Annotated in this window: 57 protein-coding genes and 3 tRNA genes (1 of these 60 running past the window's edge); 38 read left to right on the top strand and 22 right to left on the bottom strand. The window is 66.8% G+C overall.

Translation table 11 applies throughout. From position 1 onward, the window contains the following. Both FM104_RS09630 and FM104_RS09625 read right to left on the bottom strand, forming a co-directional pair. Positions 1-787: the beginning of a hypothetical protein gene (locus FM104_RS09630; RefSeq protein ID WP_087131851.1), read on the bottom strand. It extends 959 nt beyond the left edge of the window; 787 of the gene's 1746 nt are visible here — the first part of the coding sequence; it begins with the start codon at positions 785-787; the stop codon falls past the left edge of the window. 94 nt (positions 788-881) lie between these two features. Next, positions 882-2564, bottom strand: a complete 1683-nt coding sequence (locus FM104_RS09625; RefSeq protein ID WP_179206752.1) for a PAS domain-containing protein — start codon at positions 2562-2564, stop codon at positions 882-884. A 124-nt stretch (positions 2565-2688) separates the two neighbouring features. Here FM104_RS09625 and FM104_RS09620 point away from each other — a divergent pair, with 124 nt between their 5' ends. The 11 genes from FM104_RS09620 to FM104_RS09570 all read left to right on the top strand — a co-directional run bounded on the left by FM104_RS09620 (position 2689) and on the right by FM104_RS09570 (position 15967). Then, the gene (locus FM104_RS09620; protein ID WP_087131845.1) at positions 2689-4188 is read left to right on the top strand and encodes a leucyl aminopeptidase family protein; all 1500 of its coding nucleotides are present in this window, start codon (positions 2689-2691) and stop codon (positions 4186-4188) included. Next, entirely contained in the window at positions 4185-5855 is a 1671-nt protein-coding gene (locus FM104_RS09615) for an ABC transporter substrate-binding protein (RefSeq protein WP_087131842.1), read from the top strand. Before FM104_RS09620 ends, FM104_RS09615 begins: the two co-directional genes overlap by 4 nt. A gap of 38 nt (positions 5856-5893) precedes the next feature. Further along, positions 5894-6850 carry an ABC transporter permease gene (locus FM104_RS09610; protein WP_087131839.1) on the top strand — a complete coding sequence of 319 codons (957 nt, stop codon included), beginning with the start codon at positions 5894-5896 and terminating at the stop codon, positions 6848-6850. Next, entirely contained in the window at positions 6847-7836 is a 990-nt protein-coding gene (locus tag FM104_RS09605) for an ABC transporter permease (RefSeq protein WP_087131836.1), read from the top strand. The genes FM104_RS09610 and FM104_RS09605 overlap by 4 nt, the downstream gene beginning before the upstream one ends. Then, the gene (locus FM104_RS09600) at positions 7836-8825 is read left to right on the top strand and encodes an ABC transporter ATP-binding protein (RefSeq protein WP_087131833.1); all 990 of its coding nucleotides are present in this window, start codon (positions 7836-7838) and stop codon (positions 8823-8825) included. The genes FM104_RS09605 and FM104_RS09600 overlap by 1 nt, the downstream gene beginning before the upstream one ends. Continuing rightward, positions 8818-9831 (top strand): ABC transporter ATP-binding protein, encoded by a 1014-nt coding sequence (locus FM104_RS09595; protein WP_087131830.1) that lies wholly within the window; start codon positions 8818-8820, stop codon positions 9829-9831. Before FM104_RS09600 ends, FM104_RS09595 begins: the two co-directional genes overlap by 8 nt. Positions 9832-9855: 24 nt before the next feature. Beyond that, on the top strand, positions 9856-11202 hold the full coding sequence (locus FM104_RS09590) for an ATP-binding protein (protein ID WP_087131828.1): 1347 nt from the start codon (positions 9856-9858) through the stop codon (positions 11200-11202). A gap of 193 nt (positions 11203-11395) precedes the next feature. After that, on the top strand, positions 11396-12349 hold the full coding sequence (locus FM104_RS09585; RefSeq protein WP_179206751.1) for an ornithine cyclodeaminase family protein: 954 nt from the start codon (positions 11396-11398) through the stop codon (positions 12347-12349). After that, positions 12346-13371 carry an ornithine cyclodeaminase gene (locus tag FM104_RS09580; protein WP_087131822.1) on the top strand — a complete coding sequence of 342 codons (1026 nt, stop codon included), beginning with the start codon at positions 12346-12348 and terminating at the stop codon, positions 13369-13371. Before FM104_RS09585 ends, FM104_RS09580 begins: the two co-directional genes overlap by 4 nt. A 32-nt stretch (positions 13372-13403) precedes the next feature. Beyond that, positions 13404-14480: a C45 family autoproteolytic acyltransferase/hydolase gene (locus FM104_RS09575; protein ID WP_087131820.1), complete on the top strand. Its 1077-nt coding sequence runs from the start codon at positions 13404-13406 to the stop codon at positions 14478-14480. Between the two features lie 158 nt (positions 14481-14638). Further along, entirely contained in the window at positions 14639-15967 is a 1329-nt protein-coding gene (locus tag FM104_RS09570) for a hypothetical protein (RefSeq protein ID WP_087131817.1), read from the top strand. 220 nt (positions 15968-16187) lie between these two features. Here FM104_RS09570 and FM104_RS09565 read toward each other — a convergent pair whose 3' ends face one another. Continuing rightward, entirely contained in the window at positions 16188-16706 is a 519-nt protein-coding gene (locus tag FM104_RS09565; RefSeq protein ID WP_143738325.1) for a hypothetical protein, read from the bottom strand. Positions 16707-17121: 415 nt separating this feature from the next. After that, entirely contained in the window at positions 17122-17907 is a 786-nt protein-coding gene (locus tag FM104_RS09560) for a class I SAM-dependent methyltransferase (RefSeq protein ID WP_087131811.1), read from the bottom strand. A 336-nt stretch (positions 17908-18243) separates the two neighbouring features. Between FM104_RS09560 and mobF the strand changes: the two genes are divergently transcribed. Both mobF and FM104_RS09550 read left to right on the top strand, forming a co-directional pair. Further along, positions 18244-21702: a MobF family relaxase gene (gene mobF / locus FM104_RS09555; RefSeq protein ID WP_087131808.1), complete on the top strand. Its 3459-nt coding sequence runs from the start codon at positions 18244-18246 to the stop codon at positions 21700-21702. Between the two features lie 121 nt (positions 21703-21823). Next, positions 21824-22819, top strand: coding sequence for an endonuclease/exonuclease/phosphatase family protein (locus tag FM104_RS09550; RefSeq protein WP_179206750.1), 996 nt, complete (start codon positions 21824-21826; stop codon positions 22817-22819). Between the two features lie 10 nt (positions 22820-22829). On the opposite strand, the gene FM104_RS09545 is transcribed toward FM104_RS09550, so the two are convergent. From FM104_RS09545 to FM104_RS09535, 3 genes are all read right to left on the bottom strand, one after another. Continuing rightward, entirely contained in the window at positions 22830-23609 is a 780-nt protein-coding gene (locus FM104_RS09545; protein WP_087131803.1) for a Fic/DOC family protein, read from the bottom strand. Between the two features lie 21 nt (positions 23610-23630). After that, positions 23631-23831, bottom strand: coding sequence for a hypothetical protein (locus FM104_RS09540; protein ID WP_087131801.1), 201 nt, complete (start codon positions 23829-23831; stop codon positions 23631-23633). 109 nt (positions 23832-23940) lie between these two features. Then, positions 23941-24165 carry a helix-turn-helix domain-containing protein gene (locus FM104_RS09535; RefSeq protein WP_087131799.1) on the bottom strand — a complete coding sequence of 75 codons (225 nt, stop codon included), beginning with the start codon at positions 24163-24165 and terminating at the stop codon, positions 23941-23943. Between the two features lie 92 nt (positions 24166-24257). On the opposite strand from FM104_RS09535, the gene FM104_RS09530 reads away from it, so the two are divergent. Both FM104_RS09530 and FM104_RS09525 read left to right on the top strand, forming a co-directional pair. After that, positions 24258-24818: a helix-turn-helix domain-containing protein gene (locus FM104_RS09530; protein ID WP_087131796.1), complete on the top strand. Its 561-nt coding sequence runs from the start codon at positions 24258-24260 to the stop codon at positions 24816-24818. Positions 24819-24893: 75 nt separating this feature from the next. Continuing rightward, on the top strand, positions 24894-26171 hold the full coding sequence (locus FM104_RS09525; RefSeq protein WP_087131793.1) for a tyrosine-type recombinase/integrase: 1278 nt from the start codon (positions 24894-24896) through the stop codon (positions 26169-26171). Between the two features lie 79 nt (positions 26172-26250). Here FM104_RS09525 and FM104_RS09520 read toward each other — a convergent pair. Further along, positions 26251-26334 (bottom strand) — tRNA-Leu (locus FM104_RS09520). Positions 26335-26655: 321 nt separating this feature from the next. On the opposite strand from FM104_RS09520, the gene FM104_RS09515 reads away from it, so the two are divergent. From FM104_RS09515 to pknB, 7 genes are all read left to right on the top strand, one after another. After that, entirely contained in the window at positions 26656-27339 is a 684-nt protein-coding gene (locus FM104_RS09515; protein ID WP_087131791.1) for an FhaA domain-containing protein, read from the top strand. Further along, the gene (locus FM104_RS09510; protein ID WP_087131788.1) at positions 27336-27830 is read left to right on the top strand and encodes an FHA domain-containing protein FhaB/FipA; all 495 of its coding nucleotides are present in this window, start codon (positions 27336-27338) and stop codon (positions 27828-27830) included. The genes FM104_RS09515 and FM104_RS09510 overlap by 4 nt, the downstream gene beginning before the upstream one ends. 7 nt (positions 27831-27837) lie before the next feature. Continuing rightward, complete coding sequence (locus FM104_RS09505) at positions 27838-29154, top strand: PP2C family protein-serine/threonine phosphatase (RefSeq protein ID WP_087131786.1); 1317 nt, start codon at positions 27838-27840, stop codon at positions 29152-29154. A 26-nt stretch (positions 29155-29180) separates the two neighbouring features. Further along, the gene (locus FM104_RS09500; protein ID WP_087132127.1) at positions 29181-30533 is read left to right on the top strand and encodes an FtsW/RodA/SpoVE family cell cycle protein; all 1353 of its coding nucleotides are present in this window, start codon (positions 29181-29183) and stop codon (positions 30531-30533) included. Further along, a complete protein-coding gene (locus FM104_RS09495) occupies positions 30530-31987 on the top strand; it encodes a peptidoglycan D,D-transpeptidase FtsI family protein (protein WP_087131783.1) in 1458 nt (485 codons plus the stop codon). Before FM104_RS09500 ends, FM104_RS09495 begins: the two co-directional genes overlap by 4 nt. Next, the gene (locus tag FM104_RS09490) at positions 31984-33735 is read left to right on the top strand and encodes a serine/threonine-protein kinase (protein WP_087131781.1); all 1752 of its coding nucleotides are present in this window, start codon (positions 31984-31986) and stop codon (positions 33733-33735) included. Before FM104_RS09495 ends, FM104_RS09490 begins: the two co-directional genes overlap by 4 nt. Positions 33736-33861: 126 nt before the next feature. Next, on the top strand, positions 33862-35598 hold the full coding sequence (pknB, locus tag FM104_RS09485; RefSeq protein ID WP_373407846.1) for a Stk1 family PASTA domain-containing Ser/Thr kinase: 1737 nt from the start codon (positions 33862-33864) through the stop codon (positions 35596-35598). Positions 35599-35652: 54 nt separating this feature from the next. Here the strand turns inward: pknB and FM104_RS09480 are convergent, their stop codons facing one another. The 3 genes from FM104_RS09480 to FM104_RS09475 are packed head-to-tail and all read right to left on the bottom strand — an operon-like array spanning position 35653 to position 37216. After that, positions 35653-36261 carry an anthranilate synthase component II gene (locus FM104_RS09480; RefSeq protein WP_087131776.1) on the bottom strand — a complete coding sequence of 203 codons (609 nt, stop codon included), beginning with the start codon at positions 36259-36261 and terminating at the stop codon, positions 35653-35655. Further along, positions 36258-36413, bottom strand: coding sequence for a hypothetical protein (locus tag FM104_RS16515; protein WP_179206749.1), 156 nt, complete (start codon positions 36411-36413; stop codon positions 36258-36260). The genes FM104_RS09480 and FM104_RS16515 overlap by 4 nt, the downstream gene beginning before the upstream one ends. Continuing rightward, a complete protein-coding gene (locus tag FM104_RS09475; protein WP_087131773.1) occupies positions 36413-37216 on the bottom strand; it encodes a class E sortase in 804 nt (267 codons plus the stop codon). Before FM104_RS09475 ends, FM104_RS16515 begins: the two co-directional genes overlap by 1 nt. A gap of 37 nt (positions 37217-37253) precedes the next feature. On the opposite strand from FM104_RS09475, the gene FM104_RS09470 reads away from it, so the two are divergent. Beyond that, positions 37254-37490 carry a cell division protein CrgA gene (locus tag FM104_RS09470; RefSeq protein WP_087132124.1) on the top strand — a complete coding sequence of 79 codons (237 nt, stop codon included), beginning with the start codon at positions 37254-37256 and terminating at the stop codon, positions 37488-37490. 158 nt (positions 37491-37648) lie between these two features. Here FM104_RS09470 and FM104_RS09465 read toward each other — a convergent pair whose 3' ends face one another. Together FM104_RS09465 and FM104_RS09460 are read right to left on the bottom strand one after the other, a co-directional pair. Beyond that, the gene (locus FM104_RS09465) at positions 37649-38542 is read right to left on the bottom strand and encodes a rhomboid family intramembrane serine protease (protein WP_087131771.1); all 894 of its coding nucleotides are present in this window, start codon (positions 38540-38542) and stop codon (positions 37649-37651) included. A 22-nt stretch (positions 38543-38564) separates the two neighbouring features. Next, entirely contained in the window at positions 38565-39122 is a 558-nt protein-coding gene (locus FM104_RS09460) for a peptidylprolyl isomerase (RefSeq protein ID WP_087131768.1), read from the bottom strand. Positions 39123-39262: 140 nt separating this feature from the next. On the opposite strand from FM104_RS09460, the gene FM104_RS09455 reads away from it, so the two are divergent. Beyond that, positions 39263-39763 (top strand): DNA helicase, encoded by a 501-nt coding sequence (locus FM104_RS09455; RefSeq protein ID WP_087131765.1) that lies wholly within the window; start codon positions 39263-39265, stop codon positions 39761-39763. A 137-nt stretch (positions 39764-39900) separates the two neighbouring features. Then, complete coding sequence (locus FM104_RS09450) at positions 39901-40338, top strand: aminoacyl-tRNA deacylase (protein ID WP_087132121.1); 438 nt, start codon at positions 39901-39903, stop codon at positions 40336-40338. Positions 40339-40365: 27 nt separating this feature from the next. Here the strand turns inward: FM104_RS09450 and FM104_RS09445 are convergent, their stop codons facing one another. From FM104_RS09445 to FM104_RS09430, 4 genes are all read right to left on the bottom strand, one after another. Beyond that, positions 40366-40794 (bottom strand): NUDIX hydrolase, encoded by a 429-nt coding sequence (locus FM104_RS09445; RefSeq protein WP_087131762.1) that lies wholly within the window; start codon positions 40792-40794, stop codon positions 40366-40368. Between the two features lie 31 nt (positions 40795-40825). Further along, a complete protein-coding gene (locus FM104_RS09440; protein ID WP_087131760.1) occupies positions 40826-41605 on the bottom strand; it encodes a hypothetical protein in 780 nt (259 codons plus the stop codon). 119 nt (positions 41606-41724) lie between these two features. Then, positions 41725-42570 (bottom strand): universal stress protein, encoded by an 846-nt coding sequence (locus FM104_RS09435; RefSeq protein ID WP_087131757.1) that lies wholly within the window; start codon positions 42568-42570, stop codon positions 41725-41727. A 115-nt stretch (positions 42571-42685) separates the two neighbouring features. Next, positions 42686-43813, bottom strand: coding sequence for an aminotransferase class V-fold PLP-dependent enzyme (locus FM104_RS09430; RefSeq protein ID WP_087131755.1), 1128 nt, complete (start codon positions 43811-43813; stop codon positions 42686-42688). Positions 43814-44101: 288 nt separating this feature from the next. Here FM104_RS09430 and ectA point away from each other — a divergent pair, with 288 nt between their 5' ends. From ectA to FM104_RS09400, 5 genes are all read left to right on the top strand, one after another. Further along, positions 44102-44599, top strand: a complete 498-nt coding sequence (gene ectA / locus FM104_RS09420) for a diaminobutyrate acetyltransferase (protein WP_256971597.1) — start codon at positions 44102-44104, stop codon at positions 44597-44599. A 74-nt stretch (positions 44600-44673) separates the two neighbouring features. Next, a complete protein-coding gene (gene ectB, locus FM104_RS09415) occupies positions 44674-45984 on the top strand; it encodes a diaminobutyrate--2-oxoglutarate transaminase (protein ID WP_087131749.1) in 1311 nt (436 codons plus the stop codon). Then, positions 45981-46373: an ectoine synthase gene (locus tag FM104_RS09410; RefSeq protein WP_087131748.1), complete on the top strand. Its 393-nt coding sequence runs from the start codon at positions 45981-45983 to the stop codon at positions 46371-46373. The genes ectB and FM104_RS09410 overlap by 4 nt, the downstream gene beginning before the upstream one ends. Positions 46374-46431: 58 nt before the next feature. After that, positions 46432-47328, top strand: a complete 897-nt coding sequence (gene thpD / locus FM104_RS09405; protein ID WP_087131745.1) for an ectoine hydroxylase — start codon at positions 46432-46434, stop codon at positions 47326-47328. 143 nt (positions 47329-47471) lie between these two features. Continuing rightward, a complete protein-coding gene (locus tag FM104_RS09400; protein ID WP_087131742.1) occupies positions 47472-48446 on the top strand; it encodes an NAD(P)H-quinone oxidoreductase in 975 nt (324 codons plus the stop codon). Between the two features lie 76 nt (positions 48447-48522). Here the strand turns inward: FM104_RS09400 and FM104_RS09395 are convergent. Beyond that, positions 48523-48595, bottom strand: a tRNA-Ala gene (locus FM104_RS09395). A 201-nt stretch (positions 48596-48796) separates the two neighbouring features. Between FM104_RS09395 and FM104_RS09390 the strand changes: the two genes are divergently transcribed. Further along, positions 48797-49957, top strand: a complete 1161-nt coding sequence (locus FM104_RS09390; protein WP_373407844.1) for a replication initiator — start codon at positions 48797-48799, stop codon at positions 49955-49957. A gap of 297 nt (positions 49958-50254) precedes the next feature. Here the strand turns inward: FM104_RS09390 and FM104_RS09385 are convergent, their stop codons facing one another. Continuing rightward, entirely contained in the window at positions 50255-50512 is a 258-nt protein-coding gene (locus tag FM104_RS09385; RefSeq protein ID WP_087131736.1) for a DNA cytosine methyltransferase, read from the bottom strand. A 220-nt stretch (positions 50513-50732) separates the two neighbouring features. Beyond that, positions 50733-51446, bottom strand: a complete 714-nt coding sequence (locus FM104_RS09380; RefSeq protein ID WP_087131733.1) for a hypothetical protein — start codon at positions 51444-51446, stop codon at positions 50733-50735. A gap of 131 nt (positions 51447-51577) precedes the next feature. Here FM104_RS09380 and FM104_RS09375 point away from each other — a divergent pair, with 131 nt between their 5' ends. After that, entirely contained in the window at positions 51578-51862 is a 285-nt protein-coding gene (locus tag FM104_RS09375; RefSeq protein ID WP_087131730.1) for a helix-turn-helix domain-containing protein, read from the top strand. On the opposite strand, the gene FM104_RS09370 is transcribed toward FM104_RS09375, so the two are convergent. Next, positions 51859-52257, bottom strand: a complete 399-nt coding sequence (locus FM104_RS09370) for a helix-turn-helix domain-containing protein (protein ID WP_087131727.1) — start codon at positions 52255-52257, stop codon at positions 51859-51861. The genes FM104_RS09375 and FM104_RS09370 overlap by 4 nt on opposite strands. Before the next feature lie 181 nt (positions 52258-52438). On the opposite strand from FM104_RS09370, the gene FM104_RS16510 reads away from it, so the two are divergent. The 6 genes from FM104_RS16510 (at position 52439) to FM104_RS09345 (ending at position 55740) form a co-directional block, all read left to right on the top strand. Next, positions 52439-52579, top strand: coding sequence for a hypothetical protein (locus FM104_RS16510; RefSeq protein ID WP_179206748.1), 141 nt, complete (start codon positions 52439-52441; stop codon positions 52577-52579). A 69-nt stretch (positions 52580-52648) separates the two neighbouring features. Then, positions 52649-52975 carry a hypothetical protein gene (locus FM104_RS09360; protein ID WP_087131723.1) on the top strand — a complete coding sequence of 109 codons (327 nt, stop codon included), beginning with the start codon at positions 52649-52651 and terminating at the stop codon, positions 52973-52975. Positions 52976-52978: 3 nt separating this feature from the next. After that, positions 52979-54340 carry an FtsK/SpoIIIE domain-containing protein gene (locus FM104_RS09355; protein ID WP_143738323.1) on the top strand — a complete coding sequence of 454 codons (1362 nt, stop codon included), beginning with the start codon at positions 52979-52981 and terminating at the stop codon, positions 54338-54340. After that, positions 54337-54504, top strand: coding sequence for a hypothetical protein (locus FM104_RS16505; protein WP_179206747.1), 168 nt, complete (start codon positions 54337-54339; stop codon positions 54502-54504). The genes FM104_RS09355 and FM104_RS16505 overlap by 4 nt, the downstream gene beginning before the upstream one ends. Beyond that, a complete protein-coding gene (locus tag FM104_RS09350; RefSeq protein WP_087131717.1) occupies positions 54501-54716 on the top strand; it encodes a hypothetical protein in 216 nt (71 codons plus the stop codon). The genes FM104_RS16505 and FM104_RS09350 overlap by 4 nt, the downstream gene beginning before the upstream one ends. 1 nt (position 54717) lies before the next feature. Then, complete coding sequence (locus FM104_RS09345; protein WP_087131714.1) at positions 54718-55740, top strand: tyrosine-type recombinase/integrase; 1023 nt, start codon at positions 54718-54720, stop codon at positions 55738-55740. 74 nt (positions 55741-55814) lie between these two features. On the opposite strand, the gene FM104_RS09340 is transcribed toward FM104_RS09345, so the two are convergent. Further along, positions 55815-55891: transfer RNA gene (locus FM104_RS09340), tRNA-Ile, on the bottom strand. Positions 55892-56165 lie beyond the last annotated feature (274 nt).

Genomic DNA, 56165 nt, shown 5'->3' with positions numbered 1-56165 from the left:
GCTCCCACAGCTTCGCGGCGAGGAGGTCGCCGAACAGCTCGTCCAGCTCGTGCCCCTCGCCCGGGATCCAGTCGTGGCTGGTCTCGAAGCCCTCCGCCGCGTAGTACGCCTCGCCCTCCCGGGCGTACTCGAGGGCGTCGTAGCCCTCGTCGGAGTTCTCGGCCGTGTCCAGCTCCCCGGTGGCCCAGTGCAGGAAGAACGTGTCCTTGAGCCCCTCGTCCCAGGGCTGCTGCTGCGAGGTCTCCGGTGCGCCTCCGCCGCCGAAGACGATGGCGCTTCCGCCGTCGATCATTCCGGAGTGCTCCGGCAGGAAGTACTGCGTGGTGAACTGGGCGCCGCCCGAGAACCCGGCCATCACGATGTCGGAGGAGTCGATGTCGTACTCGTCCGTCAAATGCTCGATGAGATCCGCCATGTAGTCGGCGTTGTCCTCGCCGTCCTCCCACCAGGTCACCGTGCCGTCCGTGTCCGGAGAGAGCGCGGAGACCACGATGTACCCCTGGGCGTTCGCCAGCGCCTTGACGCCGTGCGGTCCGCCCATGACGTAGGGGGCACGGGGATGGGTGAACTCGTAGGCGCCGTCGCCATGGGTCCAGACGAGCAGCCCCGCCGGTCGCGGGACGCCGGCGGCGTACACGTGGTATTCGGAGCTCAGCCCGTTGCTCGCCGTAAATGGGACGTACTCCCGATCCTCCGCCGACGCGGCGGCCGCGGCAGGCGGGGTGAGCGCGGCGAGCCCGAGAGCCGCGGAGACGATGCCGGCCGTGAGTCGGATGCTGTTCCTCATCACACCGATGCTAGAAACGGCGCTCCGCCGGCCACACCGGCAACGTGTCGCATATTCGCTCCCCGGCCGACACGGCCTGTGAAATCCGAGCCGTCTACAGGGTGTAGGCCGCGTTCCGCTGCCGCAGCACGTCGAGGCTCTGCAGCGCCACCTGAGCGCGCAGTCGGGTGGACGGATCGTCCAGATCGGCCTCGAGCAGGGCCTCGATCCGCTCCAGCCGGTAGTACAGCGACCGGCGCTCGAGGTGCAGCATGCGCGCCGCCGTCGCCTTCTGTCCTCCGCTGTCCAGGTAGGCGCGCAGAGTGGGCAGCAGCGGGACCTTGCCGGTCGCATCGTGCTCGAGCAGCGGACCGAGCTCGTCCTCCACGAAGCGCCCGAGCTCGGGGCCGTCGCCGAGCCGGGCCAGCAGGTGCCGCAGCCCGAGATCCGCGCTGTGGTAGACGCCGCCGGCGCGAAGCGTGCGCGCGCCGTGCGCGGCCGCGTCCACCGCCTCGGTGAGCGCCCGCCGGAGCGCCTCCGCGGACCCCGGCCTGCTGACGCCCACCGAGATCGACCGCTGCAGCTCCTCCTGCACGGACGAGCGCAGCCGGGCCGCGAGGCGCCCGGCATCGGATCGCGCTCGCGCGTCCGACGAGAGCCCGACGATCGCCAGGCACACGGAGCCGACGACGGCCGCCATGCACGTCGTCCCCGCCTCGGCCGCGAGCCTGCGCAGCTGGTCCTGCACCGCTGTCAGCGCCCGCTCGGAGCCGGGGTCGCGGGCCCCCTGCGCCGCGGCCCGGTCCGCGACGAGCTCCACGGCGATGCCGAGCAGCACGGGACTCGCCAGGTCGCCGCCGAGCGTACGAGAACGGGCGACGGCGTCCTGGGCGCTCCATCGCCGGCCCTGCCGCAGGTCGGCGATGAACTCGCCCCGCGCCCGGTCCGCGAGAGCGGTGCGGTCGCGGTTGGACAGCAGCCACACCCCGATCGCGGCCGCCGCGCGATCGAGTGCGAGCAGGTCGATCTCGTCGGCGTCCTCCTCGGCGAGGAGGTGCAGCCTGCCCCACTCCTCGTCACGCAGTCGCACGGGCGCCCATGCGCACCCCGCGGCGGCCGACTCCGCGTGCACACGACGCGAATGGGTCTCCCAGGTGGTCAGCAGCGCGTTGCTGTCCAGTCCGGCCGTGGCGAACCCGACCAGCTGACGGGCGGCGTCGTCGAAGGCGACCGGGGCGCCGGCGATCGTCGCGAGCGCGTCGAGGATCGCCTGCAGGTCTCCGCCGGCGAGGAGCAGCTCGGTGAACCGCTGGCCAATCGCGGCGATCCGCTCCATGCTCTGCGCCTGCCGGGCGAGCAGCTCCTCGTTGCGCTTGCGTGCGGTGATGTCGAACATGATCCCCTGCACGAGGGCGGGATCGCCGTGCTCGTCGCGGATGACGCGGATGGTGTCGTGCAGCCAGACGATCTCGCCGTCCGGGCGGACGAAGCGGTACTCGTCGGCGTCCGTCGCCCCGTGCCTGAGCGCCCGCACGTAGTTTTCCTGGACGGCGTCCCTGTCCTCGGGGTGCACGTGCCGGGACCAGGTGTTGTCGTACCAGCCCTCCGGCGGCAGCCCGAGGATGTCCGTCGTCTGCGGGCTGACGAAGAGCGTCGGCGAGTGCTCCTCCGGCCCGTTGATGTAGAGGATCGCCGGGATCTCCTCGACCAGCGCGCGGTACATCTCCGCGAGCGGCGCGGCACCCCCGCCGATGCTCGCGAGGTCGGGAAGGGATCGAGGACCGGCGTGCTCCGTCATAGCGGCGTGTCTATCACGAGCGCGCACAGTGTGCAATCTCTGCCAGACATCTCTCACGTTCCGCCTGTGCCGGCGGCGCGCTCCTCTTCCTAGGGTGGGGGAAACCGAACGATGAGGAGCGCCGATGACGATCACCGCCGTGGAGTCGCGCGAAGCGATCGCCGTGGACTGCGACGCCGCCCAGCCCTGGGAGACGCGCGCGGACGTGCTCATCGTCGCCGTCCAGACGGGCGGCGTCCCCGCCTGGCTCGGTGCGTACGCAGAGGCGCTGGGCGAGCTCGATGCGGGCGACCGCCTGACGGTGCACCGCACGGCGGGCGCGGGCTTCCTCGCATCCGTCGTGGAGATCGTCGTGCTCCGCGGCACGGCGCCGTCCGCCGCCCGCCGGGCCGCGCGCGCCATCGGCGCCGCGCACCGCTCCCGCACCGCCTTCGCGGTCGCCGGGATCGCCGCGCAGGCCGACGAGGCGCTCCCGTTCGTCGCCGGGTTTGCGGAGGGCCGCTACCGCTTCACGCGCTACCTCGGAGACGGCGGCATCGCGCCCGCCACGCTCGCGTTCGTGGGGGTTCCCGCCGCCGCGGTCGACGGGCTCCGCGCCGACCTCGCCTCCGCCGAGATCGTCGAAGAGGCCGTGCGCTGGTGCCGGGACCTGACGAACGCCCCGGCGCGCGACCTCACGCCGGTGAGCTTCGCCGAGGAGGCGGTGCGCGAGGCCGCGCGCTGGGGGGCCGCCGTGCAGGTGCGCGACGAGACCTGGCTCGCCGAGGAGCGGTTCAGCGGGATCGTCTCGGTGGGGGCCGGCTCACCGCACCCGCCGCGGCTCGTCGAGGTCTCGTATCGAGGGCCGGAGGCGGGCACGACCCCGCCGATCGTGCTGGTCGGCAAGGGCGTGACCTTCGACTCGGGCGGGCTGTCGCTGAAGAAGGCCTCGGCGATGATGGAGATGAAGTCCGACATGGCGGGGGCGGCGACCGTGCTCGCCGCGGTCTGCGCGATCGCCCGGATGGCGCCGCCCGGCGTGCACGTCACGGCGTTGCTGACCCTCGCCGAGAACATGCCGGGGCCCGGGGCGCTGCGTCCCGGTGACATCATCCGGCACCGCAACGGGCTGACCACCGAGGTTGTCAACACCGACTGCGAGGGGCGGCTGGCGATGTCGGACGCCCTGACCTGGGCATCCGAGCGTCGTCCTGCCGCGATCGTCGACGTCGCGACGCTGACCTACTCCACCATCGCCGCCCTCGGGATGGAGGTGACGAGCATCATCGGCAACGACGCGACGCTGGTGGCCGACATCCGCGCGGCCGGCGATGCCACCGGCGACCCGTACTGGGAACTGCCGCTGTGGGAGCCCTACCGCCGGCTCATCGACTCGCCGTTCGCTGATCTCCGCAACGAGGAGATCGGAGACGGCGCGGGCGCAATCACGGCCGCGCTGTTCCTGCGCGAGTTCGTCGACGGGGTGCCGTGGGCGCACCTCGACACCGGAGGAACCGCGTATCTCGACGAGGAGACCGAGGATCTCGCCGCCGGGGCGACCGGCACAGGGGTCCGCAGTCTCATCAGGTTCGTTCTGGACAGATCGCACGCCGCCCGGCGCGCGCAAGAAGGAGAAACACGATGACGTGGAAGAAGCTGTTCATCGCGCCGGCGGTCTGTGCCGCGCTGGTGCTGTCCGCCTGTTCCGGCCCCGGCGGCGAGGCCGAGGGCGACGGGGTGCTCCGCATTGGGGTCACCAGCGACATCGACTCGATGAACCCGTTCGTGGGCATCAACGAGATCGCCTACGCGGTGTGGATGCACATCTATCCGTCCCTGCTGCAGTACGACACGTCCGACCCCACGTCGCCGTACAAGGGCAGTCTCGCGAAGGACTGGGAGCTCTCCGAGGACGGGCTCACCCTGACGTTCGACCTCGTCCGGGACGCGAAGTGGTCCGACGGCGAGCCGCTGGACGCCGAGGACGTCGTCTGGTCGCTGGAGCTGTTCCACCGGTACAACGAGACCGTCGCCTCCGGCTGGTCCGTCGGCAGCAACATCACCTCGATCGAGGCGCCGGACGACCACACGGTCGTGCTCACCATGGCGGAGCCGAGCGCGCTCTCGCTGACCAACGTCGCGACCACTCCACTGCTGCCGGAACAGGTGTGGGCGGAGCACGACACCGACGACGGCGACGGGCTGAAGACCTTCGACAACGTCCCGCAGGACGGCGAGCCGATGATCGGCGGCGGCCCGTTCCTGATGACGCAGTACCGCAAGGGCGAGCTCGCCGTGTTCACGACCAACCCGGAGTGGTACGGCGAGAAGCCGAGCGTGTCCGGCTTCGGGCTGCAGACCTACAAGGTCGCCGACGCCATGATCACCGCCCTGTCCGGCGGGAGCATCGATGCCGCCGGCGGCGTCCCGCCCACGGGTCTGGACACCCTCGACCGGCCGGGCATCACGATCGACAGCTACCCCGCGCTCGCGCTGCGCGACTTCGCGATCAACTCCAACCCGGACAAGGCGGACAACCGGGAGCTGCTCGATCCCGATGTCCGCAAGGCCATGGAGCACGCCGTGAACCGCGAGGAGATCGTGGAGACCGCGTGGGTCGGCAAGGCGGCGCCGGGCGACAGCATCCTGCCGCCGACGACGGCGACCAACGGCCAGCAGTGGTACAACGACGATCTGCAGACCATCGGATACGACATCGACGAGGCCAACCGCCTGCTCGACGCCGCCGGGTACACGCGCGGCTCCGACGACATCCGGCGCGCCGACGACGGCACTCCGATGTCGTACGAGGTGATCTTCGCCGACGACGAGAACGGCCCCGGCGACCGGGCGTTCCAGATCATCAAGTCGGACTTCGCGAAGATCGGGATCGAGATCTCCCAGCGCAAGCTGGACACGTCCGCCACCTGGGACGCGATCTACTGCGGCGACGACTGCCCGTACCGCGACTTCGACCTGTTCATGTGGAACTGGCATCCCGGCCAGGATCCGAACTTCATGATGTCGGCGATGACCTGCGAGCAGTGGGGCAGCTGGAACGACGTCGGCTACTGCAACCCCGAGTTCGACGCGCTGAACGAGAAGCAGGCGAAGGCGGTCGACCCGCTCGAGCGGAAGGCAATCCTCGACGAGATGCAGCAGATCGTCTACGACGACCGTCCCTACATCATCCTCACCTACGACGTGCGCAACGACGCCTGGTCGAGCGATTGGGACGGCTTCGTGCGATCCACGCAGGGCTTCTTCAACAGCCGCTCGACGCAGACGCTCGAGCAGGTCCACAAGAAGTGACGACCGTAGAGTGACCCGGGAGAGGAGGAGAGGCTGACATGTGGCGGTACATCGGTGGCCGGGTGCTGTTCGCCCTGGTGACGATCTACGTCGCCGTCACCTTCAACTTCGTCCTCTTCCGGGTCCTCCCCGGGGACGCCGTGCACAGCCTGGCCCGAGTCCCCAACGCCTCGCCGACGCTCGTCGCGCAGCTGACGAAGGAGTTCGGGCTCGACCGGTCCCCCTGGGAGCAGTACGTCTCGTACCTGCGCGAGCTGCTGCACGGGAACATGGGCGTCTCGTTCGTCGACAAGCAGCCGGTGTGGGACAACCTCATGGAGATGCTCGGCAACTCGGTCATGCTGGCGCTCGCGGGAACTATCGTCGGCATCGCCCTCGGGATCGTCACCGGGGTCGCCTCGGCATGGTGGCGAGGCCGGTTCCTCGGGTCCTCGACGACCGCGACCGCCATCTTCTTCTACTCCGTCCCCGCTCAGTGGCTGGCGCTCATGCTGCTGATGTGGTTCGCGGGCGTGCTGCCGACGCACGGCATGATCGACCCCTACCTGACCGACACCTCGTTCCTCGGCCGGGCGGTGGACGTCGCCAAGCACATGTTTCTCCCCGCCGTGACGATGGCGATCATCCTCTACGGCGGGTACACGCTGGTGGTGCGCTCGGCGATGCTCGAGAGCCTCGGAGAGGACTACGTCCTCACCGCCCGCGCCAAGGGGCTCCCGCCGCGGCGCATCCTGCGCAGCTACGCGCTGCGCAACGCGATGCTCCCGACCGTGACGCTGATCGGGCTGTCGCTGAGCAGCATCGTCGGCGGCTCGACGCTGCTGGAGACCGTGTTCAGCTGGCCGGGCATCGGCTACGCCACCTATCAGGCCGTGCTGCAGCGGGACTATCCGACCCTGCAGGGCGCGTTCCTCATCCTCACCGTCGTCGTCGTGTTCGTGAACCTGCTCACCGACCTGCTCTACTTCCGCCTCGACCCGAGGATCCGCACATGACCGCGCCCACCACCGCGACGCTCGTCACCGAACCCGCCGCGCCGCGACGGCGCAGGGGCCAGCTCTGGGCGATCCTGCGCAGCAGCCGCGAGGCGATCGTCGGTCTGGTCGTCCTCGGGATGTTCGTGCTGCTCGCCCTGGTCGGACCGGCCCTCGTCCCCTACGACATCCACGAACGGGTCGGCGGCGTGTACGAGCCCCCTTCCCTCGCACATCCGCTCGGCCTGGACGACGGCGGCGTCGACATGGTCGCGCTGCTCGTGCAGGGCGGCCAGAACTCGCTGCTGGTCGGCTTCACCGCCGCCGTGATCTCGATGGTCGTCGGCGGCGGGATCGGCATCCTCGCGGGGTACTTCGGCGGATGGACGGATTCCGCGCTGATGCGGGTCACCGACTACTTCATGGTCGTGCCGCTGCTGCCCCTGGCCATCATCGTCTCGGCGGTGTGGGGCGCGGGGCTGACGAACATGATCCTCGTCATCGGCCTGCTGATCTGGACGACGACCGCCCGCCTCATCCGAGCGGAGGTGCGCAGCGTGAAGGAGCGCGCCTACGTGCAGCGCTCGCGATCGATCGGCGCGTCCCGCTCCCGGATCGTGTTCCGGCACATCGTCCCGCAGATCACCCCGCTGCTGGTCGCGAACACGACCCTCGCGATCGCCTCGGCCATCTTCCTCGAGGCGGCGCTGGCGTTCCTCGGCCTCGGCGACCCGAACGCGATCACCTGGGGCAAGATCATCGAGCTCGGCTTCGTCCGCGCCGCGGTGTCGGCCGGCGCCTGGTGGGCCATCCTTCCCGCCGGCCTGTGCATCGCCCTGGTCGTCACGGCCTGCTCGCTGATCGGGCAGGCGGTCGAGGATGCGCTGAACCCGCGACTGAAGGTCTCGCACCTCACCCCTCGATCGTTCCAGCTGCACGCGATCCACCGTCAGGAGGCCGCGATGGGCACCGGGACCGTGCGGGACGCCACGAAGGAGGCGCGCTGATGGCACTGCTCGAAGTCCGCGACCTCAACGTCTGGTTCCGGCTCCCGAAGGGCGGCCGGGTGCACGCCGTGCAGGATCTCAGCCTCAGCCTCGACCCCGGTCAGAGCATGGGCCTGGTCGGCGAGTCCGGGTGCGGGAAGACCACCGCGCTCACCGCGATCATGGCCCTCGTGCCGCCGAACGCCGAGGTGTCGGGGCGGGTGATCTTCGACGGCGACGATCTGCTCGTCCCCGGGGAGCGCACCGCGCGCAAGCACCGCTGGACCGGGCTGTCGCTCGTCTTCCAGGGCGCGATGAACGCGTTCAACCCCGTGGTGCGGGTGGAGGACCAGATCGCCGAGCCGATGGTGGCGCACCGGCTGCGAGATCAGCGGCAGGCGATCGCCCGCGCCCGCGAGCTGCTCGAGATGGTCGGCATCAACCCGAAGGCGGGACGACGGTATCCGCACGAGTTCTCCGGCGGGATGCGGCAGCGCGCGATGATGGCGATGGCGCTGGCCTGCGACCCGAAGCTGCTCATCGCCGACGAGCCGACGACGGCGCTGGACAACATGGTGCAGGCGCAGATCCTCCTGCTCCTGAAGCGTCTCTCGGAAGAGCTGGGGCTCGGGCTGCTCATGGTCACCCATGACCTGCCGGTCGTGTCGCAGCTGTGCGACTCCGCCGCCGTGATGTATGCCGGACGCATCATCGAGCGCGGACCGATCGCCGATCTGTTCCACGCTCCCGCGCACCCCTATACGCGCATGCTCTTCGACGCCACACCCGATCTCTACGACGATCGACCGGTGATCTCGATCCCGGGCACTCCGCCGCGGCTCGACAGGGAGCCGACGGCCTGCCCCTTCGCACCGCGCTGCGACTCTGCCGTCGATCGATGCTTCGCGCAACTCCCCCTTCCCGAAGAGATCGGCCCCGCCCGCGTCGCCGCGTGCCTGCGCGCCGAGGACATGCTCGCACTCGCCCGAGGAGGCTCGCGCCATGGCTGAGCGGCTGCTGGAGGTCACCGACCTGGTCACGACGTACTCCGGTCGCGGACTGTTCCAGCGCGGGCCGGACGTGCGGGCGGTCGACGGGATCTCGCTGACCGTGGACGCCGGCGAGGTGCTCGCGATCGTGGGCGAGTCCGGCTGCGGCAAGACGAGCACCGTGCAGACCGTGCTGCGGATGGTGGACTCGGCATCGGGCTCGATCGTGTTCGAGGGCGAGGAGATCGCGCACGTCCCCGAGCGGGCGTTGCGGACGATGCGCCGCGGCATGCAGATGATCTATCAGGATCCGTACGAGTCGCTGGATCCCCGGTTCACCGTGCACGACACCATGGTCGAGCCGCTGCTCGTGCACGAGCGGCGGATGCCCTGCGGCGAGAGGGAGCGCCGGATCGCGGACGCGCTCGAGACGGTCGGCCTCTCCCCCGCCGAGGCTTTCCTGGACAGGTATCCGCACGAGCTCTCCGGCGGGCAGCGACAGCGGGTGGCGATCGCCGCCGCGCTCGTGATGGGGCCGCGGCTGCTGATCGCCGACGAGCCGGTGTCGATGCTAGACGTGTCGGTGCGCGCCGGGATCCTCGACCTGCTGGCCTCGCTGTGCGGACAGGGCCTCGGGATCGTGATGATCACCCACGACCTCTCCACGGCGGCGAGGTTCGCCGACCGGATCGCGGTGATGTACCTGGGTCGGATCGTCGAGGAGGGCGCGGCGCACGACGTCATCCACGATCCGCAGCATCCGTACACGCGCGCGCTGCTCTCGGTGGTGCCGCAACGCGACCCGCTGGCACGCACGCAGCCGGTCGTCCTCACCGGCGAGGCGCCCAACGCCGCGGAGCTCCCCTCCGGATGCCGCTTCCATCCCCGTTGCCCGATCGCGATCGAGGACTGCCGCCGCATCGACCCCGCCCTCGACCCGGTGCGCAGCGACGGCCATCTCGCCGCCTGTATCCTGGCCGGGCAGGAGCCGGCTCCGTCGTCCGACCGGTCCGTCCGGGTCCCCTGAGCGGCATCGGCACCGGGAGGAGAGATGCGAACCGCTTCCGTCGCGCACGTCCACGTCCGCGACTTCCACGACGACGACCTGGACGGGATCGTGCGGCTCTGGGCACAGGCGAGCCAGGGCGAGACGACCGTGTATTCGCTGGCGGAGGTCATCGCGTCCTGCCAGGCGGACCACGCCGTCGTCGCGGTATCGCAGGACCGCGTCGTCGGAGCCGCGGTCGGACGCGCGGCGCATGCCCAGGGCTGGCTCGTCCTCTTCCGCGTCTGCACATCGCAGCACGCCGACGAACAGCAGCGGATCGGCGCCGAGCTGCTCGACGCGCTGGAGCGGCAGATGGCTCGGCGCGGGCTCGGGAAGCTCTCCGTGCTGGTCTCTCAGAGCGGGGACGCCCTCGTCCCCCTGACCGGCAACGGCTTCGAGGTACGCAGTCAGCTGCGCTATCTGGAGCGTCCGATGCCCGTGCAGCGGCGAGAGCTCGACCTGCTCAAAGAGGTCGGCGGGCGGGTCCTGCCCAGGAACCTCTGGCGCGAGGTGGCCGGCATGGCGGACGAGAAGGCGCTGCTGGAGGAGCGTCTCGTGACGCCGCTCTCCCATCCAGGCCTCGCGCGCCGCTACGGCGTCGTGCCGCCACGGGCCGTCATGCTGTTCGGGCCGCCGGGGACCGGGAAGACGACGTTCGCCAGGGCCGTCGCGTCACGGCTCGGCTGGCCGTTCGTCGAGCTGTTCCCCTCACGTCTCGCGGCTGGTGCAGGAGGGCTGGCCGCCGCACTCCGCGCGGTCTTCGAACGCATCGCCCTGCTCGAGAACGTCGTGGTGTTCATCGACGAGGCGGAGGAGATCGCCGGGCGCCGCGGCGGGGATCCGGGCTCCGCCGCGCAGGGCGCCACCAACGAGCTGCTCAAGCTCGTCGCGGACTTCCGTGAGCGGGAGGGCCGGCTGCTCGTGTGCGCCACCAACTTCGTGCGCACCCTCGATCCCGCTTTCCTGCGTCATGGCCGCTTCGATCACGTGCTGCCCATCGGGCTGCCAGACGAGGACGCACGGCATGCGATCTGGCGGCGGTACATCCCCGCGGACGTCGTCGCGCGGATCGACCTGCCGGCGCTCGTCACGGCGAGCGCCGGGCTCACGCCCGCCGACATCGAGTACGCGGCGCGGCGCACGGCGCAGGATGCGCTGGCCCGCGATCTGCGCGCAGCGCCGGTGTCCCTCGCCACCGGGGCGATCGAGCTGCCGGAGGACGACACCGCGCAGAACGTCCCGTTGGACACGGCGGACTATCTGCGGGCGCTGCGCTCCACCCGCGCGACCGTCTCCGAGACGGCCGTGGCGGAGTTCCAGGCCGACATCGACGCACTGGCACGGCTATGACGCGGCACGTGTCCGATGAGGGGTCCGGTGCAGGAGGGCGAGAGATGACCGGCACGGCGACCCCGGGACAGCGCGAGACGGAGCGTCCTCGCGCGACCGAGCCGCGGGGCGAGACCGACGCCATCACGATCGTCCGCGGATACGACTGATCGCGCGGGCGAGACGGAAGATGACGGAGACGAAGGAGGCGGAGATGCGGATCATGGACACCACGGCCGTCCGGAGCGCGATCGATCTGCCCACCGCGATCGACCTCGTCGCCGAGGCGCTGCGCGCCGCGGCGGAGGGACGCTTCTCGGTGCCGCAGCGCGCGGTGCTCGCCGACGGCAGGGCGCTCGCCATGGTGGCCGGGCGCTCCGACGATCCGGGAATCGTATGGAAGGTGCTGAGCTCGGTCTCCGCGAACGCGGAGCACGGTCTGCCCACGATCCAGGGCACCGTGCTGTGGGCGGACGACGAGACCGGCGCCGTCACCGCGATGCTGGACGGCGAGGCCGTGACGGTGCTGCGCACCGCCGCGGTGACGGGACTGGCCCTGCGACGGCTCGCTCCCCCGCAGGCCGCCGTGCTCGGCCTGCTCGGAGCCGGTGCGCAGGCGCCCGGTCTGGTGCGCGCAGCGCTGACGGTCAGGGACCTGCGCGAGGTGCGCGTGTGGAGCAGAACCGCGGAGCGCGCGGAGGCGCTCGCGCACGCTCTCGAGCCGGAGTTCCCCGCCGTGCGGTTCCGGCCGGTGAGCGAGTCGTCGGACGTCGTGCGCGGAGCGGACGCCGTGATCGCCGCCACCCGTGCCGTCGAGCCGCTCGTGCACGCTCGCGACCTCTCGGAGAGGGCGACGGTCCTCGCGATCGGCGCCTACCGGCCGGACATGATCGAGGTCGATCCGTCGGTCTTCGCGTGCGCGGACGTCGTCGTCGCGGACGACGTGACGGCGGCGCTGGCGGAGAGCGGCGACATGATCCGCGCTGTCGCGAAGCGGGCTCTGCGCACAGAGGACGTCTCGGCGCTCGGCGCGTGGGACGCCGGCGCCCGCGGCGGTGCGGGCATCCGCGTCTTCAAGTCCGTCGGCACGGCCGCCCTCGACTGGGCGATCGCCGCGGCGGCATACCGGAGGGCTGGAAGGCCCGAGCCAACAGGAGGAACGACATGACGGGCTTCGTCGGGGTCGCGGACATGGTCCGCTGGGTGGCGCGCCACGGCGCGGAGACGCTGATGGCGGGGATGGCGGACTACATCGAGTCGGACTTCCGGCGCTGGACGTCCTTCGACAAGACCGAGCGGGTGGCGAGCCACACCCCGTTCGGGGTGATCGAGCTCATGCCGATCAGCGATCCGGACGTGTACGCCTTCAAGTACGTCAACGGGCATCCCTCCAATCCCGCCCGCGGTTTCCAGACCGTCACCGCCTTCGGCATGCTCGCCGACGTGCACAACGGGTACCCCGTGTTCCTGTCCGAGATGACACTGCTCACGGCGCTGCGCACCGCGGCCACCTCCGCGATGGTCGCCCGGCGCCTCGCGCGGCCGGATTCGCACGTGATGGCGATGATCGGCGCCGGGAGCCAGGCCGAGTTCCAGGCGCTCGCCTTCCGCGGCGTGCTGGGGATCGACCGGCTGCGCGTGTACGACGTGGATCCCTCGGCGCCGGACAAGCTCGTCCGCAACCTGCGGCCGCACGGGTTCGAGATCGAGGTGTGCGGCTCGGCGTCCGAGGCAGCGCTCGGCGCCGACATCGTGACCACGTGCACCGCGGACAAGACGGCGGCCCGGGTCCTCGCGGACACCGATGTCGCGGCGGGGATGCACGTCAACACGATCGGCGGGGACTGCCCGGGCAAGACCGAGCTCGACCCGAGGATCCTCGAGCGCGGTCCCGTGTTCGTCGAGTACGCCCCGCAGACGCGCATCGAGGGAGAGATCCAGAACGTCGCGCCGGACTTCCCCGTGACGGAGTTCTGGGAGGTGCTCACCGGCGCGGCCGCGGGGCGCACCTCCCCCGAGCAGGTGACGATCTTCGACTCCGTGGGCTTCGCGATCGAGGACTACTCGGCGCTGCGCTTCCTGCGCGACAGCGTCGCGGGAACCGATCTGTCCGGACGCATCGACCTGGTCGCCGCCCCCGAGGACCCGAAGGACCTCTTCGGCATGGTCGGCGCGCCCGTGCCGGCCTGAAGAGAGACACGAGCCTGGGAGAATCGGACCACATGATCCTGCAGCACGAGTCGTTCGAGACGGACCCCTTTGCGAGGGGCCGCGGCTTCGGGGCGGCCCTGCGCGGCGCGGTGGAGAACACCGTGTCGGCGTATCGGCGGCTGTTCCACGAGATGCACGGGCTGGGCGAGGACGACCTCGGGCTCCTCGGCGACGTGGTCGGAGGGATGCTGGAGGCCCGCAGGCCCGACGTGCTCGCGGAGATCCGCGGGATCGCCGACGGCGCATCCGTCGATCCCCGGACTCTGCTGGCGATCAACGCGCGTACCGAGATCTTCGCGGGCGGAGGTGCGCCGGAGTGCTCCGTGCTCGGCGTCGTGGCGGAGCGGATGCGGGACGAGCGAGGTCCCGTCCTCGCTCAGAACTGGGACTGGCATCCCTCCGCCGAGGGCTCGCTCGTGCTCTGGACCGTCCACGACGGGCGGGGCGGATGGCTCGCCACCCTCACCGAGGCGGGGATCCTCGGCAAGATCGGCGTGAACAGCCGCGGCCTGGCGGTCTGCCTCAACATCCTCGCGATGACGGAGGACGGCGGTCCCTTCGCGGGCCTGCCCGTGCACGTCGTGCTGCGGCTCGTGCTCGCCGAGTGCGCGACGCCGGATGACGCGCAGCGCCTGGCCGAGGGCGAACGGTACTCGGCGTCGACGGCGATCACCGTCGCGAGCGAGGACGGCGAGCTGCGCACCCTCGAGGTATCGCCCCGCGGCGTCGGCGTGCTGCGGGGCCGGGCGGGTGCGCTCTGCCATACGAACCACTTCCTCGCGGGGATCGGCGACGCCGTCGACACCATCGCCCGCGACTGGCCGGGTTCGGCGAAGCGGCTCGACGAGGTCGGCGAGACGGTCGCCGCGCCGGACGGCGTCACGGTGGACGCCGTCAAGGACGTGCTGCGCTCGCACCGCGGCGGCGCCTCCTCGGTGTGCAACCACGACCCGGACAACCCGGTCTACGCGGACCGGCAGCAGACCATGGCGTCGGTCGTCATCCGGCCCCGCGAGCGGAGCATCGAGATCACCGATGGCCCGCCCTGCGGCGCGCCGTACGTCCTGTACCGTCCGGGCGGGGCGTAGTCGCCGGTCCTCGCGGTTCGCACAGTCTGCGCATTCTGGGCGAGGACTCTTCGCAGAACGCGCGTAGTGCGGCATCCGGGCCTGTGGGACGTTGGGGAGCAGAACGAGACACCAGAGCTCTTCTGCATCCTCTCCACGAAGAAGTGAAGGACCACGCGATGAAAAGTCCAGTCAGGAAGATTGGCGCCGTCGGCGCCCTGTGCATTGCGATCGCCGCGTTCGCATCCGCGGCACCGGCATCCGCAGCGCCGTACTCGGATCAGGAGTACGTCTCGTTCACCGCGGGCAACGGCCAGCAGTCGCAGTACCACGTGTACGCCGCCGGCGTCCCGCAGCCTTCGGGGCTGTTCATCTGGACCCACGGAGACGGCGCCTGGGAGTTCAGCCACCCGAACGATCCGTATGTGATGGGTGGCGCCGACGGCGTGCGCGCGAAGGCGAAGGCAGAGGGCTACATCGTCGTCTCGGCGCTCGCCCCCGACACGACCGGCACCGTCACCTGGTGGGAGAACGGCAAGAAGAACGCGGACTACATGGCCGATCTGATCGACCATCTCAAGACCGAGTACGACATCGACTCGAACGACATCGTTCTCGCCGGCTTCTCCGGCGGCGCCCAGTTCACCACCCAGTACTTCCTGCCCGAGTACTCCGGGATGCTCGAGGGCGGCGGCTCGATCGTCTTCGGCGGCGGCGGAGCCCCAGAGACGCCCGATCAGCAGCCCTGGAACCAGGACCTGAAGTCGAACTTCTTCATGCACTGGGCCACCGGCGAGTTCGACGACCTGGAGCACTCCGACGAGGGCTACGACGCGCGCGGCTATGCGCAGGAGGGCGTCGACTACTACACGAACAACGGCTTCAACACGAGCTACTACTGGATCCCCGGCAAGGACCACGTGATCGACGAGCTCTTCGGCGGCATCGTCGGCGAGCAGCTCGCTCTGCACGGCGGCACGTCGCAGAGCTGGTCGGTCTCGTCCAGCGTGCAGAGCCAGTCCGCCAGCGTCACCGTGACGATCCCTCCGGGCACCACGGGCACGACGCGGGTCATGGCGAACGGCCCCGGAGGAACGTACTGGTACGAGGACAAGACCGGCAGCGGCCCGAAGACGTTCCAGCTGGGCGACTCGGGAGACCTGCTCACCCCGGGTACGACCTACACGTTCACCGTGACGAACGGAGGCACGCAGTACGCGTCGGGCTCGTTCACCACGACCGGCACGACATGGGTCACGACGGTCGACCCCGATCGCAGGTACGCGTACATCACCGTGACCATCCCCGCCGGCAGCACCGGCACCACTCGCGTGCGGGCGAACGGTCCCGGCGGCTCCTACTGGTACGTCGACAAGACCGGGACCGGCCAGAAGACGTTCCAGATGGGAGACCCCGGCGACCGGCTCAGCCCCGGGACCGCCTACACGTACACCGTCACCAACGGCGGGATCGTGCGGGCGTCGGGAAGCTTCACCACGGACAACTGACGCTCGACACTCGATCGGAGGGGCACGGGCGCCCGCAGCGATCACGCTGCGGGCGCCCGTCCTCGGCAGAGTTCTGACGCCTCGTTCATACCCTGCGATTCTATGGACCGGCCTGGGCGGAGCCGGTGATTCGGAGCTTCAGATCCCCTCGGTGACGATTGCACGTGGCTACGCGTACTCAGTCCCGGAGAGCAAAAATGAATCAGGCACCGCCGTGATTTCAGTCATCGTCACGCAGCTCTTCGAAGTATGTGACTGTGATCGTGACAACAAACACGGGGTCGTCAGGGTCGCTGCTCGTAGTGATTTTGTCAACAAGCTTGCCGTCGTCCTCGTGAATCGTGTTGTTGCGGTGCCATAGCGGGCGTATGTCAATGTCGGCCGCGTCCACGGTACTCACCTGCATCCCGATGCGTGTGTCCAGACCATCGACCTGAAACCGAGCAAGGGCGCTCGGAACGTTGTCGCTGACAGAAAACCACGCTGATTCCTGATCGTCGACCGTCGATTCAAGCGATTCCTCGATCGTGGCGATAGCAGCGTAAGCGATCTCGTCAAGCTCAACACTGTTGGTAGCGTCGGCAGGCTCGTAGACGATCCTTCGCACAGTGGCGCAAGAGTAGCCCTCTAGGTGTGCGTCGTCCCAGTCGCGATCGCTCGTCAGCGATCCGCATGCGTCAATTCTCCGTTCAGCCAGTACAGACCACCCGTGCAGAGGCGGCACCTCGATGCTCGCCAAAGCGCGACCGCCGTCGGGCCGTGCACGCTCCGCACCATCGAGCTCATCCGCACTCGGCGGCGCGCTGCACGCGCTAAGCGTTATCGCCGCAAGTAAAGCGGACGCAAGCACGGCTACGCCGCGCCCAAGACCCCTCACAATCACACCGCCCCGTTTCGCATCCCCCGACGATATCGTTCGTACCTGAGCCGCCGTTCGGCGGAGGAGTTGAACTCTTGCCCTCGCGCGAACACGCACCCGCCCCGGGAGCCAGAATGCCGCATGAAATCAAGGGTTTCTGGGGTGCTTACGGCAATCGCATCCATCCAGATACGCGCCCGAACACACTTGGTGCCCCATCGTTTGCCCCATAGCCTCTGCTGGGAGCCTCCCCCGCGCACTGAGAGCCCCACAAAGGCGTGGCTCCGAGTCGTGCCTATGGTGTCGCGCGGACGATGACCAGTGAGCCATCGAACGTCGGCTGCTGCCGCAGTGCGCCGTACTTCGTGTCCCACTCGCCCGAATCGATCGCCGCACCCAGGGCGGCCGTGTATTCCTCGGCCTGCGCAGGCTCGACGAAGCTCCAGGCCGAGCATGCGGCTCGCGCCCCGGCAACGAGCAACTCCTCGGGACGTCCGTAGTACGCCTCGTTGAACCCGTCCGTACAATCGAGCGGAATCGGCACCAGGTCTACGGTGACCGTGCCACCAAGCGCTTGCGCGAGTTCGGACATCTCGGGGTAGCGGCGACGTTCCGTCGAGATGACGTCCGGCGCGTACTCAGCAAGCCAAAAGCGGTCGAGCAGGTCAGGATCACAGGTCAGGATCACGACAGGACCACGAGTGACGCGACGAATCTCCGCGAGCCCCGCGGTGAGATCTCCCCACTGATGGACTGAGAACGTCGTCATCGCCGCGTCGAAAGTGTCGTCTGGAAAGGGCAACGATTCGGCTACCGCGTCAATCGCTGTGCTAAGGAAGTCCGCTCGCTGAGCGCGCATGCTCGCTGACGGTTCGACCGCTGTCACGTCTCGGTCAATGGGCTCGTAGTTCCCGGCTCCTGCGCCGACATTGAGCACCGTACGCGCGTCGCCGAGCGCATCCCACACGGCCTGCGCAATCCGCGAGTCGGGACGGCGATAGTCGCTGTACGTCTTGCCGATGACGCCGTAATCAGCATCCCCGGCGCTGCCGTCCTGCTTTCTCGATTGCTCCACGGTCATGCACCCATCCTTGCATGGGGCCGCGCGCGAACCGCCTGAAAGGTCGGCCCACCAGGCTGAAAGATCGACCCACCAGGTTTCACAGAACGGCCGTGGCGACTGTCTCGAATCCTTCAGGGCAGCCGTCGGCCGAACTATCCCCTTCACGACGGACGCCTACCTCAGCCCGAACTCAATCCCGACTCTCCCGGTATGCCGATAGGCCTCACACCCCACACGAACACCTCCTTTTCGATCTTCTCTTTCGACTCAAACGCTCCTTCTCCTCTGAATGAACGTATGCTACCGTGGTAGATAGTTCAGTTGCCGTAGTAGAAATCATAGGCGGTGAGTCCCATGCATGGCGGTGTGATCCTGTTCCGGGGAACCGGGGCCGATGCGCGCCGTTATGTCGAGGCCGATCGCTCTCGCGCGGATGACTACTATCTCGGCGCAGATGCAGCGGTGGCGGGGTTAACCGCGCTTGATGGCGACGGGAGTGTGGCCGCCGCGCTCGGGCTTGACCCGGAGACGTACTCTGCCTGGGTGGACTGGACGAACCCGCTCACGGGTGAGTCGATGGGCAAGCCGCGCCTACCGGGTGAGGGGCGGCTAGGGTCGCCACGGTTCGCGGAGATGGTCGTGAACGCCCCGAAGTCGCTCTCAATCGCCGCCGCGCTCCACCCGGAAGTCTCAGGCGCTCTCGACCGGGCGCAGCAGGATGCCGTGGGCGAAGTTCAGCACTGGCTCGCCCAGCATTCCGTGACCCGTGTCGGGCCGCGCGGCAAGCAGGAGATCGTGTCTGTCTCGCAGCTGCAGACGGTGGCGGTGTCGCACCGCACGAGCCGGGCGGGTGACCCGCACCGGCATGTCCACTTCCAGATCGGCACCCGCGTATGGGCGGCCGGGAAGTGGCGGGCGTTAGACACCGCGGCGCTGTTCAAGCAGCAGGGTGTGATCCGCGCCCTGGGCACCGCCGTCATCGCCGCACACCCGGAACTTGCGGGAGTGCTGGATCGGCACGGCTTGACCCTTGATCCGGTGTCGGGTGAGGTGGTCGAGCTCGAGCGGTTCAACGACGTGATGAGCAAGCGCGGCGACCAAGTACGCAAGCACCTGGAACGCTTCGAGGCCGAGTGGGAGGCGGCGCATCCTGGCGAGGCGATGGGGCCGGTCGTCTCGGCCAGGCTCGCGGCGAAAGCGTGGGCGCATGAGCGGCCCGCGAAGAAGCCCATCACCCTGCACGAGGAACAGGCATGGGTGAGCGAACTACGCGACGCCGGCTACGACCCGGACACGTTGCGTCGGCCCGTGCGCCGTATGCCGACGTCGCTGGATGACCTCTCCGTGCAGACCGTTGCGAACCGTGCGCTGAATCGGTGCGCCGCGGGCGGTTCGGCGTGGACGCGCCACTCGGTGCAGGAGCACGTCACCCGGATCATGACCGCGTACGGCGTGCAAGCCGCACCGGCCGAGATACGCGAGTTCGTGAACATCGCCACCGCGTTGGCGATGGAGGATTGCTTCTCGATCCTCCCGACCGGCGCACCTGCCCCGGAGCATGTGGCGCACCTGACCAGCTTGCGTGTGGTGCAGGCGGAGACGGAGCTGCGCGACCTCATCGCCGCGCAAATCCCGCAACAAGACCCTGGACACCCGGACGTGCGCAAGGTGGCGCGCAGACACGGCCTGGATGCCGGGCAGGGGCGCGCCGCCGCTGCGGTTGCATCGACCGATCCGCTCGTGGTTGTAGAAGGTGCAGCAGGTAGCGGGAAGACGACGATGCTCGGTGCTGCAATCGAGGTCGCCGCACGACACGGGCGGGTGTCGCGGGTGGTTGCGCCGACGTTGCGCGCCGCGCAGGTCGCGCACGATGAACTCGGTGTGCCCGCGACCAGTGTTGCGGCGCTCGTGCACGCGCACGGCTGGCGATGGAACAGCGACGGCGTATGGACGCGCCTCGCACCCGGCGACACCGACCCGGACACGGGCCGCACCTATCGCGGTCCGGCAGAGGGCGCACGGCTGGAGCGGGGTGAGCGGGTGATCGTGGACGAGGCCGGGATGCTCGACCAGGACACCGCAATCGCCCTCCTGACCGTCACCGCCGAGGCGGGCGCGACGGTCGCGCTCGTCGGGGATCGGGCGCAGCTCGCGGCTGTCGGTCGCGGCGGTGTGCTCGATATGGCCGCGCAGATCCGGGGGCGCACGTTCGACATGGCGCAGGTGCACCGTTTCACTGACCGCGCCTACGCCGACCTGACAGTGCGGATGCGCGACGGTGACAACCCCGGCGCGGTGTTCGACCAGCTCACCGCGCTCGGCCTCGTTCGCCTGCATGCCAGCAACGAGGACGTGCGCGAGCACATCGCCAGGCCAAGCCGGGAGGGAGAAGCCGTCACGGTCACGTCCAACGACGAGGCCCGCACTGTCAACGCCCGCATCCGGGAGGAACGAGTGGCGCGTGGTGAGGTCGACGGCACCCGCACCGCGACCGGCAGCGACGGCCTCCCCATCGGGGTCGGGGACGTGATCCAGACACGCAAGAACAACACCAGCATCGGTGTCGCAAACCGGCAGAACTGGATCGTGCAACACGTCGAGCAGGACGGCACGCTCAGAGTGCGCGAGGCGGGGAACGGGAGGAAGCGGCAGCGCACCGTGCGCCTGCCCGCCGAGTATGTGGCCGAGCACGCGCACCTGTCGTACGCGGCGACCGCCTACGGAGTGCAAGGCGCGACCGTCACGGCATCGCACACGATCCTGACCGACGCGACCAGCGCCGCAGGCGTGTACGTCGGCATGACCCGCGGCCGCGAGCAGAACCTGTTGCACGTCGTCGCCGAAAGCCAGGAGCAGGCGCTGGAGCAGTTCGTCGCGGCGATGGAGCGGGACCGCGCCGACCGAGGACTCACCGACGCGACCAAACGCGCAGCAGTCGCCGTGCGCGGGCTCGTGGAGGATGGGCCGGTTCGTCTCGTGCAGACCGAGCGGGCACGCCTCACGCAGCTCATCGAACGCGCAGAGCAGGACGCGGCGCTGTTCGAGGACGCCGCCACGCGATTCTCGACCCAGAAGCAGGCGCAGCATGTCGAAGCCGAGGAGCACACCGAGCTTGTGACCCACGCGAAGGAGACTGCGGAACGCACTCGTCAGACGGTCACCGCTGAGGTGGAGACACGGGCGCGCGTGGACGGGCAAGAACTCGTGAAGGCTCGGGCGCATCTTCACACCGCCCGCGACGAGGCGAGGGCGGCGAGGTTCGGGCGCAAGCGCACCGCCGCCCGGAACATCGACACCGCGGCGGAATCGGTCGAGAAGATCGGGCAACGCATCACCCAGACCTGGGGCACCGCGCCATCTCTCTTGCGTCCCGTCACCGAATGGGCGCAGACGATCGCGACGGAACAGGCCGACGCCCACCCCGAGGTGCGGGCGGCTGAACAGGCACTCAGCGAGGCGGAGACAGCGAAGCAGCAGGCGGCCCAGCGGCAGGCCGTCGAGCGGGATCACCTCACCGTCGAGGTGTACGGGGCGGAGCGGGCGCGGCAGATGCGGGGCACGGTCCGCATCCCCAACCCCAGAACTGAGGCCGAACACGCCAGGAAGCGCGCCACCGAAGCACGACGCATCATCGCGGAGCTGGACGCCCGCCCTATCGCGGAGGCCGCCGAATGGCTCGCCCAGCGACGCGAGCAGCAACGGGCCGAGCGCGAGGCGCTGCAGGCCCGGCAGGAAGCCCTCACGCGCCGCAACATCGGGCTGACGAGGACTGGCCCGGATCAGCGGCGGGAAGGATCGGAGCGCAGCCTGTGACTAGCATGACTCGGACTATCTGGTCCGCGATCTCGGATGGAAACTCAGCGCCCCTTCGACGTTCAGCGAGAGCACCGAAGCTGATAGTCGGTGCTGAGACCAAACTGGCAGGATGAAGACGATGAGCAGCCAACGCGTGGGCGTGTCACGGCGGAGAACGCGGCGACAGGTGATCGTCTGGACATCTGTCGCGGTGGTGATCTCGGTCTGCGCTGCGGTTCTGCCCTATCTTGAGATTCGCGGTGTTGCCGCGATTCCCGTGGCTCAGGCGCTCGTGCCCCTTGGGGCACTCGTTCTCCTCCTGCTCGCGATCACCTCGTTGATCTTTCGGGTGTGGGCCGCAGCGTTGGTGTTGATCGTCGGCGCGGTGATCAGCGGGGTCCCGGCCCTCACCCCGGTTCACGTTGGAGAGGCCTGCGAGAGCGACGCACGAGTAACGGTGCTGTCGTTCAACGCCAAGCTTGCCGGTGCTGATCCTGCTGCAATAGCAGCACTCATCCGCACGACTGAGCCCGATGCCGTCATGTTGCTCGAGGCAGACGAGACGCTCATTGACGCCGTGCTCACCGAAGACGGACTCGCCGACGTCCTGCCCTACCGCACTCACGAGGTCACCCCCGGACCGGCTAATGGAAGCGTGATCCTTTCCGCACACCCCCTGTCGCTGGAAGAGAATATCCCCGGGAGCGAGTTCGACCAGGTCAGCGCCGTTGCCACCCTGCCAGGGGCAGGCACGGTACGGCTCGCCGCCGTCCACCCGCCCCCGCCAGTGTGGCAGCCGAACGGCTGGCGTTCCGGTATCGACGACATCACCACGTGGGTACGGCAGACCAGGGACGACCGACTCATCATCGCGGGCGACTTCAACGCCTCATTCGCGCACCCGGTGCTTCGAGGGTTGGCGTCAGGTTTGCGCAGCGCCGCCGAAGCGGCAGGTCCCATCCCCTGGCCCACCTGGCCCGAAGAGAAGCCCATCCCAGCATTCACGGCGATCGATCACATCTTCGCGAGAGGCGCCACCCCGACCCACTGGGACAGCTTCCACGTCGAAGGCAGCGATCACCGTGCCGTCATCGCCACATGGAATCTCTGCGCCACGGCTAAGCCTGTGACGTGACCTGTTTGAATTACAGAGACGGTCCGCCTTGGGGCGCTGGCGGTTCCGGACGGCGCGTCTCCGTTCCGAACGACTCCGGGGCCGAGTGAGAACGGCGGCGGGCCGCGTCGAGTTCGCGATCCAGCACGTCCGGCGTCCGCGAGATACCCCGCGCTTGGAAGCTGCGCACCTGCTCCACCGTCAACGCCTCCCCAGATCGCCCGCCTGCGTCGAGCCGGTACAGGTTCGGTCGGATCAGCGCGTCGATCCCTGTGTGATCTTCCACGATCGCGAGGGTGCGGGCGTGGGCGAACACGTCGCCGGGAATCTGCGACCAGTCGATGGCCCATCCAGCGTCGCGGGCGAGCTGGTTGAACATGATGTGCTGGCTGCGCGTGTTCACGTCGCGGAACGGATGGATCGCCGTCACCTCACCCCACACCCATGCCAGTCCGTCGGAGAACGCATCCACGTCCAGGCCGCGGAGGTGGTCACGGGCGGCGAGTTCGCCGAAGACGCGCTCGGCCTCGGGCACGATGAACGGCGGGCGGCAATGCGCGATGCCCGTGCCACCAGGGTGCGTGTCGGTGTCGCGGATGTCGCCGCCCCAGACATACAGGTCATGCGTCAGATGCCGGTGGATGGCCTGCAAGTGCGGGAGGTCGAATCGGCTGGGGATCGGGTGCTCGGTGAGTTCGACCATGCGCTGATGGATCGCGGCCGTCTCCACGGCTTTCCAGCGGTCGTAGTCGGTGATGCCAAGCTTGTTGATCAGAACCAGGCTGTTCGGATAGCTGTAGCGGTCGGGCACTGGTGCTCCTGCCCGGACGGGTTACTTCTCGGGGAAGCGGTCAAGCGCCGCAGCGATCGCCTCGCGCACGGCTTCATCGGCGGACAGCTCCCCACGCACCTGACGTCGAGCGATCTCCCGATCCGCGTCAGAGACGACCGCACCGGCCGTGACCTGCCCGGCCTCGACCTCCGCGAGCACACGCCGGACATGGGCCTCGGATACCGGAGTCTTGAGAGCCATGCGGGATGCCTCCTCGTGGTTGGCGTACTCAGGTCAGTTTACGTCGCACCGCCGACATTTACCGGAAGCCGGGGCGCTGGGGTGCCGATTCGGCACCCCAGCGGAATCGTTACGAATCGCTGCCCTCGGAGGTGCTGTCTGCGAAGAGGTGCAGGAACTTCTCGCGCGGGATAACCACCCGCCGCCCGAGCCTAACGGACGGGATAGTGCCATTGTCGATGCTCGCGGTGATCGTGCGGGGATCGACGCCGAGTGCGGCGGCTGCCTCGGTACGGGTGATGACGGCGCTGCGGGAACTGCGGAGGTCATCGAGTGTGAGAGTCACGGCTCGCATCGCCAGCCTCCTGTTTCCAAAACGGTGTGAACAGTTCCTAAAGATACATCACGGAGCTTGACGAGTCAACAGCGGGCTTGTATGTTCCTATTATGGAAACAGAGAGGGTGCGCGGTAACCCCGCGGGCATCACACATACACACGTCACCGGGAATCTCCGCAACGCGAGGCAGGCAATCGGCATGGACGTGCGCACCGCAGCCAGGCTCATGACGGAGGCGGGGCGGAAGATGTCACCGTCGGGGATCAGCAAGATCGAGAACGGTGACCGCCGTGTGGACGTGGACGACCTCACCGCGCTCGCGTACATCTTTCGAACAACCCCGGCAGCACTCCTCACCCCACCGACCAAGGCGGTCACCCTCACCGGAGTGCCGGACTCCTACCTGCCAGAAGAAATACAGGCATGGGTCGCGGGAAGTGTGAAGCTCACCACCGAGGACTTGGTCAGGTTCTGGAAGGAGCAGCGGTTCACGGCGATCAACGCGAAGCGGTGGGCGGAGCAGATGCTCACCACCTACGACCAAGGCCAGGTCGGCGTCACCCCGCGCGAGGTCTACCAAGAGCGTTACGAGGCACAAGACGCCCGCGAAGCGCACGCGACCGGCAGGCTGCTGCAGTTCGACCCCAACGCCTCAGTCACGTTCGACTAGCCCGAATCCGAAAGACCATCCACCGCCCCGCCAGCGAGGGCGCGACGATTCACCACGGAAAGAAAGGAATAAGACATGGCAGAACAAGACGCCTCGCCACCATACGAGGCGGCCGCGAGCGACAAGGAGGCGAAACGGCAGCGGCGATCCCGGTCAAGACATCAAGGATCGCTGGGCGATTACCAGACCCGGAAGGGGAAGCGGTGGAAGTTCCAGATCTATGTCCTCCTCGACCCGGAGAAACCCGAACTCGGAGAGAAGCGGCTCACCCGTGGCGGGTTCACCGACCTTGAAGAAGCCCAAGCCGCGCTCACCGAAGCCCTCAAGAAGAAGGCGCGGAACGAGAAGTTCCAGGGCAAGACCCCGACCATCGCCGTCTACGCCGACCACTGGGCATCAAGCCTTCGTCTGGCAGATTCAACGATCAAGGGGTATCGGAAGATCATCCGCAACCACATAACCCCAGACCTCGGGAAGATCCGCATCGACAAGCTCACCGCGACCCGCATCGGCTCCCACTACCGGGAACTGGAGAAGCAAGGACGCAAGGACGAGTACGGCAAGGGGGAACCACTGTCGGCTAACAGCATCCACAAGGTACACGTCGTCCTCGGCGCGATCCTCGATGCCGCCATAGACGACGGGCTGATCACCGCGAACCCATCGAAGAAGAAGCGCACCGTCAACGCGCCCAAGTCCTCGCAAGTGCGCGCCCAGAAGCCCGAGATCGTCACCTGGACGGGCGAACAACTCACGACGTTCCTCACATGGAATCGCGACGAACTCAAAGACGAATTGTTCCCACTGTGGCGACTCATCGCCTACACCGGCATGCGCCGATCCGAAGCCCTCGCACTCAGGTGGAACGACATCAACACCAAGACCGGCAGGCTCAGCATCCGCCGCGCGGTCAACACCGAGGACTGGACGACCACGAAGACCACCAAGACGGGCAACGCCCGTGTCATCGACATGGACGCCGACACCCTCAAGGTGCTCGCCAGCTACAAGGTCACGCGCGCGGAAGTGTCGTTCGACCTCGCCAGAGCTGACGCCTACGTGTTCGGTGACGACGAAGGAAAACTCCGGTCACCCGACGCGATGACAAGCCGGTGGGATCGCCGCATGAACTGGCTTGCCAAGAAGTACCCAACGCTGTCCCGAGTCACTATCAAAGGGCTGCGCCATACGCACGCCACGCTCCTACTGGAACTGGGCGAGCACCCGAAAGTGGTGCAGGAACGCCTCGGGCACTCCACCATCACCACCACGATGAACATCTACAGCCATGTCACCCCGACGATGCAGAAAGCCGCAGCAGACCGCTTCGCGGCCCATCTCGGGAACGCTTAGCACATATCTCAGCACATGGAACAAAAATGACTCCCAACCCGGAGAACTAACCCCCAGGCCAGGAGCCATTTTCATAATGTGCGCGAGGGGGGACTTGAACCCCCACGCCCTTGCGGGCACTGGCACCTGAAGCCAGCGCGTCTACCAATTCCGCCACTCGCGCATGTTGTGCTCCGCAGAACCCAACCTCCCGAGAATATCACGCAATCGCGCGCTCTCAGAACCACGCCCGCTGCCGGCATCCGCTCCTCCGCATCATCAGCATCCGCCTCTCCGCGTCCCCAGCATCCGCGAGAAACCACTTCCCGCATGAGACACCACGTGCGGCGTGATTTCTCGTGCAGGAAGTGGTTTCTCGACGGGCGGGAGGCAGTGAGTGGCGCGGAGCGCGAGCCAGCAGGGCCGAATGCGCGCGCGGTGCGGCGGCACATATTCAGGCGACCTGGCTACGATATGTCTACCGGCCGGATGCCTGAGGAGCCATGTGGGACTACTGGACAGCTTTGAGAAAGGTCTTGAGCGCGCCGTAAACGGCGCCTTCGCCAAGACCTTCCGCAGTGGCATCCAGCCCGTGGAGATCGCCGCGGCGCTGCGCCGCGAAGCCGACACCAACGCCGCGGTCGTCAGCCGCGACCGCATCATCACCCCGAGCGACTACGTCGTGCGCCTGAGCACAGACGATGACGAGCGGATGCGATCACTCGGCCGCGCTCTGCACGATGAGCTGTTCGCACTGCTGACGCAGCACGCCCGCACGCAGGGATACGCCTTCGCCAGCCCGCTCACCATTTCGATCGAGGCAGACGAGCGGGTGGCGACCGGCACTGTGCGCGTGAGCTCCAGCTCGGTCGAAGGCCGCGTCGCCTGGCAGGGCGTCATCGAAGTCGACGGGCGTCAGCATCCACTCAAGGGCGCACGCACCGTCATCGGCCGCGGCAGCGACGCCGGCATCACGATCGCCGACGCCGGATCCAGCCGTCGACATGCAGAGATCCTCTGGGACGGCGAGCGCGGGATGCTGCGCGACCTCGGCTCCACCAACGGCACGAAGGTCGACGGGCAGAAGGTGCGCGAGATCGCCCTCACCCCCGACACGACCTTCACCATCGGACGCACCGAACTGGTGTTCCGCGTGGTGCCGGTCTCATCGAAGGAGACGAACCGATGAGCGAACTCATGCTTCTGCTGCTGCGCATCGGCTTCCTGGTGCTGCTGTGGTTCTTCGTGTTCGGCGTCGTCTACTCGCTGCGTGCAGACCTCTTCGGTGTGCGCGTGCGCAAGATGCCGGCCGGCGAGGCAGCGGCCGCGCCCGTGGCATCCCCCACGGCGCCAGCAGTGCGCACCAGCGGTGCTGCCGCGAAAGCCGCCACCCGCCTGGTGATCACCTCCGGCCCCAAGCTCGGTCTCGAGGTGCCCCTCGACGCCGCAGACTCGATGTCGATCGGCCGCTCCAGCGAATCCGGCCTGGTCATCCGTGACGATTACACCTCCAGCCATCACGCCCGCCTCTCCAAGCGCGGCAGCATCTGGACGATCCAGGACCTCGGCTCCACGAACGGCACGTTCCTGAACGGTCAGCGTCTGGGCGACACCCCCGTGCAGGTCGCCATCGGAACCCCCATCAAGGTGGGCGCCACGTCGTTCGAGTTGCGGGCGTAGCGCCGAGATGGTCTTCGAGGGCTCGAGCGCCGCGATCTCCCACACCGGGAAGGTCCGCTCCAACAACCAGGATTCCGGATACTCCGGAGCGAACCTGTTCGTCGTCGCAGACGGCATGGGCGGCCACGCCGGCGGCGACGTCGCGTCGACCCTGGCGGTCACCCGCATCGAACCGCTCGACCAGGCCTACACCTCGACCGACGACGCCCAGGCCTCGCTGCAGGCGGCAGCCACCACTGCCGCCGCCGACCTCGTGCGCGCATCGAAAGAGCGTCCGGAACTCGCCGGCCTCGGCACCACGCTGAGCGCCATCATCATGGTCGACGACTACGCGGTGATCGGCCACATCGGCGACTCGCGCATCTATCTCTACCGCGATGACGCTCTCACCCAGATCACGACCGACCACACCTTCGTGCAGCGGCTGGTCGACTCCGGTCGCATCACCCTCGAAGAAGCTCGCTACCACCCACGTCGCTCAGTGCTCATGCGCGTGCTCAGCGACATGGACATCGCGCCCGATCTGGACATGTTCGTCATGCCGACGCAGCCGGGCGATCGCTGGCTGCTCTGCTCCGATGGACTCTCCGGCGTCGTCGACGATCCGCCGATCGCAAAGGCGATGGCACTGGGGCTCGCGCCCGGGCGCACTGCTGACATCCTGCTCAAGCAGGCGCTCGACGGCGGCGCTCCGGACAACGTCACCCTCGTCATCGTCGACGTCGGCGGTGCGCATCCGCTCTCCTCCGGCACCGGAACCGTCGTGGGCGCAGCATCCAATCCCGCAGACCTGCCCGTTCCGGCACCGCGCGCGTCGCTCACCGGCTGGCTGCACCCCGCACGCCAGGCCGCGAACGAGCCCAGCCACTTCGAACCCGACTCCGACTACTTCGAGGAGATCATCGAAGAGGATCGCCGCCGCGCTCGGCGGCGCCGGATGGCCTGGCTGTTCGCGCTGTTCCTCGCCGTCGTCGCCCTCGTCGGCGCCGGTTTCCTCGCCTACAACTGGACCCAGACGCGCTATTTCGTCGGCGCAGATGAGGACAGTGTCGTCATCTACCGCGGCGTGCAGCAGAGCCTCGGTCCGATCTCGCTGTCGACCGAGGTGCACGACACCAACATCCTGCTGGCGGATCTGCCCTCGTACCAGCGGGCAGCGGTAGAGCGCACGATCAACGCGCGTTCGCTGTCGGATGCGACGGCCATCACGGAGCGTCTACGCGCGAGCGCGCTGCCGGCGATCCCCGAACCCGAGTTCACGCCAGACGCCGACCCGACGCCGACGCCGACCCCAACGGCCACGACGGAAGCGCCGACACCGTGACCTCCATCAGCGCAGACACCAGCGTCATGAAGGCGCTCGCGAAGATCCGGATGCCGCAGAAGCAGCGCAACCGGGAGTTCTGGCTGCTCCTGTTCGCCTGCGCGATCGCCGGCTCCGCCCTGGCACTCGTGCAATTGGGCGCGCTCAAGACGATCGATCCGATGATCCTGCTGATCGGCGGAGGTCTTGCCGTTCTGGTGTTCGCGCTGCACGTGGTGCTGCGCGTGGTCGCATCCGATGCCGATCCGTTCGTGCTGCCCATCGCGACGGTGCTCACCGGCCTCGGCATCGCGATGATCTACCGGATCGACATCGCCGAGAAGCACGTCGGCTGGGCGATGTTCTCGAGCAAGCAGCTGGCGTGGACGGCCATCTCGCTCGCCGGCGCCATCGCCCTGGTCATCGCGCTGCGCAATTACCGTGTGCTGTACCGATACACCTATCTCTTCGGTCTCGCCGGTCTCGTGCTGCTCATTCTGCCGTTCATTCCCGGACTCAAAGCGCGCGGCGCGAACGCCGACGTCTGGGTCTCGATCGGTGGATGGTTCTCGTTCCAGCCGGGCGAACTCGCCAAGATCTGTCTGGCGATCTTCTTCGCCGGCTACCTGGTGCGCACCCGCGAGAGTCTGAGCTCGGTCGGAAAGAAGTTCCTCGGGGTGACCTGGCCGCGCATGCGCGAGCTCGGTCCCGTGCTCGTCGTGTGGCTCCTCTCGCTGCTCATCATCGTGCTGCAGCGCGACCTCGGCACCGGCATGCTCATCTTCGGCATGTTCATCGCGATGCTCTACATCGCCACCGGCAAGACCAGCTGGGTTCTCATCGGCCTTGTCGGCGTGGGCGCCGGTGTCTTCCTCGCCACCCGCATCCTCGCCTATGTGCAGCACCGATTCACGAACTGGCTCGATGCCTTCAACCCCGACGTCATCGCGGCGAACGGCGGCAGCTTCCAGCTCGTCGAGGGCATCTTCGGCCTCGCGCATGGCGGACTGATCGGCACCGGCCTTGGCCAGGGTCGCCCGCAGATCACGCCTCTCGCCCACAGCGACTACATCATTCCCAGCCTCGGCGAAGAGCTCGGAATCGTCGGCCTGTTCGCCATCCTCTGCCTCTACATGGTGTTCATCAGCCGCGGCCTGCGCATCGGCCTGGCCGGGCAGGACGACTTCGGAAAGCTCCTCTCCACCGGCCTGTCCTTCACCATCGCCCTGCAGGTGTTCATCATGGTGGGCGGCGTCACCCGGGTGATCCCGCTGACCGGACTGACCACGCCCTTCCTCGCCGCCGGCGGCTCGTCTCTCGTCGCCAACTGGCTCATCGTCGCGCTGCTGCTGCGCATCAGCGATGGCGTGCGCCGCCAACCCCGGGTGGTGATCGGATGACGAAAGAACTCCGCCGTCTGAGCTTCGTGATCCTCGCGATGTTCGTCTCGCTGTTCGTGGCCTCCAGCTGGATTCAGGTGGTCGACGCCGACAACCTCGCCCAGAACCCCGCCAACACGCGCACCAGGCTCGACAGCTACCAGATCCAGCGCGGTTCGATCATCGTCGATGACACGGCGATCGCGACATCGATCCCCGCGAGCGATCGCTACCAGTACCAGCGCGTGTACTCGGATGCGGAGATGTGGGCCCCCGTCACCGGATACTTCAACCCCGCCCTGCAGTCATCGACCGGTATTGAGAATGCGTTCAATGCCGATCTGTCGGGAACCGGCTCGAATGCGTTCTTCAGCGAGATCGAGCGCATCTTCTCCGGCCAGTCGGCCCAGGGGCTGAGCGTCAAGCTCACCCTCGATGCCAAGGCCCAGCGCGCCGCCTGGGAGGGTCTGCAGGGTCTGCAGGGCGCGGTCGTCGCCATCGAGCCGGCCACGGGCCGCATCCTCGCGATGGCCTCGACGCCCGGTTTCGACACCAACACGCTCGCCTCGCACGACACCGTCGCCGTGGATGCTGAGCATGACCGGCTCGCTGCCGACCCGAGGAAGCCGCTGTACAACCGCGCCATCGCCGGCAACCTCAACCCACCCGGATCGACCTTCAAGGTCGTCGTGGCGGCGGCCGCCCTGGCATCCGGCGATTGGACGCTCGACTCCACGCTTCCGAATCCCGCGCGCTATGCCCTCCCGGACACGATCGGACGAGAGGTCTCGAACGCGTGGGGCGGGACCTGCGGTGATGGCAAGACGACGACGCTCGCCCAAGCGCTGAAGCTCAGCTGCAACATTCCGATGGCCGAGCTCGCCGTCGAGCTCGGTGACGACGCGATCCGCGAGACGGCCGAGAAGTTCGGGTTCAACACCGATTTCGAGATCCCGCTCGCGGTCACTCCTTCGTCATACCCCGAGGGCCTCGATGCGCCGCAGACGGCGCTCAGCGGTTTCGGGCAGGGAAAGGTCACCGCGACGCCGCTGCAGATGGCGATGGTGTCGGCGGGAGTGGGCAATGGCGGGGCGGTGATGAAGCCGCGAATGGCGGATGCCGTGATCGGTGACGACTTCGCCGTGCACAAGCAGTTCACCGACGAGGCATTCGAGCAGGTGCTCGATGCCGAGCAGGCTCGGGCGCTCACCGCGGTTCTCGTCGAGGGCGTCGAATCCGGCGCGGCGACGGGTGCAAGAATAGACGGCGTCGATGTCGCTGGAAAGACAGGGACAGCGGAGAACGGCGGCAAGCCGTACACGCTGTGGTTCACAGGTTTCGCGCCGGCGGAGAATCCGACCGTCGCGGTAGCAGTCGTCGTCGAAGACGGCGGTGGTAAGGGTCAATCGGGTTCCGGAAATGCCATTGCGGCTCCCATTGCAAAAAAGGTCATAGAGGCGGTGCTGGGCAAATGAGGCCGACGCAGGGTGTGTCGTTCGGAGGACGCTACGAGCTGCAGTCGCGGATTGCGATCGGCGGCATGGGCGAGGTGTGGGAGGCGACGGATCACGTCATCGGACGCACCGTCGCCATCAAGATCCTCAAGGACGAGTACATGGGCGACCCCGGGTTCCTCGAGCGCTTCCGCGCCGAAGCCCGTCACGCCGCGCTCGTCAACCACGAGGGCATCGCCAGCGTGTTCGACTACGGCGAGGAGAACGGCTCGGCCTTCCTCGTCATGGAACTCGTGCCGGGCGAGGCCCTGTCTACGATCCTCGAGCGCGATGGCGAACTCGGATCCGACAAGACGCTCGACATCGTCGCGCAGACAGCATCCGCTCTGCAGGCCGCGCACGCTGCCGGTCTCGTGCACCGTGACATCAAGCCCGGCAACCTGCTGATCACCCCTGATGGCCGGGTGAAGATCACCGACTTCGGCATCGCGCGCATCGCCGACCAGGTGCCGCTCACCGCCACCGGTCAGGTCATGGGCACCGTGCAGTACCTGTCGCCCGAGCAGGCATCCGGCCACGCAGCATCCCCCGCGACCGACGTCTACTCGCTCGGCATCGTCGCCTACGAGTGCCTCGCTGGCCGGCGTCCGTTCACCGGTGAGTCGCAGGTCGCGATCGCGATGGCGCAGATCAACGAGCAGCCCCCGCCGCTCGCGGCCACCGTGCCGGTTCCGGTGCAGAACCTTGTCATGGCGATGATCGCCAAGAAGCCCGCGGATCGTCCCTCATCCGCGGCGACCGTCTCCCGCGCCGCGCAGGCGCTGCGCCGCGGCGACCTGAACTCTGCGGCGATCGCGGTACCCGCCATCGCGGGGGTCGGCGTGGGCGATGCCGACGATGCCACCCGCATGCTCACCGGGATGGATGAATCCACCCGCATCATGCCGACCACCGCGCAGCTGCCGACCGAGCAGCCTGCTGAAGACGCCCCCGACAACGGAAAGAAGAAGCGCAGCCCGTGGACCTGGCCGCTGATCGCGCTGATCGTGCTGCTGGTGCTGGTGCTGGGCGGCACGCTGTTCGCGATGCTGAACAACGGGCAGGGCGACGACGAGCCCACGGCGACGTCGACCGAGACGACCACTGCCCCGACACCTGAGGAGACCGAGACCGAGGCGCCGCCTGAGAAGGTCGACGTCGGAGCCCTCGGCCTGGAGGGCCTCACCTGCGACGCGGCGAAGGCCGCGGCGGAAGCGGCCGAGCTCACCGCCACCTGTGAGACCGGGAATACCGCCGCGCAGAACGAGGATCAGGCCGGCACCGTGCAGAGCGTGACGCCCAGCGGCATGGCCGAGGTGGGCACTGAGCTGACACTCACACTGTTCGCCGACATGGTCACCGTTGAACAGCCGTCCTCAGCACCGAAGATCCCCGGCACGCTGACCGAGGGCCAGGAGGCGACCGTCAACTGGGACACCTACGTCTGCCCGTCGGGAACCGACCCGCTGAGCTCATACGAGGTGACGCTGACGAACGCGACCTTCACAAAGCCCGACGGCTCGTCGGCGAAGGTTCTGAGCTTCGGCGCCGGTCAGAATTCGGCAGTGCTCATCGTCGACGAAGGCTCGGCGGGCAAGACCGTGACGGCGACCTACCGCGCTTTCTGCGGCGACCGCGCCTCGGGCATGTCCGGTTCCGGCACCTCCACCTCGATCCAGCCGGCTGCACCGGATCCCAGCAGCGAAGAAGAAGAGCCTCCCGCCGAGTAATCAGCTTGCGCCAGGTAATCTGGCAGCAGGGAAAGAGTGACATCTAAGGGGAGACGGGACGTGTCGACAGAACCGCGCATCCTCGCTGATCGTTACCGCGTCCACGAGGTCATCGGTCAGGGTGGCATGGCCAAAGTGCACCGCGGCTATGACCTGACCCTCGGCCGCGAAGTCGCGATCAAGATCCTCGACCCCGAGCTCGCGCGGGACATGGCCTTCCGCACCCGATTCCGGCTCGAAGCACAGGCGGCATCGCGCATGTCGCATCCGTCGATCGTTCGCGTCTTCGATGCAGGTGACCCGGCGCTCCCGACCAGATCCGGCCCTTCGATCCCCACGCCCCCCTCCGGCCAGCGCTCCGCGCTGCCCGGAGCCTCCGGGGCGCGTGGGCCCGGCTCAGGGACCCAGGGCGGCTCAGCGGCCCAAGGCGGGGCAGAGCCGTACATCGTCATGGAGCTCGTGCACGGCACGCTGCTGAAGGACATCATCGCTGAGGGCCCGATGAAGGTTGAAGATGCCACGCGCTACGCGGACGGCATCCTCGAGGCGCTCGACTACTCGCATCGTGCCGGTGTCGTGCACCGCGACATCAAACCGGGCAACGTGATGGTCACCGACAGCGGCCAGGTCAAGGTGATGGACTTCGGCATCGCCCGTGCCGTCTCCGACTCATCGTCGACGGTCGCCGAAACCACCCAGATCATCGGCACGGCGGCCTACTTCTCACCCGAGCAGGCCAAGGGCGAGTCAGTGGACGCGCGCACAGATCTCTACTCGGCTGGCGTCGTGCTCTACGAGATGCTGACCGGCCGCCAGCCGTTCCGTGGTGATTCACCGGTCGCCGTCGCGTATCAGCACGTGAGCGAGACGCCGGTGCCGCCCACCGAGGTCGACGAAGAACTGCCTCGGGCGCTGGATGCCATCGTGCTGCGCGCTCTCGCAAAAGACCCGTACCAGCGCTTCCCCGATGCCGGTTCCTTCCGTGCCGCGCTGAAGAACGCCTCGGCGGGCCACACGCCCAGCAAACGAGACATCGGCGCGCTCACCAGCGAACTGTACGGCGCCAACCCGCGTCACGCCCAGGAGACCGCTCGGTCGCTGCGTCAGCTGAGCACCGACACCACGATGACGCGCACGCAGTCGGGGCCTCCCGTCGCGTGGATCTGGGCGGGCGTCGCCCTCCTGGCCGTGCTGCTGATCTCGGTGCTGTTCTGGGTCGTCAGCTTCACGATGCGACCGGCTGAGGTGCCCAGCGCCTCGGTGACGGTGCCGAACCTCGTCGATATGACCTCCGGCGATGCCGAGAAGGCGCTCAAGGAAGTCGGGCTGGTGCCCGATCTTCGCGACGAGGCCAGCACCGACTTCCTGGAAGATCACGTAATCCGCTCCACGCCGACCAGCGGAGCCAAGCTCAATAAGGGCACGTCGATCATCGTCTACGTGTCGACCGGCTCCGACACCGTCGCGATGCCGGTGATCGTCGGGATCTCGCAGGATGCGGCGAAGAAGGCACTGACGGATGTCGGACTCCAACTCGGCACCATCCGCGAGGAGAACGATCCGGATGCTGCCGCGGGAATCGTTCTGCAGGCCAGTCAGGAAGCCGAGGCAGAGCTGGCCCCCGGGCAGGTCGTGAATCTCGTGGTCGCGAACGGCCGGGTCACGATCGAGGACATGACCGGCTGGACCCTGGATGCCGCCACCAAGCAGCTCGAGAACTTGAAGCTGACGGCGACGCCGGTCGAGATCGGCGAGTGCTCAGACGGCCAGGTTCCGGGAGCGGTGCTGTCGATGTCAGCGGCGCCGGGCGAGGTGCCGATCCACTCGACCGTCGAACTGCGTCACTGCACAGCGCCGGAGTGATCGCCACGTACTGAGAGGGCGGGCTCGCTGAGAGGTCGGGCTCGGCCGATCGGCTCAGCTCGCCGAACGCAGCCAGTTGCCCAGCATCCGGTGCCCGCTCTCGGTGAGCACGCTCTCGGGGTGGAACTGCACGCCGACGATCGGCAGACTCCTGTGGGCGATGCCCATGATGGTGCCGTGCTCAGCGCGCGCCGTGATCCGCAATTCGGCCGGGAAGTCCGTTTCGGCGAGCGCGAGCGAGTGGTAGCGGGCGGCGGCGAACGGCGAGCGGATGCCGTCGAACACCCCCGTGCCTTCGTGCTCGACCTGCGACACCATGCCGTGCATCAGCTCCGGAGCCTGGGTGACGACGGCACCGAAGGCCTCGCCGATGGCCTGGTGACCGAGACAGACGCCCAGCAGCGGCATCCGCAACTCTGCCGCGGACCGCACGACGTCGATGGACGCACCGGCGTCGGATGGGGTGCCCGGCCCCGGCGAGATCATCACGGCGTCGTGCTGCCGCAGCCGGTTCGCCAGGCTCAGCGGTCCACCGGCAGACACCTCATCGAGCAGGGCGTCGGCCTCGATCATCGTCACCTCGGCGTCGAGTTCGCGAAGGTAGCCGATCAGGGTGTGCACGAAGCTGTCGTGGTTATCGACGACGAGAACGCGCCGCGTCATTCCAGGTCGACTTCTTCGGGGGAGATGAACGGGCTGATCCAGGGGAATACGTAGAAGTAGAGGGCGTAGAGCGTCGCCGCGATGAGCACCAGCAGAATCAGCAGACGCACCCACCAAGGGCCGGGCAGCAGGCGCCAGAAAGCGGCGTACATCAGCGGACTCCTTCGGCAGAGGGCGGGGCGACGTCGACACGGTCGAGGGATGCCGGTGGGCCTTCGGCGCGCGGCTGGAAGCCCTCGAACACACCGTAGGCGACGATGCGTTCCGCCAGCGAGTACAGCGGTGAGCAGGCGGTCAGCGTGATGTAGCGCTCGTCGGTGTGCAACTCGGGCATCTGCGGCACATCGAGGAGCACATCGACTGCGGTCGGCTTCACGTACTCCAGGGTGCGGAACCGATAGGTGTACCAGCCCTCAGGGGTCTCGACCACGATGGCGTCATTGATCTTGAGCTTGTCGATCTTGTTGAACGGCTTGCCCCAGGTGGTGCGGTGAGCGGCAACGGCGAAGTTGCCGGCCTCGCCCGGCATCTTCGAGTTCTCGTAGACCCCGATGCCGATGTGGTCGAGCGTGCGCGCACGGCTCGTGCCCCCGGCGATGTCCTTGATGTAGTCGTCGCCGAAGCGCGGCACCCGCATGACGGCGAAGCGCTCGGCATCTGCCGGATGCGCGAGAAGCGGCGGCTCGTAGTGCGGCGCGCCCTCGCCATCGTCGATCAGCGGAGGCGGCTCGGGGACGGGGGCCGACTCCCACGCCTGCACGGTTTCGGCGCCTTCGGCATTCTTCTGCGCGTCGATGATGATGTCGCCGATCCACATCTGCCACGACACGAAGAGCAGCACCAGCACCCCGGCGGTGAGCAGAAGCTCGCCCAGCACGCTGGTGAACGTCGCTCGAGAGCGACGGCGCGGGGACTTCGCGCGTCGCGATCGTCGGGTCGACGCGAGCTCATGCATGAGGGGAAGTCTATTCGCCCAAGCTAGACTGATGGACATGGCACGATCTCGCGTACCCGAAGAACCCGTCGACCGCCCGGAGGGCGATGACGCCCCCAATGCCGTGTGGTTCAAGCCGGTCATGGTCGGCTTCATGCTGCTCGGGCTCGCCTGGATCCTGGTCTACTACATCTCCGGTTCCCTTTACCCGATTCCAGGGCTGCAGGGCTGGAACCTCGGCATCGGGCTCGGCATCGCGCTGATCGGGTTCCTGATGACCACTCGCTGGCGCTGACCAGCATCCGCTCTCTTCTTCGAAGGCCTCTCGCATAGCGAGGGGCCTTCTTCGTCTTCAAGCATCCGTGCGAAGTTATCCACAGGTCTGTCCACAGCCTGGGGAGAATTACACCGTTGTTATTCACAGGGCGGGATAACCCTGTTAACAACTCCTGATCAGGACGTGATGAGAATCGGCGGCACCACGGCGACGATGACGATCAGCAAGGCAGTCAGTGCGATCAGCAGCGCGATCTGCCAGATGCGCTGCTCGCGCCTGCGGGTGCGGGTGTAGATGAAGGCGATCACCGCGCCTACGATCGCACCGCCGAGGTGGGCCTGCCAGGCGATGCCGCCGATGACGAAGCCCAGGGCGAAGTTGATCCCCAGGATGACGAGGATGCCGGTGACGTTGGCGCCGATGTGCCGGCCGACGATCAGCAGTGCGGCCATCATGCCGAAGATCGCGCCCGATGCGCCGACGGTCGCGGCGGTCGGGTCGATGACGGCGACGGCGACGGAGCCGCCCAGGCCACTGATGAGGTACAGCGCGAGGTAGCGCGCGCGGCCCAGCATGGGTTCGAGCCCCTGACCCAGCAGCCACAGCGCGAGCATGTTCAGCGCGAGATGGATGAATCCGCCATGCACGAAGACCGCGGTCAGCAAGCGCCACGGCTCGAACGGATAGGGCGAGAGGTCGGGATACAGGTAGGCGGCGGCGAACAGCATCCGGCTGGTGATGGCATCGCCGATCCCGCCGGGCAGCAGCTGCAGCAGACCGATCGCCGAGGTCACCGCAAGCAGGGTGTAGGTGACGACCGGCTTGCCCCGGCGCGCGATCGTGGCGGTGCCCGAAGCACCGCCCCACCGGCGCTGCGCCCGTTTCTGGGCGGGAGACTGCGCCTTGCGGTCAGCCTTCATGCATTCGGGGCAGATGACTCCCACGGCCGCCTGGGTCTGGCAGGCGGGACAGATGGTGCGCATGCAGCGCTGGCAGAGCACGAAGCTCTGCCGATCCGGATGCCGGTAGCAGAAATTCTCACGATTGCTCGTGAATTCAGGAGTCGTCATCCGGATCGGCCAGAGGAGATCGTCAGTTGGCGACGATGTCGACGGACTGCAGCACGACGGGCTCGACCGGGCGGTCGCCGGCGGCGGTGGGCACAGCGGCGATGGCGTCGACGACGGCCTTCGAGTCTGCATCGGCGACTTCGCCGAAGATGGTGTGCTTGCCCTGCAGCCACGGAGTCGGGTCGGTCGTGATGAAGAACTGCGAGCCGTTGGTGCCCTCGGCCTGACCGGTGATGGAGTTGCGGCGCAGGCCGGCGTTGGCCATCGCCAGGATGTAGGGCTCGTTGAAGTTCAGCTCGGGGTGGATCTCGTCATTGAAGTTGTATCCGGGTCCGCCGACACCCTGGCCGAGCGGGTCGCCGCCCTGGATCATGAAGTTCGGGATGATGCGGTGGAAGATGACGTCCTTGTACAGCGCACCCTCGCCGGGCTTGCCGGTTTCCGGGTGGGTCCATTCCTTGGAGCCATCGGAGAGACCGACGAAGTTCGCGACGGTGTTCGGGGCGTGGTCGCCGAAAAGGTTGATGACGATGTCACCGTGGTTGGTGTGCAGAGTTGCGACATGAGAAGCGGTAGGCATACTGTCATTCTTTCAGAGCGGGCTTTGTGCCGGTGACGGTTTCTCGCGAGGCGAAACCGGATTTCGCGCATCACTGCCCGCACTCAGTCTCGTCTGGCAAGATGATTCGTTAACGGACTCCGACCGACAGGGAGAGCAACGTGAACCTCAGCAGGAAGCGCAAGAAGGAACTGCGTCAGCTTCAGGACAACGCAGGACGACTCTGGGAATCGCAGCAGGTGCTCGTCGGCCACGCCGCTGACATCGCCCGCGAAGCAGGTCGCCAGCTCGGCAACTTCAACCGGGAGCAGGTCTTCCCGGTAGTGGCGGACTCGTACGAGCGCCGCATCGCGCCGACCGTCGACCGCGGTCTGAAGATCGGCAAGCACGTCGTCGACGACAAGGTCGTCCCCATCGTGGGTGGTGTCGTGGGCACCGCGCTCTCCGCGTGGGATGTTGCGAACAACAAGCGCTATGAGCTCGGCATCGGCACGCGTCCGACGCCGGTCGCGAAGAAGAAGGGCATGGGCCTCGGCTCGGTCATCGCGATCGTTCTCGGTGCCACCGCTGCGATCGGAGTCGTCGTAGCCGCCTGGCAGACCCTCCGCGCTGATGACGAGCTCTGGGTTGCAGACGACCCGCTTTCGCCGCCCAACGCGTGAGCAGCGCCCCTCGGGGCCCTCAGCCGGGCGCAGAAGCCCCCGATACTCCCGACGGCGCGAAGCGCCCTCGGGAGTTCGGCGTAGAGCCTCCAGGGCTTGGTCGAGTGCGCTCGGCAGCATCCGCTCGTGGACTCGACATCGAGTTCCGTGCGCGTCCCGAAGCACGCAGCCTTGCAGAGGCCGCGGCGTTGCTTGGTCTACAGCCGTCCGACATCGTGAAGACCCTGGTGGTCAAGCGTCCTTCGGCCAGTTCGGAGGACCCGCAGTTCCTCTTCGCGCTTGTTCCAGGCGGTCGATTGATCGCCTGGCCGAAGCTGCGCGCCATCGTGGGTGTGAACAAGCTGCGATTGCCTGAGCCGGAGCTGGCGTTCGTTGCCACCGGTTACGAGCGCGGCACGATCGTGCCGATCGGCAGCAGCACCGACTGGCCGATGTACGCCGATGAGACGATCGTCGGTCGCCGCATCGCGATGGGCGCGGGTGCGCACGGCTACAGTCTCTTCACGGATGCCGATGAGCTGATCCGCGCCTACGGCGCTACCGTCGCCGATATCTCCGTTCCGGAAAAATCCTGAATCGAACGACGCCTGAGCGGGTGGCGGTCAGAGGATTCCCGCCATGCCCAGCGCGATGTCGACGAGTTTCACCCGCTGCAGCTTGGCGATCTCCTCCAGCGTGAACCAGCCGGCCTTGTCGGTCGAACCGTTGGTCTCGAAACGCAGCTGCCCACCGGTGACGTGCGCGCGGTAGACGATGCGGATCGTGTGCAGCGGTGATCCCGAATGACCACGGTGCACGCGGCGCGAAGCGGGAATCACTCGGGAGTGGATGCCGAGCAGCGCACTCGTCTCGATGGTGAAGCCGGTCTCCTCGATGAGTTCGCGGCGCACAGCATCCTCGGGATCCTCGCCGTCTTCGAGGCCGCCGCCGGGCATCGTCCAGGCCGTCTTGCGGCCCTCGATCCATCTGGCCAGCAAGATGCGGTCATCGTCATCGGTGACGACTCCGTATGCCGCGACGCGCAGGTCCATGGATTCACAGTAGCGCCATGGCCGCCGCGGGTCAGCCGACGGGGTCGATCGTGACGGGGGAGCCCAGGTCGAAGAAGGTTGTGCGGAAGTTGCTGTCGAGGCCGCGGTAGGCGACGTCGGCTTCGATGGCGACCGGCACAGCCTGCTCGGTGAACCAGATCGTCAGATCCTGCGCCTGAACGTCACCGGCGGTGATGGGCGCGGGGCTGGCGACCGGGTAGGCGTTGACTGTCGAACCGTCCCCGAGGGTGATCGTCTGCGGTTCGCCGACCGGCCACATGCCGCCGGTGTTGATCAGTGCAGCGGAGATCGATGGGTTGGCGATGATCTCCCAGAGCTCTGCGCGCGTAGCATCCGCCGGGTTCATGGTGTCACTGCCCGCGTCGACGCGGACCGCACCGTCACCACGCTCAATCCAGGTCTGGCGGCCGGTGTAGGTGATGTCGAAGGTGTCGCCGTCGGCGGTGACGGTGCCGGCGTACGAGTAGTCGTCGTCGGCGTAGGTGAATGACACGTCGCCCTCGAGTTCGTCGCCTTCGATGGACTGGCGGCCCGAGCCGTAGCCGTCGAGGACGACAACCGCGCACTGTGCGACAGATGGGCCATCGATCGAGACCCCTGGCTGCAGTGCGAGGACCATGCACTCATCGGGCATGACGTAGTCATCAGCGGCTGGTTCCTGCTCAGCGGGCTCCTGCTGCGGCGTGGTCTGCTCGACGGTCTTCTGCGGATCCGACGTGGCCGGGCTGCATCCTGCGAGCAGCAGAACGCCGGCAACCGCGCCGATGATGGCAACATGAATCTTCGACACGGTTTCCCCCTCAGCGGTACGCCGTGTGCGCACCGTCTACGAACTTAGCAGCGCCAAAGGCCGGCCATCGGCCGACAGCGACGCAGCGCGAGACAAGGCCGCCGCCGCGGCTGCTGGCTTCAGCGAACGACGGCGGTGACCGTCGCCAACCGCTGCAGCACCTCGTGGCTGATGGAGCCCAGCAGGAATCGGCGCACCGCACCGCGCCCACGGCTGCCGACGACGGCGAGGTGAGCGCCCTCCGCCAACTCGTTGATGATGCCGGACGGGAAGCCTTCGGCGACCGCCATCTCGATCTCCAGGTCGGGGTAGCGACTGCGCAATCCCGCAATCGACTGCGCGAGCACTTCGCGAGCGTTCTGCTCCATGGCGTCGCGGTACGTCTGAGGCGTGACCATGAATGAATTGCGCGGCGCCGCGATCGGCGTCCACACGATGACCGCAGTCAGGGGCTGACCCAGTCGATCCGCTTCCGCGGCCGCAAAAGCGATCGCCTTCTCTGAGACCGAAGAGCCGTCTACGCCGACGACGACACCGCTGCGCTCGTCGACTGCATCGAAGTCGGGAACGACGACGACAGGACATTCGGCAGCGGCAGCGATGCGGATGCCGTGAGCGCCTCGAGCGGGGCCCTGCCCGGCGCCGCGGTAGTCGCTGCCGATGACCAGCATCGCGGCGCTCTTGGAGGCGTCGATGAGCATGTCGACCGGATTGCCGCGCTCGACTTGGACCGTGACGGTGAGCCGGTCGGCCGCGATCCGGGCTGCTTCACCGTCGAGGAGCTTCTGCGTCGCCGCCGACGCATCCTCGAGCACGCTGCCCTCGCCGACCGCCCCGACTGCGCCGCCCACGACGCCGATCAGCTCCAGGTCGTATCCGCGGGCGATGGCTCGTGCGGCAGCCCAGTCGACGGCGCGGCGGCTGGCCGACGCCTCGGTGACTCCAACGACGATCTTCTCAGTCATATCCGGCTCCATCCGTCTGGGCTCTCAACTCTAGTGACGAGGCGATGCGGTCACGCAGCGATGCGCCGGGTAAATCAGGGCATTGCCCGCGACGGTCGATGCAGCGGCAGCATCCTCAATCCATTGCGTCGAGCGCGGCCTCGAGCCGAGCGACGGTGCCGTCGACATCAGCGAGTTTGTCGAGGCCGAACAGGCCGAGCCGGAACGTCGAGAAGGCGTCGGGCTCATCGCAGTGCAGCGGAACTCCGGCAGCGATCTGCAGTCCCTGCTCCTTGAAGCGCGCGCCGGTGCGCAGCCCGGGGTCGTCGGTGTGCACCACGACGACGCTCGGTGCGGCGAATCCTGCCGCCGCAACCGAGGGGAGACCCCGCGCGGCGAGCAACTCGCGCACCCGGTCGCCGAGTTCGATCTGGGCATCGCGCAGGTCCGCGAACCCGCGGTCCTGGGTCTCGATCATCTGGGCCAGGTTGTGCACGATCGAGTCGGTCGGCATCGTCGCGTGATAGGTCGCCGTGCCGTCGCGGTACGCATCGGAGATCGCGAGCCAGCGGCCCAGATCAAGAGCGAAACTCGTCGGCGTCGTGGATGCCACGGCAGCCCGCCCACGCTCGCTGAGCATGACGTACCCGACTCCCGGCGTGCCGCTCCACCCCTTCTGCGGGGCGCTGATCAGCACATCGACATCCAGCATCCGCATGTCAACCCACATCGCACCGGATGCGATGCAGTCGAGCACGAGCACACCGCCTACCTCGTGAACGGCGTCGGCGAGAGAGCGGATGTAGTCATCGGGCAGCAGGATGCCGGCCGCGGTCTCGACGTGCGGCGCGAAGACGACCTCGGGGCGTCGCGCGCGGATCGCGGCGACGACGTCGTCGATCGGGGCCGGATGCCAGGCAGCCTGGGCGCTGTCGTCTTCGGGGCGGGCCTGGCAGACGGTGACGTCGGTGGCAATGTCACCGGCTTCGAGGATCTGCGACCAGCGGTAGGAGAAGAGGCCGTTGCGGACGATCAGCGCACGGCGATTGGTGGCGAGGTGGCGGGCAACGGATTCCATCGCGTAGGTGCCACCGCCGTTGATGATCATCGCGCTGTCGGCGCTGTACGCCTCGCAGAGGATGCCCAGACTCTGCTGCATCACATCGACGAAGCGCGCCGACATGTGGTTCAGCGATCGATCGGTGAACACCACCGAGTATTCGAGGAGGCCGTCGGGGTCGATGTCGGCGTGGGGGAGGCTCATGCTCCCAGGATGCCATCGCAAAGGCAAAGCGACCAGCATTTTTCGCTTCGCGGAAGCCTGTGGAGAGGCTCCGAAGGGCGTCGTCAACTTGAGGTCATTCGCCGTGCATGACAGTGTGGAAGACAGACCGAAGCTGTTCCGCCAGCCAAGTTGGATGTTGATACCCGTGATTTCGATGCCTTTTCTCGCCGCCATTCAGGACGGTGAATTGCCCTGACTTTCGACGGCTCCAGCCAGCCGAGAAGGTCATCGAAAGCCGCGCATACCGATGTGCGGTCGGGTCCGACAGTGCTCATTCGACCGCCCCGCGTCGATGAGGGAATCGCGATGTGGCGCATCGCCCGCGACTCGCAGACACTCGATCTGAACTCGTCGTACGCGTACGTCCTGTACGCGCACGATTTCGCTGACACCTGCCGACTCGCGATCGTCGACGGCGTTCCCGCCGGGTTCGTGCTCGGCTACCGACGGCCCGCAGATCGCTCCTGTCTCTTCGTCTGGCAGGTCGCGGTCGACGCCGACTTCCGCGGCCTGGGGCTCGCCGGACGGATGCTGGACGATCTGATCCACGATGACTCGGTCGACGGCGCGGTCAAGACTCTGCACACCACGATCACTGACGACAACGTCGCTTCGCAGCGCACGTTCCGCAGTCTGGCAAAACGCTGGGGCGACGCCCCCGTCACTGTGAACGCACTTTTCGAGAGCGAGCACCTGAGCCTTTCGGGGCCGGATGCTGAGCTCCACGATCCTGAACGGCTCTACGAGATCGGTCCGCCGGCGTAGCCCGTTTGCCATCCGCCCTTGCGGGCGGCGTGCACTCCCCTGCACGACAACTACAAGGAGGAGAAAAACTCCCGATGGATATTTTCACTGAGCTGGAATCCGAAGTCCGCAGCTACTCGCGCTCCTGGCCAGTCGTCTTCAACAAGGCCGTGGGCACGACGATGTACGACGAAGCCGGCAACGAATACCTGGACTTCTTCTCGGGCGCAGGCGCGCTGAACTACGGGCACAACAACCCGCAGCTGAAGAAGGCTCTGCTGGACTACCTCTCCGGTGACGGCATCATGCACTCGCTGGACATGTTCACCTCGGCCCGCCGCGATTTCCTCGAGGCGTTCGATGAGGTCATCCTGAAGCCCCGCAAGCTCGACTACAAGCTCGTCTTCCCCGGTCCCGGTGGAGCCAACGCCGTCGAGGCCGCGCTGAAGCTCGCTCGCAAGGTCACCGGACGCGAGTCGGTCGTCAACTTCACGAATGCCTTCCATGGCATGACGCTGGGCGCCCTCTCTGTCACGGGCAACTCGCTCAAGCGCGGTGGCGCCGGTGTGCCGCTGGTGCACGCGACGCCGATGCCGTACGACGACTACTTCGACGGCGACTACCCCGACTTCTTCTACTTCGAGCGGCTGCTGGAAGACTCCGGCAGCGGGCTGAACCTGCCCGCCGCGGTGATCGTGGAGACCGTGCAGGGCGAGGGTGGCATCAACGCCGCGCGCGTCGAGTGGCTGCGTCAGCTCTCCGAACTGTGCAAGAAGCACGAGATGCTGCTGATCATCGATGACGTGCAGATGGGCTGCGGCCGCACGGGCGACTTCTTCAGCTTCGAAGAGGCCGGCATCGTGCCCGACATCGTCTGCCTGTCGAAGTCGATCAGCGGCTACGGCATCCCGATGGCACTGACCCTGATCAAGCCGGAACTCGACATCTGGCAGCCCGGCGAGCACAACGGCACTTTCCGCGGCATCAGCCCCGCGTTCGTCACCGGCGCCGAGGCGCTTCGCCGCTACTGGTCAGACGACGAGCTGCGCGACGCGACGATCGCCAAGGGCCTGCGCGTCGAGAGCTGGTTCAACACGATCGCTGCGCACTACCCGGAGCACAAGCTGTTCGCGAAGGGCCGCGGCCTCGCGCGCGGACTGCAGTTCCCCTCCGGTGAGCTCGCGGATGCTGTCTGCAAGGCGGCCTTCGAGCGCGGCCTGCTCATGGAGACGTCTGGTCCCGAGGGCGAGGTCATGAAGATCCTTCCCGCGCTGACCATCACGGATGCTGAGCTTGACCGGGGACTTCGCATCATCGACGAGTCCGTGCGAGCCGTCCTCGGCGAGCCCGAAGCCAACGACACCGCAGACCTGAACGCCGAGAACATGGAGAACGCACCCGCATGATCGTCCGCACCATCAATGAGATCACCGACACCGACGCCGACATCAAGAGCGAGAACTGGCGCAGCAAGCGCATCGTTCTCGCCAAGGAGCAGGTGGGCTTCTCGGTGCACGAGACCACCCTGTACGCCGGCACTGTGAACCGGTTCTGGTACGCGAACCACATCGAGGCGGTCTTCATCGTCGAGGGCGAGGGAGAGATCACCGACCTCGCCACCGGCGAGACGCACCAGCTCGCACCCGGGTCGCTGTACCTGCTGAACAACAACGACAAGCACGAGGTGCGCCCGCGCACGCAGATGCGCACCGTGTGCGTGTTCAACCCCCCCATCACCGGACGCGAGGTGCACGACGAGAACGGGGTCTACCCGCTCGTCACCGAAGGCGTGTGACGCGAAAGCCCACGCATCCGATACAGAATCCGCGCATCGCGAGACAGGAGTAAAGAGCATGACCATCACGACGACCGCAGAGGACCTGTTCCCGACCCGGTTGGCGACACCCAGCGATTTCATCGAGCGCACCCAGCCCGCAGTGTGGGGCAGTGCCGATGACGGGCCGTTCTCGGCATCCGAGCTGGAGGCTCACGAGCAGCGCGGCTTCACCATCCTCGACGACTTCATCTCGGCTGAGAGCGTCGCGCTCTACTCCCGTGAGCTCGACCGCCTCGCCGGAGATGAGTCGCTGCGCGATGACCCGCGGATGATCACCGAGCGGACCACCGGCACGGTGCGCTCGGTGTTCGAGGTCGAGAAGCTCAGTGATGTGCTCAGCGCGCTCGCCCGGGACCCCCAGGTGATCGACCGTGCGCGTCAGATCGTGGGTTCGGACGTGTATCTGCACCAGACGCGTATCAACTACATGCCCAGCTTCACCGGAACCGGGTTCTACTGGCACTCCGACTTCGAGACCTGGCACGCCGAGGACGGCATGCCGATCCCGCGGTCGGTGAGCCTGTCGATCGCACTGACCGACAACTACCCGTACAACGGCGGGCTGATGGTGATGCCCGGGTCGCACCGCACGTTCGTGCCGGCTGTCGGCGAGACGCCGGACAACAACCACGAGCAGTCGCTGCAGTCGCAGGAGGCCGGCGTGCCGAGCCATGCCGCCATCACCGCGATGGCCGAGAAGTACGGCATCGACCAGTTCACCGGTGCCGCCGGCTCGGCGCTGTGGTTCGACTCGAACATCATGCACGGATCGGGCAACAACATCACCCCGTACTCGCGCTCGAACGTCTTCATGGTGTTCAACAGCGTCGAGAACGCACTGGGCGATCCGTATGCGGCGAGGTCACCGCGCCCGATGCACATCGCGAACCGCGACTTCACGCCGCTGCGGTAGCGGCGACGTGCGCACGCCTGCTTCGCGCGCTCGATAGATGGAAAATGTCGGTTAGACCCTCGGTTTACCGACATTTTCCATCTATCATCGGTGGGCGCGGGCGCGGCGGGGGGAAGCGCCAGCGCCGAGCGAAGGAGAGTCTCATGCCCGCAGTTGTCTTCACCGGATCAGGCGGCAACGAGGTCGTCGCTTTCGTCGAACGAGCCGATCCCGCACCGGGCGCGGACGAGGTGCTGATCAAGGTCCGCTACGCCGGACTCAATCATGCCGACCTGGGCCAGCGCCGGGGGACCTACCCCGCACCTGCGGGAACCGTCGCCGACATTCCCGGTCTCGAAGTGGCAGGAACAGTCTTGGCGATCGGCGACCACGTCGATGAGTGGCGCGTCGGTGACCGCGTGATGGGGCTCATCGGCGGGGGTGGTCTGGCCGATCGCGTGGTCACCCATCGACGACACCTCGTCAGAATCCCCGACTCAATCGACGACCGCAGCGCCGCGGCATTCCCCGAGGCATTCGCCACCGCGCACGACGCCATCCGCAGTCAGGCGCAGCTGCGCATGGGCGAAACCCTGCTGGTGCAAGGGGCGAACGGCGGCGTCGGCAGCGCGGCCATCCAGATCGCGGTCGCCGCCGGAGCACGAGCCATCGGCACCAGCCGCTCGGCAGATGGACGAGCGTTCGTGGATTCGCTGGGCGGCGAGGGCATCAGCCCGACGGGTTGTGTCGACGAGATCCAGCGGCTTGCTGGCGGCGCTGGTGTAGATGTCGTGCTCGAGCTCGTGGGAGCGCCCAATATTCCGAATGACATCGAGATGCTGCGCACCGACGGACGAATCGTCGTCATCGGCATCGGTGCCGGTTCCCATGCCGATCTTCCGCTCGGTCTTCTCCTCACCAAGCGCGCCACGATACGCGCGAGCGGTCTGCGGTACCGCAATATCGAGGAGAAGGCGCTCGTGATGCGCAATCTCGAACGCGAGGTACTTCCTCATCTCTCACGCGGAAGCCTCGTCACCAGCATCGACCACGTCTTTTCGGCAGCCGACGTGCAGGCGGCCTTCGACCACCTTGAAAACGGCTCCAAGAGGGGTAAGGTCCTGATCGAGTTCGCCTGATGTCGCGATCCGGGCGCGGTAGGAAAGCAAGAAGACCCCGCCGAGGCGGGGTCTTCTTCACTGTCTCAACACAGTGTGGAGCCTAGGAGATTCGAACTCCTGACATCCTGCTTGCAAAGCAGGCGCTCTACCAACTGAGCTAAGGCCCCGAACGGTGCGAACACCGCGGGATTTCCGTTGAACGGAGTGGGGCTACCAGGACTTGAACCTGGGACCTCTTCATTATCAGCGAAGAGGTAGCCCAACTCGACTAGTGTACCCGCGTCGTTCCGCGGGTGCAAAACGTGTCCAGTGTGCGGCGCGGCGGCGTTCGTGCCCTGGCTGGGCAAGTTGCGGGCAACTGCCGACTCATGACTGACCCGGACTTCAAGGAAGACGTCCGCGACGCGCTCCGAGCGCACATCTGCACTCATCTCTACGAGGTTGAGCCTGGTCAGTTCGTGCGTTGCCAGTCTCGACGGGCGGCAGTGTGCCCCTCGTGCGCGGGTCTCTACCGCGGCGATTGGGAGCGGATCGCGCGATCGGGCATCTATGACACAGACGGGCAACCGGTCACCGGGTATCGATACCTTTTCATCACCCTCTCCGCGCCGTCGTTCGGGAGGGTACATCGCGTGCCGAAGCCCTGGGATGAGACCCGGCGCCCGTGCCGATGTGGGGTGACGCACACCCCGGACGAAGTCGAGCTGCGAGGTATGCCGATCGATCTCGACGACTACGAATATGAGGGCCAGGTGCGGTGGCATGGCGCACTCGGGCGTTTGTGGCGGTCCTCCGTGGTGGCGATGCGTCGGCGCTGCGCAGATGCGGAGTACTTCGCCGTTCGGGAAGTGCAGGCTCGGATGGCGCTGCATCTCCATGTCGTCGTGCGCGTACCCGCATGGTCAAAAGTTGACGCCGAGACGATGGGGATTGCCGCTCGCTCGGCTGCTGCAACTCATCCAGTGACGGGCGAACTCGTCCAGTGGGGCAAGCACGGTGTCCAGGATCGCGAGATTCAGGCAGGCCCGTCAGACACGGAAGGCGTGACTCCCGATTTGTCACGCGCTGCGGCTCGCATCGTGTCCTACGTGGGCAAGGCTCTCGGATACTCGTTGAAGGACGTCATCCCGGGATCGTCGAATGCCGAAAGATGCGCGCCCGAGCGCATCGCATTCCTGTACCGTCTTCGCGCTGCTGCAAGACAAACGGTTCGGTGCCCGGACTGTCCCGAGAGCGGCCCCGGACAGTGCGACCGACGCGCTCATGACAACTTAGGCTATGGCGGGCACGTCGTTACCGTTTCGCGCCCATCGGAGAACCGTGAAGGGTGGTCGCTGTCGCATCTCACTCGCAAGCGGCTGCGGGAAGAGCGCAGGGCGTGGATGGCGGCGAACCGTCCGGACGACGTCGGCGGTGTGAGTGCCGGGGACATCAAGCTTTCCAAATGGCTGAGGATCTGGCTCGAACGGCACGGTGCGCGTCGTGCGCGGAGGACATGGGAGGCACAGCAGTACGCGCGCGCACCGTAGGGGAGCGATGGGCGAACGGGTCGGCGGAGAGATACTGTCGGCCCTCTTCGGCGTATCCAGAGTCAAAGGCAAGGGCCGCGTGCGGCCTGCGGCAGCCCCGTCACGAGTGAGAAGTGTCGGTTCGCATCCTGGAATATGCTCTGCAACCGTGCGACCGGGTACTGGGGCGGCGTGGACCGGCCGGAGGCCGCACGCCGCGCCGCCCCAGTACCCCGAGCGGCCGCGTAAGCGGCCGCCTTTATTCCTGTGAAGCGTTTTCGGACGCTCCCCGGGAAGCCGACTGACTGAACTCGTCGATCAGGCGAGCACAAGTTCCCGCTCGTTCTCCGTCTCGGCCAGCGCGGCAGTGTCTGCGAGGAGCGTGTTCGCGACAGTTGCCGCAACCTCGTACGCAAGCTTCGGAGGAACCGCGTTACCAATCTGCCTGAATCGAGCCGACTGCGCGCCTTGCCACGGCACATCGTTCGGGAATGTCTGGATCGCAGCGGCTTCCTCGACAGTGATCCTCCGCAGTCGCGCCTCAGCCGGGACCGCAGACAACGCAGGCTTGCTCATCGGTCGTGCCTACTCTGCTTCAACTCCCGCTGACCGCATCGCTGCCTTCGAGCTGCACGTCGTGGATCAACTCAACAACAGCACTGTGCGCGAATCCGTCCGCGAAAAGCTCCGAGAATTCATCACGTCCGAGTCGTAGAGAACGCTGAGATCGAGTAGGCCTTACGGTCTCTTCGGCATATCCAACCCGTCGCCCACGTTGATTCGCCGCGTTCGCCGATCAGTTGGTCTGGTCCTTGTCCGCACAGAGGTTGAAATCGCACGGAACCCCGTTGTTCGTGTAGAGCGTGACGGGCCGCGTTTTTCCGTGCACGGTAACGTACGTGAACTTGTATGAGGGGTAGACGCCGCCGGAGAGCTTCGGATCGAGTTCGTTGTTGCGCTCGTCCCCGAAGAACAAGTACTGAACGCTGTTATCGACCATTTCATTCACAAAGTACGTTTCGCCCTGAATTTCGTTGTTGTACTCGACTGGTCCCGAGAGGTAGGAAAGGTAGTCTTCCACGCCGAGCGCGGAACCGATCACGTCGGTGTAGTCCCCGCTGTAACCGGAGACATCGGAGTCACCCAGGTACTCCCGTGTCGCAGTCAGCGCGGCGAGCATGCGCGCCTTCGTCTCCTCATCGCCCTGCGCGATGTTGGCAAGATAGTTCGCTTCGTAAGTCAACTTGCACTCTGCAAGCTCCAGGTCTCCGCAGTCGACGCCAAGCGCTTCCTGCCAGACCTCGAGAACCTCTGGCGCATCGCCGATGTTCACCCACGCGTCGCCGTCGACGAAACCGTTCTCCGTGATGCTACGTTCGCCACTCGTCGCGCTCTGACCGTCGGAAACAAGCGCGTCTTGACCGATCACCACGTCATCACCACACGCGGCAAGCGAGAACGTCAGCGTGCCAAGAAGGAAACCTACGGTGATAATCCTCGCGCTCTTCACGCCTTGCCCCCTGAATGATCTTGTGTATGTCACCACTGAGGGTGACAATCTCCGTCACCCAGCCACGACTGTCTCAAAAGCTGCATGCTCTAACATACACGTCGCGGACACACCTTCCAGAGGCTGGATAGGTGACCCGTCTCGCCGTCCCACCTGCATGGGCGTCCTATGCCCAGCAGATCGGCGTGCGGCTCCACGCCACCCGCATCGAAGCGGGCATCAGTCAGGAACAACTCGCGGCACGCGCGGGCATCACGCGCTCGACATATGCGCAGCTGGAGAAGGGGCTCACTCGCCCCGACGTCGCGGCGAACCCAACGCTGTTCACGCTTATCGCCCTCTGTCAGGTGCTCGGCGTCTCTTTGCACGATATCGTCCCGGAGGACGCACCAGAGGTCGCAGCCTGGTCCGGCTAAGTTGACTCGCTCGGTCGAACTCCGTCGTCGTCGTCCCACTCCGGGGCCATAGCGTCTGTCGATAGCGGCTTGTGCCACCAGCGATAGGTGGTGTCGGGGTTCACTCCGAGATCAGCGGCGGCTTCCTTCATGGTGAGACCTTCGGCTCGCATGGCGAATTCTGCGGCCAGGTGCGCGAGGTCGTCCATCTGCGCCCGCCCAAGTCGTGCCGCGCGCAGCAAGGCGACAATGCGGTCATGCTTGGTCGCTTCTGAGTCCTCGAAGACCTTGTTCACGCCGTCAAGCGTCCGCTGGACCTTGTCGAGATAAGGCTCCAGTTCATTCGCGCTCCCTGCGTCGCGTGCCGGATAGGTACGGCTGTCGTCGTACTCGGGCTGCTTGCGGGGTCTTGCCATGCCGCCACCTTATCGGATCATCCCGATAACCCCGGCGCCAATCGTGCCGCGGAACAGTTCTTTGGATAGTCCGATAACTCTGCTACAGTCGGAGCGTTCGGAGGTTTTCCGGATGATCCGATAACAAACTGGAGGCTCGATGCGCGACACCAACCCCCCTGAAAACTCGAACGATCTACCCATGCCACGCGAGGCCAAGTTCCTGCGCAAGCAGCGCCGCAAGCTGCGCAACGGCACGCTGCGAACCGAACGCCGAGCGTACCTCGATGAGCACCTGCCCGGCTGGGACTCCGTCGAACTCGACCGGATCCTCGGCATCTGAACACCGGTCTGGCCTGATCCCGAGCGGTCAGGCCAGACCGCACCACCACACGCAAACAAAGGAGAACCCATGTTCCGCATCCACCCCGACGAAGAAGTACGCGCCCTCTCGGTCGAGCCGAAACTCGTCAACATACAGACCGGCGAGCAGAAGATCGATCGAGACACATCCTTGCCTCTATGGACCGTGACCGCGCTCCATCAGCCCAGCGACGGCAGCCGCCCAAAACTGGTGAAGGTGACCGTCCCGAGCAAGTCCGAGCCGGACTTCACTCCGATGTTCGCCGGATTCGACCGGCTTGAAGTGGACGAGTACTCGATCAAACGAGACGGCGGCGGGCTGTCGAACGCCGGCCTCTGGTTTCGCGCCGCCAGTCTTATCGAGCTGGAGGGTTGAACCGTGTTCGCCACAGTCATTCGCGGCATTGGAGTTGCGCTCACCGCGACCGCGGCAACCCTTGCCTGGCTGCTGGTCGCGGTGGTCACCGTCATTTCCGCACCAGACCATCGCGCGGCATCACTATGGACGATCGGTATCGTTACGCTGCTTTGTGCTTCCGCGACCTGGCTGCGTCCGCTCCGCCATTGGCTGCCGATCTGGGCTGACGTTATCCGAATACGCACACGCCGAACTCGGCAGCGGCGACGTGTGCGCGGCTACCTCGTCGCACGCGATCTCGGGCTGATCCCGAGAGCCGATGACGAAGAAGCCTTGCTGCGTAGACCCCACCGATTACCTGTCGTAGATTTCACCAGAAACGACGCGGACGCTCGTCTGGAAGTCGAGCAGCAATCGGCTATTGCAACGGACAACACGATCCTGAATCGCGCTGTCGCCTACGCACCGACAATCTCGATGTCCTCCGAGTTCGTCTCGGTGTCGCGCCCCTCCCCTGGCGCAGTCACCGTGACCTGGCTGGCCGAAGCGCCGGAGGATCCGCTCCGTGAACCCGTGACGTTCCGCCCGTTCCCCCTGAGCGATCCCGCAGCGCCCGCCTGCATCGGCGTAACGGAGAACGGCGATAGCTTCCGTCTCCAGGTGTTCAACCGGCAGACCCTGCTCCTCGGTGCGACCGGCAGCGGGAAATCGTCAATTCTGTGGAGCACGCTCGCGCAGATGGCGCCCTATATTCACACGGGTCTGATCTCAGCTCACGCCATAGATCTCAAAGGCGGGGTCGAGGCCGAACCGGGGAGAAAGCTGTTCAGAGAGGTCGCGTATGACTATGGCGCTGCGCAGGCGATGATTGCTCGCCTTGCGGACCGCATGACAACACGGCTCGCCTACATGCGCGAAAGCGGACTGCGGAAGCACATCCCGACGACGGCTGAACCGCTGGAACTGCTCGTGATCGATGAGGCCGCTGCACTTGCTTACAGCGCACCGGATCGGAAGAGCGCCGAGCAATTGAACGCCAATCTTAAGCTCATGCTCTCCCAGGGGCGGGCAGCCGGATACGCGATCCTAGCGGCTCTCCAAGACCCTCGGAAAGAATCGCTCGCAACGCGCGACCTCTACTCCCAGACCGTCGCGCTGAGGTTCCGTACACGCGACGATGCGATATTGGCGCTCGGCACCTCCGCCTACGAGGCAGGCGCGCATGCCGAGCGGATCGCCCAAAGTCAACCTGGCACGGGTTACGTGATCGACGGCGACTCCGGTGATCTTGTTCGCTTCCGCGCGTTCTGGATAGAGGACGAGGTCATTCGACATATCGCGCAGACCTATGCGGCGCCTTCGGAAGTGGCGGCAAAAAAATGAACCTCAACGAGTTAGAAGCCGTCGTCCTGCGAGCAGAGCGTGCCGGAATCGTCAAGTCCATGACCGGCACCTGGACCCCCGAGGACGACGCCCAGCTTGCAGACCTATACGCACTGCGCCGCGAGCAGCGAACGCGCACGCACCAGGCAGGAGTGCGGCAATGAGCGAGATCACAAGACAGGTCTATACAGAAACGGAGGTCGGGCAGTTGCTCGGGCTACATCGGACTACGGTTCGCGCCCAGGCGCTGCAAGCGGAAACCGCACTCGGTCAATGCGTCATCTACCTGACACCGACGAAACGCGTGTATCCCCGCGCGGCGATCCATCGTCTGATCGGTCTCATCAACACGAACGACGCGGGGAAGGTGGCCTGACATGGGCGTGTTCAACACACCGAGCGGGCGCTATCTCGCCGATCCGAAGTACCGGGGGCAGCGGGGCAAGGCGCGCACCTTCGACACTAAGCGCGAGGCACTGGACTACATCCACCAGCAGCGCGCTTACATGGCCGGTGGCTACGACCCTCGTTCGGGGAAGCGATCGCTCGACGGCGTGATGCGCGACTGGCTGGCCGAGCGCAAGGGGATCGTGAGTCCCGCGACCTATGACACCGACGGCTACATGATCGCCTGGGTACCTGAGCGATTCCGCACCCTCCCCGTCGGCGAGATTCGCCCGGCAACCGTCGAGGCAATGCTCAACGAACTCGCGCGTGCGGGACGAGCGCAGTCCAGTATCGAGAGAGCACGCGGCACCTGGTCGGAGTTCTTCGCGTGGGCTGCTCGCCAAGGCATGATCGCCGCGTCCCCGATGGTCGGCGTCCGGACGCCGAAGACAGGCAAGCGTCGGCGCGAGATGAGGCCGTGGACGCGAACTGAGCTAGACCGGCAGTTGGGAGTCTGGCGAAACCTGAACCCGGCAGCAGCGGCAACCATGCACTTCCTCGCGCTCACCGGAGTGCGTTTCGGAGAGGCACGAGCGCTGAGAGTTCGTCACGTCGAGACCACTCCGACACTGATGCGGCTCCGCGTCGAGCGCTCCCGTTCGGAGGGCCGCGAGGAGAAGGAGACCAAGAGCGGACGGTCGCGGAACGTTCCGATAGCAATGGAGCTGCGCGATTGGGTGCAGTCCCGCACCGAGGGAAGGTCTGCCGATGACCTGCTCATGCCGCCGATGCACGCCGGGCGCATCAAGGCCCAGCTCAACTGGGAGGAGACGGCGGGCGGTCGAAGTATCCATCAGGCGCGGCACACCGCGATCTGTCTTTGGCTCGCTGCCGGGGTCTCGGTCGAGAAGGTGCAAGCGTGGGCAGGTCACTCCAGCATCGTCACGACGAACCGCTACGTGACCTACCTCGGTCAAGACGATGAAGACGAGATTGCGAAGGTCGGTCGATGAGCGTTCGGGCAACTTTCGGGCAAGTGCCGAATGTGACGAAGGCCAAGCGAAGAACCGCTTGGCCTTGTGTCTCTTGGTGGGGCTACCAGGACTTGAACCTGGGACCTCTTCATTATCAGTGAAGCGCTCTAACCACCTGAGCTATAGCCCCGTCAACCTCCAAGACTTTACCGGATTCAGCGGGCAAATGACTAATCGAGCGAGCGGCCTTTCGCCGGGTACGCGCACCCGGTGGGTGACGCGCCCCGGATCAGTCCTGGTCTAGGGTGACGTTGCCGGCAGTGACTCGCGCGGTGACGCGGTTGCCGCTGCTGGGATCTTCGCGAAGACTGCTGTTCAACGACCCCGCAGAAACGTCTCGGCGCAGGTCGTACGCGCCCTCCGGCAGCGTCAGTGACAGATTGCCGGCTGACACCTCGATCTTC

The sequence above is a fragment of the Microbacterium esteraromaticum genome (assembly GCF_900163815.1).
Lineage (GTDB): Bacteria > Actinomycetota > Actinomycetes > Actinomycetales > Microbacteriaceae > Microbacterium > Microbacterium esteraromaticum_B.
This window is presented reverse-complemented; position numbering and strand designations above follow the sequence as displayed.

Excerpts from the sequence above, each read along its gene's own strand:
- FM104_RS09625 (WP_179206752.1), bottom strand. The coding sequence starts at position 2,564 with ATGACGGAGCACGCCGGTCCTCGATCCCTTCCCGACCTCGCGAGCATC.
- FM104_RS09620 (WP_087131845.1), top strand. The coding sequence starts at position 2,689 with ATGACGATCACCGCCGTGGAGTCGCGCGAAGCGATCGCCGTGGACTGC.
- FM104_RS09615 (WP_087131842.1), top strand. The coding sequence starts at position 4,185 with ATGACGTGGAAGAAGCTGTTCATCGCGCCGGCGGTCTGTGCCGCGCTG.
- FM104_RS09610 (WP_087131839.1), top strand. The coding sequence starts at position 5,894 with ATGTGGCGGTACATCGGTGGCCGGGTGCTGTTCGCCCTGGTGACGATC.
- FM104_RS09605 (WP_087131836.1), top strand. The coding sequence starts at position 6,847 with ATGACCGCGCCCACCACCGCGACGCTCGTCACCGAACCCGCCGCGCCG.
- FM104_RS09600 (WP_087131833.1), top strand. The coding sequence starts at position 7,836 with ATGGCACTGCTCGAAGTCCGCGACCTCAACGTCTGGTTCCGGCTCCCG.
- FM104_RS09595 (WP_087131830.1), top strand. The coding sequence starts at position 8,818 with ATGGCTGAGCGGCTGCTGGAGGTCACCGACCTGGTCACGACGTACTCC.
- FM104_RS09590 (WP_087131828.1), top strand. The coding sequence starts at position 9,856 with ATGCGAACCGCTTCCGTCGCGCACGTCCACGTCCGCGACTTCCACGAC.
- FM104_RS09585 (WP_179206751.1), top strand. The coding sequence starts at position 11,396 with ATGCGGATCATGGACACCACGGCCGTCCGGAGCGCGATCGATCTGCCC.
- FM104_RS09580 (WP_087131822.1), top strand. The coding sequence starts at position 12,346 with ATGACGGGCTTCGTCGGGGTCGCGGACATGGTCCGCTGGGTGGCGCGC.
- FM104_RS09575 (WP_087131820.1), top strand. The coding sequence starts at position 13,404 with ATGATCCTGCAGCACGAGTCGTTCGAGACGGACCCCTTTGCGAGGGGC.
- FM104_RS09570 (WP_087131817.1), top strand. The coding sequence starts at position 14,639 with ATGAAAAGTCCAGTCAGGAAGATTGGCGCCGTCGGCGCCCTGTGCATT.
- FM104_RS09560 (WP_087131811.1), bottom strand. The coding sequence starts at position 17,907 with ATGACCGTGGAGCAATCGAGAAAGCAGGACGGCAGCGCCGGGGATGCT.
- mobF (WP_087131808.1), top strand. The coding sequence starts at position 18,244 with ATGCATGGCGGTGTGATCCTGTTCCGGGGAACCGGGGCCGATGCGCGC.
- FM104_RS09550 (WP_179206750.1), top strand. The coding sequence starts at position 21,824 with ATGAGCAGCCAACGCGTGGGCGTGTCACGGCGGAGAACGCGGCGACAG.
- FM104_RS09540 (WP_087131801.1), bottom strand. The coding sequence starts at position 23,831 with ATGGCTCTCAAGACTCCGGTATCCGAGGCCCATGTCCGGCGTGTGCTC.
- FM104_RS09535 (WP_087131799.1), bottom strand. The coding sequence starts at position 24,165 with ATGCGAGCCGTGACTCTCACACTCGATGACCTCCGCAGTTCCCGCAGC.
- FM104_RS09530 (WP_087131796.1), top strand. The coding sequence starts at position 24,258 with ATGGAAACAGAGAGGGTGCGCGGTAACCCCGCGGGCATCACACATACA.
- FM104_RS09525 (WP_087131793.1), top strand. The coding sequence starts at position 24,894 with ATGGCAGAACAAGACGCCTCGCCACCATACGAGGCGGCCGCGAGCGAC.
- FM104_RS09510 (WP_087131788.1), top strand. The coding sequence starts at position 27,336 with ATGAGCGAACTCATGCTTCTGCTGCTGCGCATCGGCTTCCTGGTGCTG.
- FM104_RS09505 (WP_087131786.1), top strand. The coding sequence starts at position 27,838 with ATGGTCTTCGAGGGCTCGAGCGCCGCGATCTCCCACACCGGGAAGGTC.
- FM104_RS09500 (WP_087132127.1), top strand. The coding sequence starts at position 29,181 with ATGAAGGCGCTCGCGAAGATCCGGATGCCGCAGAAGCAGCGCAACCGG.
- FM104_RS09495 (WP_087131783.1), top strand. The coding sequence starts at position 30,530 with ATGACGAAAGAACTCCGCCGTCTGAGCTTCGTGATCCTCGCGATGTTC.
- FM104_RS09490 (WP_087131781.1), top strand. The coding sequence starts at position 31,984 with ATGAGGCCGACGCAGGGTGTGTCGTTCGGAGGACGCTACGAGCTGCAG.
- pknB (WP_373407846.1), top strand. The coding sequence starts at position 33,862 with ATGGCCAAAGTGCACCGCGGCTATGACCTGACCCTCGGCCGCGAAGTC.
- FM104_RS09480 (WP_087131776.1), bottom strand. The coding sequence starts at position 36,261 with ATGACGCGGCGCGTTCTCGTCGTCGATAACCACGACAGCTTCGTGCAC.
- FM104_RS16515 (WP_179206749.1), bottom strand. The coding sequence starts at position 36,413 with ATGTACGCCGCTTTCTGGCGCCTGCTGCCCGGCCCTTGGTGGGTGCGT.
- FM104_RS09475 (WP_087131773.1), bottom strand. The coding sequence starts at position 37,216 with ATGCATGAGCTCGCGTCGACCCGACGATCGCGACGCGCGAAGTCCCCG.
- FM104_RS09470 (WP_087132124.1), top strand. The coding sequence starts at position 37,254 with ATGGCACGATCTCGCGTACCCGAAGAACCCGTCGACCGCCCGGAGGGC.
- FM104_RS09465 (WP_087131771.1), bottom strand. The coding sequence starts at position 38,542 with ATGACGACTCCTGAATTCACGAGCAATCGTGAGAATTTCTGCTACCGG.
- FM104_RS09460 (WP_087131768.1), bottom strand. The coding sequence starts at position 39,122 with ATGCCTACCGCTTCTCATGTCGCAACTCTGCACACCAACCACGGTGAC.
- FM104_RS09445 (WP_087131762.1), bottom strand. The coding sequence starts at position 40,794 with ATGGACCTGCGCGTCGCGGCATACGGAGTCGTCACCGATGACGATGAC.
- FM104_RS09435 (WP_087131757.1), bottom strand. The coding sequence starts at position 42,570 with ATGACTGAGAAGATCGTCGTTGGAGTCACCGAGGCGTCGGCCAGCCGC.
- FM104_RS09430 (WP_087131755.1), bottom strand. The coding sequence starts at position 43,813 with ATGAGCCTCCCCCACGCCGACATCGACCCCGACGGCCTCCTCGAATAC.
- ectB (WP_087131749.1), top strand. The coding sequence starts at position 44,674 with ATGGATATTTTCACTGAGCTGGAATCCGAAGTCCGCAGCTACTCGCGC.
- FM104_RS09410 (WP_087131748.1), top strand. The coding sequence starts at position 45,981 with ATGATCGTCCGCACCATCAATGAGATCACCGACACCGACGCCGACATC.
- thpD (WP_087131745.1), top strand. The coding sequence starts at position 46,432 with ATGACCATCACGACGACCGCAGAGGACCTGTTCCCGACCCGGTTGGCG.
- FM104_RS09400 (WP_087131742.1), top strand. The coding sequence starts at position 47,472 with ATGCCCGCAGTTGTCTTCACCGGATCAGGCGGCAACGAGGTCGTCGCT.
- FM104_RS09390 (WP_373407844.1), top strand. The coding sequence starts at position 48,797 with ATGACTGACCCGGACTTCAAGGAAGACGTCCGCGACGCGCTCCGAGCG.
- FM104_RS09385 (WP_087131736.1), bottom strand. The coding sequence starts at position 50,512 with ATGAGCAAGCCTGCGTTGTCTGCGGTCCCGGCTGAGGCGCGACTGCGG.
- FM104_RS09370 (WP_087131727.1), bottom strand. The coding sequence starts at position 52,257 with ATGGCAAGACCCCGCAAGCAGCCCGAGTACGACGACAGCCGTACCTAT.
- FM104_RS16510 (WP_179206748.1), top strand. The coding sequence starts at position 52,439 with ATGCCACGCGAGGCCAAGTTCCTGCGCAAGCAGCGCCGCAAGCTGCGC.
- FM104_RS09360 (WP_087131723.1), top strand. The coding sequence starts at position 52,649 with ATGTTCCGCATCCACCCCGACGAAGAAGTACGCGCCCTCTCGGTCGAG.
- FM104_RS16505 (WP_179206747.1), top strand. The coding sequence starts at position 54,337 with ATGAACCTCAACGAGTTAGAAGCCGTCGTCCTGCGAGCAGAGCGTGCC.
- FM104_RS09350 (WP_087131717.1), top strand. The coding sequence starts at position 54,501 with ATGAGCGAGATCACAAGACAGGTCTATACAGAAACGGAGGTCGGGCAG.
- FM104_RS09345 (WP_087131714.1), top strand. The coding sequence starts at position 54,718 with ATGGGCGTGTTCAACACACCGAGCGGGCGCTATCTCGCCGATCCGAAG.